The sequence below is a fragment of the Sphingobium sp. HDIP04 genome (assembly GCF_000445085.1).
In the GTDB taxonomy this organism is placed as follows: domain Bacteria; phylum Pseudomonadota; class Alphaproteobacteria; order Sphingomonadales; family Sphingomonadaceae; genus Sphingobium; species Sphingobium indicum.
This window is the reverse complement of record NZ_ATDO01000085.1, coordinates 1-53,130: the sequence shown is the minus strand read 5'-3', so window position 1 is coordinate 53,130 and position 53,130 is coordinate 1. Positions and strand designations below refer to the sequence as shown.

Here is a 53,130-nt window from a genome sequence, read left to right as displayed (position 1 = left end):
GCCATGCGGGATAGGCGCCGGCAATGTAACGGCGCGCATTTTTGAAGATGGGTCGTGATCCCCTGTCCTTGGCCCCATATTCGTCCAGCGCCTTGATAAAGGCCTCCTGATCGCCTGAAGCGTCGAGCTTCTTGTTTTCCCTCCATCGCCACACCAGCGCCAAGGTCAGCAATCTTTCCGGCAGAACGAAACTGTCGGTATCGATGTCGAACGCCGCCTTTGGAGTGCTGTCGGAGGACTTGGCCCAATTTTTTATGATGTACGGGTATGTCGCTATTTGCCCATCGGCGGGGGCAGGAGAAAAGCGCAACTTGTTGCCGTATATGATCCAGCCACCCGGCCACGGCCCAAAGCCGCGTGCCTGATGATAGAGGAACTGGTTGATGTCATCGAAGGCCCGATAGCCCCAACACCACGCTTCCAAGTCCTGCACATCCGAATAGACCAGCATCCGGTCATAATCGGCAGGCAGGTCGAACTCCTCCGTGGACCCGTCTCCGGTGATGGTGGCCACCGATTGAAGCGCCTGCCAGTCCTGATATTTGGCGATGTCCTGCGCCACCTCATTGGTCCAGTCGGCAATCTCTGCCTCGAACGTGCCGGACGCGCCGAAGAAGGTTGTCGGCTTGCGACCGACGAGGCGCAGCGCCGCCGATTGCATAGCCGACAGAATAGCCATTACGCGGCCATCGCCGTTTCAAGCATGGAGACGAGCGTGGCGCGGGACGGATTGCCCTTGGGACGCGCGCCCATCAACTTCTCAAGCTCGTCCTTGATCTGGGTGTCGCTCAGGTCCGCGAATGCGTCATCGGCAGCTTTCACGATAGTATCGACCTCTGCTGGGCTCGGCTCCTGTACAGGAACGATGGTCGAGCGCTCCGCCCTCAAGGCGGCGATCTCAGCCCGCAGAGCTTCGATTTCGGATAGGGCGCTGGAAGCATCGCCACGCTGCGCCAGAAAGTCCCTGGCGGCTTCCTTGAGGCGATTGGCGTTCATGCCCAGCGCTTTGACCGCCAGCCCTTCAAGGCGGTTCAGGGCTTCGATGCTGTATATCTTGAGCGCGCGGCAGAGCGAAAGCTGCTCAGGGGTAATGCCAAATTGCCGCAGCATTTCCAGCGGCGTGCCCATGGCCTCCTGCGGCGAGCCTTCCTTGAACTGGCGGTATTGCTCAGGCCAGCGCTCGGCATAGGTGAGAACCTGATTGCCTTCTCGCTTCCAGAAGGCATCGGTCGGGAAGATGGGGGCGTAATTCTTCTGTCCGGCGAACCGGACCTCAACGACCTCCTTCATCTCCATGACGGGGAAGCCGGAAACCTCCGACTTGGGGACATTCTCGACCTCGATCAGCTTGAAGAACGGGGTGATGGTGATTTCGCGCTCATCGATCTCAACAACGCGGGTCATGGGAACATCCTTGGCTGGAGGGTTGAAAGGCGGGAGCCGCTAGACCCCCGCCTTCATAAGTTAGATCGTGCCGCGACGGGCCCAGAAATAGGCGCCATTGGGCACACCACCGGGTACCTGCGTGGAGTTGGGAGCATAGAAGCCGCCAGCGCCGGCAGCGGCGGTCATCGCGGGTTCGGTGATCGTCACCTGAGTGCCCGGTGCGGCAGCGGCTGCAATGGCGGCCGAAGCGCGGACGAACACATATTGGTGGCCATCGTCGCCAACCGACCAGTCGCCAACCTTGGGGCTGACCATGTTCGGCTGATCGTACCATACCTGACCCGGCACCACGACCTGCGTAAGGTTGGGACCGAGAGACGGATTAGTGCGAAACGGAGAGGGCATTTCCTTGTCTCCTTACGAGGTGGTGCGGATGCGGTAGGAGAACAGCGGGTTCTCCAGAACCAACTGGCCGCTCCAGACGATGCCCTGAGCCACGGCGTCCTGATTGATGGGACGCATGCCATTGCCGGGGTGGAACGGGACGAACGACTGGCCGGGGAACTCGTAGATCGCGAGACCCTGCGTATCGATGCCGAAGACGGTGTTGGCTGGCATGACGTTGCCGATACCGCCAGCGGCGATGATGTCGACCGGACCAGCCGGGGTGACATAGGACAGGCCGGTGAAGCCAAGACGACCAAGCCGCTCCGAGACGATGCGCTGATGCGCGACGAACGAAGCGTCGATGGGTTCGTAGGCGAGCGCGTCGGCAATCAGCAGGTCCGCATAACGACCGTTGCGCGAACGGTTGAGCGAGATGCGGTTGATGATCGGACGAACGGTCGTCACGTCCCATGCGGTGTAGCCCGACACATCGCCGGAAACGATGTTGAAGGTGCTGGTGCGCCAGTTCGGAACCGCCGCGCGGTCGATACCGCCATAGGTGCCCGTGTTGGCGATGATCGGCACCGCGCCGCCAAGGCCGATCATCTGGCGCCCGCCGTCTGCGGTGCCGTCCCCGACCATGCCGACTTCGAAAGTCTCCTTGGCCGACTTTTCAGCCGCGTCCAAGTAGAATTCCATGAGGTCGATCATTTCCTCTTCGCCGCTGTTGTACAGCAATTCCGTGCCGTTCAGCGAGAAGGGGGCGACGACGCGCGACCAGTTGAAGACAGCCGAGTTCAGCAGTTCCTTCGGCGTGATCTCGATTTTGTCGTAGCCGGTGAACCACTGAGCGGTCAACTTGTCGAACTCGACCGGAATGCGAAGTTCCGGGCCGCCAGCGCGCTTGACCTTGATCCGGCCGCGATCACGCAAGATCGAAGTCAGAGGGGTGGAGTTGTAAACGATGTCCTGGACCTGCTTCGACCGACGCGCCACGGAGGCGGTCAGCGTCTGGCCCATGTCAATACGGGTATTGATAGGCATGTGACCTGTTCCCTAAGCTCACGCCATCTTTCGGCGACGGATTTCGTCAGCCAAGATGTCGCGGATTGAACCGCCGCGTTCAGGCTCCATGTCTGGAGAAATGGACCCCGGCGCGGTTTTTACGGATTTGGTGCCACCGAGGTCTGAAACAGCGTGGCTTCGGGCTTCTTCGACAAGGCCAGCATCGCGTGAGGGGGCTGGAGTGACATTGGAAGCCGGATTAATCCGCTCAGCCATGTCATAGGCCGCCTCAAGCCGTTCCATCTGGCTCAGGTTGGCTGGAATCCTACCGGATTGCAGGAAAAATGCAATATCCTGCTCAAGTTCCTGATAGCGGGGATGCGTCTGCATGAAGGGCTCGATCACGCTCGCCCGCACCCGCTCGGCACGCTCCTGCGCAAGCTGGCCCTGCAACTCGGCAACGCGCGGATCGTCCTGCGGCGGCTGCCGGACTTCCGGAGCGATATAAGACCGCTCATCCTGCGCGATATGCTGCGCCAAAGCCTGCGGGCTGACCCCAAAGGCCTTCAGGATATGGCTGATGGCCTGCTGCGGCTGCATCTCCATATTGGCCAGCAGCGCCTTGAATCCTTCGGTCGGATTGGACCTGAGCGCCTGCTCCATATTCACATAGCGGTCCAACGCTTCATGCAGCGTCGTCCCGGACTGCGTGGCGATGTGATGATAGCGGACTAGCGGCTGAATGAACTCCCTCGCCTGCCGGACCTCGTTTTCATGGTCCTGCGTCATTCGGGCGACTTCGGCCTTCACCTCATTGGGGACGTTGGGCCAAAGCTCCTTCGCGCGGGGCATGAACCGCTGGGGGGCTTCGGGATGGCGCGGCTTGTCCTTGGCCTGGCGTTCCTCCTGCGTCTCCTGCTTAGGCTGCTCCGCGTCAACCTTAGGCTCTTCCTTCGGCGCGAACTTGCCCTTCTCGTCTCGCGCCTTGTCAGCCTTCTCTTCCTTGGGCTCGGCTTTTTCCTCAGGCTTTTCGGCCTTTGGCTCGGTCTCTTCCTTGGGGGCGTCCTTTACCACCGCATCGGCCTTGTCGGCTTCAGCGATCTGCTCCTTCATGACGCCAGCGATGGTGTCGCGCAGACTGCCCCCTTCATCCTGAAGGGACTGAGGGGTGCCAGCGCCCGACGCGGAGGGCGAGGGGGCATCGTCCAGAACCGTGCTGGCCGGGGTGATGTCTGCGGAAAGATCGTCCATGGAATGCGTCCCTTTTATTGATCTGCGACGGGGCTGACGGTGACAGGCGGCAGGCGGCCTTCCTTCACGTCATGGATGGCCGCCTTAATGTCGTCCCGACGCTGTTTGCGGTCGAACTTGCGCTCAACCGGCTTCAGGCTTTCGTTGCCCAGTTCGATGTAATTCTCGCCCTGGGGATTGCCGTCCGCGCGAAGGGTGCGGCGGTAGCTCGCAAGGCTGTCGTGCATCTTGCCGTCCATGCCCATGATCGGGTCGATATGGTCGGTATGCACGCGCGGCGCGGATAGCTGGCGCTTGGCGCCAGCTCCGCACTCGCAATGCTGCGGGTCATCGAAATGGGCGAGCTTCACCACCCGCTCAAATCGATGCCCTTCGGCGCACAGGAAGTCATAGAGAGGCATTTAGGCCTTCTTGCTCCCCGATGTGGTGGCGACCTGTCCGGACGCCTTGGTGGGCTCCGGGTTCATGGTCTCGTTGCGCGCCCGCGCGCCGCCGTCCTCGACCTCATCGTCATAGCCCGCGAGCCATGCATCGAGTTGGTCGCCCTCGGCATAAGGCGCGTCGTCGCGATTGATGGAGCCAGCGCGGGCCGTCATTCCCTGCTCATATTCGGCGGGGAAATCGCGCTGGAATTTGTTGATCTTCGGCTTCGTCATCTCACTCTCCTCACGATGCGATCTGGGTTGCCAGTTCCTTGCCGAGAGCAGGGGGCATCCCCAATTCGGCAAGCTTTGCGACAGATGCGCTGTCGGCGGTGATGGCGGGTCCGACATAGGCGGCGAGCGGCGGGACCATCGAAAGCTCAACGAGGCGGCGGACATTCCCCGTCCCGCCCGTGATTTGTGCCGCGACCTCCTTTGCAAGGTCGGTGGGCATCCCAAGTTCGGCCAAGCGCCGGGCGTTACCAGTTGCCATGTCAGTAAGCCTCCACAGCCGAGAGAGTTTGGGCGGCGGTCGGCGATGTCGCGTAGATGGCCGCAGCCGTGTGAATGGTGATCGATGACCCAGCGGTGGCGCCCAGATACGCGCCAGTGGCGACCCCAACGCCGCTTGTGCCGAGATATACCGGCTGCGTCCCGGTGATGTTCGTGATCGTGACCGACTGCCTGCCGGTCCTGGCTGCAACGATCAGCGTCGCAGCGGCCGGCGAGATTGAGGACGCCGCTTGGCTGGTGGCGATATTGGGCGCTCCCACTGACCGGGAATATACAGGATCAGTTGAGCTGCCAGCGGCCTGAACCGCGCCGTCCTTGCCAATCGGTGTTACGGGTGTTCCGCCCACGGGCATTGCCTTACTCCCTTCCTGCTTCGCGTTCGGCCAGCGTCATCTGCCGGTCGCTCGATTGCTCACTGAAATCCTGCTGGCGGTCGGCGCGATCTTCGCCGCGATCAGCGCGTGCCATGTCGCGCTCGCGGAATGCTGCGTCCTGCTGCTGGCCCATGGCGTTCATCGCCTGATCTGTGCGGCGCGCCTCAATGTCGGCGGTGGCCTTCACGTCCTCGCGATCTTGGGCGCGCACCTGGTTGTTGGCATCGATGCCCATCTTCTGGATCTCCGCCCATATCTTCTCGATACGAGCGCCGGTCTCAGCCACACTGCCGCGCGTCTGCTCCACCTCCAGCATGAAGCGCTGCTGATCCTGCTGCGCCTTAACCGTGGCCTCTTGCTGGCTCTGCTGGAAATCCATCTGCGCGCGCTGCGCATCGACCTGCACCTTTGCCACAGCCGCCTGCGCCTTCTGCGCCTCTGCCTGAGCAATCTGGAGATTGGCCTGCGCGAGAGCCTGAGCGCTTTCGTCCTGCTGACCATTGCCCTGCATCTGAGCGGCATATTGCGGGGCCGCCTTGACCCACTGCTCAATAACGCCCTCAAGCTGGCGCCCGACGCGATACGGAGCGAGCGCGAACTTCATGAACTCGCCGGCAAGAGCCGCACCCTCCTCACCCATGGCCGCGATCTGCATCAGGGCCGTGGAAGTGGCCGTGAATTGCTGCATGAACTCGTTGCGGCTGGCCTTCTCTGCCATCTCATCGGTTAGGATAGTGCTATCCGTCTCGATTTCGAACGTGAAGGAGCGGGCGCGGTCGTCGCGCAGCAGGTTCATCACATCCTCAATCGGCACCTGCTGCTCAGCTTCGGCCAGCATCGGGGCATATTTCTGGATGATCTGCTGTTGCGCCTGATCGAAGGCCTGTTTTGCCTGTTGGGGGCCAGCCTGTTCGCCCTGAGCCTGTTGGGCCGCCTCTTTCGCCTTGGCGGAAAGCGCTTCCAATTCCTTCTTGGCAGCCTTCTCGACCTCACCGATGCGCTTCTCGATGTCGCTTTTGGTCGGGATTTCCATCTGCGCCAATTCAACGATGGTCTTCTGGCTGAAATTATCCGCGATGATCTCGGCAATGATCTTGACCGTATCGGCCGCGATGCGCTGAAGCTCATCGATCTTGCCCCGCACGCGCACAGAGCCATATTGCGACTTGAGCCGCTGCGCCCCCAGCGTTTCCTGCTCTTCGGTGGCGCCGCGCATGATGTCGGAAATGCCGGAAAGCTGGTAGAAGTCCTCGATTAGCTGGGCCCGCGCCTCAATCAGCCCCTGGATGGCCTGCGCGATCTCATTGAGGGGCAGCCACGCGACAAAGCCAGCAGAACCGCCAGCGATCATGGCGGCGCCGGGGACAGGGATAAGCAGCCTGTCATCGTCGGAGCGCATCAGCGTCTCGACTGCATCGCCAATATCCCCGCCAGCAGGGATAAGGCCCTTCATCCGCACTTCATCAAGCAGCAGGTAGATGCGGCGTGTCAGGTCGCTGATCTTACGGAAGTGGATCGCGTACCTGATCCAGTCCGGCGAGGGAACGAGGCTGCGGCGGTTGAGCGTGCCGTAGGCGGGGCGAGGGCAGGGGAAGAAGCCCGACAGCTTCAGATGGGGCTCTCCGCTGTCGAGCAGAACTTCAACCCCATCGGTGGCCCAATAAACCTTGTTGTCGGCCTTGTGCCAGACTTCCCAGACGCCTGCCTTCTTGGTCTGGCTCTGCTGGTCCTCGCCATATTCGTCGTCACGCTTGGTCGTGAATTTCGCATCCTTGTATGCGTCCCCACTGGTCCGCTTGAACCGCTTGCGCATGTCGGCCCGCGTCATCCAGGCGCGGCGCGCAACCCAGCCGACTTCGGCCCATTTGCGAGCGGGCTCATGGAGGAAATCGGTGCGGTCGAGATGTTCGACGCAGGCACGCTGGCCGCCTCCCTTGCCGTCGCTCTCATAGCTGCACCAGATGACCCCGCGACTGGTGAATATGAGGTCGTCGCGGACCTCAATCATTACATCGTCAATGTCGATTAGCGCGAAGGTGGAGGTGGCGGACCGCTCAAGCACATCGGCCACGGTGTTGTTGAGCGGTCGATTGTCCTTGAACAGCGGGGAAACGGCAGGAACCGGAGGGCGCGCATAAACAGCGGGCTTCATGATCTCGTAGGAGGACCAGAACAAATCCAGCGCCGAATCCTGCCAGCCATGATGCTCAAGGATATGCAGCAGGCCGCCCGTGTTACCCGAGCGGTTGTAGATGTCGTCAATCGTGGAACAGGTAGCGTTCCAGTCGAGAAATTCTTTCTCAGCCTTCTTCAACGCAGACAGCACCGCAGCCGATGATTTCGGCTCAGTGCCGGCGAAAGCTTCCTGCTGTTCGTCCTCGGTCAAACGCGCCTCCGCATCGGCAGGGGCGGGGCGACGATCGTTCCCGTTGCCGGTTTCTTCTCAGGTTGCTTGGGGGCCGTGCCGGCGCTGATGCGGTCCATAAGCTGGCCCACAAGGCCTATCGCATCGACCTGATCGTCATGGACGCCGACAGGGAAAGACATGAGTTCGGAAATGAAATCCGAGATCCACGTCGCGCCTTTGGGAACATGCAGGCCCTGCATCGCCATGCGCCCACGGATCGACTGAGCCCGAACCGCCTTGTCGCCGCGCGTCGGGAATTGCTCGCGAGCCACATAGCTTTCGGTTTCCAGCATGCGCTTGACCAAGAAAGGGCCCACACCCGATTTGATCTGTCCGGTTTCCTCTGCCCAGCCCACCGGCTTCCATTTGCGCACCAGCGAGCAGAAGGCATCAACCCAAACATCGGAGGATGCCTGAGCCCGCCACAGATCAAGCAAATACATGCGCCCGTCATGGGCAACGCCGATCACCGCATGGACGGTATAGTCGCCGCCATCGGCCGTGACGGCATAGTCCGAGCCGCCATAGATCATCATGTTGGCGCGGTCGGGGATCACATCGACCGGGACGACCCATTCGCGCTTGAAATAGTCGCCACTGTCAGGGGCGGGGCGCTGTTGGTAGAGCGCGGACCAGTCACGCGGTCCGACTGCCATGCTGATCTTGTGAAGCGCCTCTTCGTCATACTGCTCAGGCCACAGCGCGGCACCGGGCTCACGGCCCAAGGCATCGTCGCCTTCTGCCAGCGCAGGCAGGTTGATGATGTCCCAGCCTTCATGCTGATGCTCGGCAAGGAGCCATCCGGACAGGTCATCCTCATGCCAGCGCGTCTGAATGACAACGACCGCGCCACCGGGCATCAGGCGGGTGTAGGCGGTCGAAGTGTACCAAGACTTGATATTGGCCCTGACGGTCTCCGAATCCGCGTCCTGGCGGTTGCGCACCGGGTCATCGATGATCAGGAGATGCGCACCGCGACCGGTCAGGGGGCCGCCGACGCCTACCGCGTAATAGGCGCCCTGCCGATTGGTGGACTGCTCTATGCCGCCCTGCGATCCATCAACGGAGAAGCGGCGAGAGGCGCGGCTGTCGTCGGCCAGTCCAACACCGGGGAATATCTCCTGAAAGCACGGGTCAGCGATCTGGTTCTTGACCTGCCGCCCGAAGTCGTCGGCCAAGTCCTGCCCATAGGTGGCAGTGATGACATACTTGTCCGGATTGCGACCGAGGAACCACGCCGGGAAATAGGTTGACGCCAACAGGCTCTTGCCATGGCGCGGCGGCACGAAGATCATCAGGCGCTTGATCTCGCCGCGTTCCACCGCTTCTAGCTTGCGGCAGATCAGACGATGGTGCGGCGCGTCCTGATAGTGCGGCCACTGGTAGGCCACATAGGACAGCAGGCGGGAGAACGCGAAGTCCTCGGCTGTGAGCGCCTTACTTGCCATCGGCGCGCATCGCAGCAGCTACAGCCGCATCCCGTTGCTCCTTGGAGGAGACTTCCAAGCCACCGCTATGCTCTACCTCGCGCTTGTCCTTCCACTCTTCGGGGGCCGCGTTCTTCAACGCGAAAATGCGGGCAGTAACGCGAGGGCCAACCTCCTCGGAGAGCAGGCCGCGCTCAAGAAAAGCCGTGCGCTTTCCCTGTCCGATCTTTACCGCTTCCAAAAATTCGGGATGCTCATCCATCCAATTATTGATGGTTGCGCGAGAGACCCCGATGTCCCCAGCGAACGCGGTCAAAGAAAGCCCCTCGCCCATGACGGCGATGACTTCCTGACAGTAAGCAGGTTTGAACTTGGTCGGACGCCCTGCACTCATAGGGCAATCCAAATATCATCATGGAATCAGCTTGGGAGTGCGGCAAAATTCAAAGCACCGGATTTTTCCGCCGCCCGCATTATCCTTTGCACATGCCTGCGATCCGACCCTGTGGCCCGCACGATCTGCATGATGCTGCAAGGCCCATGCTTCTGCCAGTAGTTCAGGACGCGGGCGCGTGTGACAGGCGGCCTACCCCTCATCCCCCTACCTCCCCTCTGTGGATGGGCGGGCGGGGGCGTGAACCCACTCGCCGTTGCGATCCTTTTCGAGCTTCTGATCGTCAGCGAAAACGGCGTATCGATCGCCTGCGAAGTAGGAGCCATACCAAGCCATGATTGGCGCGATGCTGGCAGTGTCGCAGCGGATCGCGGTCACCTTGGGGCGGGCATCGCTGTTCACGAATTTAAGCTCTATCACTCCCCCGCCTCCTTGTGCTTGCGGTCGAACTGAATTTCATGCCGGGAATGCGGGCCAGTGATGGCAACCATCAGCACGGCTGCGGGATAGACCAACAGCGCCAGTCCTAACGCGACCAACGTATCCATCACTCATCTCCTTCAGCGGCGTCGAACATTGCGGTGCCAGTATTGGGCTGCACACTGGCCAATGCCTCGCGGATCAGCGCGCCATTGTCCCATTCGCCGCGCATGATCGCGTTGACATGGTAGGGCTGGTTGAATCGGGCAGCGACGATCTCACGCGCCCTCACGATCGGATCAGGCTTCATGGTTCCACTCCTCATCCAGGTTCATAATCTCGGCATCGGGGAAAGCGCCCTTGATCTTCGTAATGGCGCTCACGCCGCCCATGAGGCGCGCAACCTCATCAGGGGTGACGAATATCACCTGCTGCCCCTCAACCTGCTGTGCGCGGGCCTGACAGCCCTTGTGATCGGCAATGCAGACCTTCGTACCGGTGACGACATCGAAGCCGACGAAATAGGCATCGTCCGGCTGCAAGGGATTTTCCATCCGCTGACATGCAGCACGCCAGCCACGCACCATCGCTTCCGACTGGATACGAACGTCCGCGTCACTGCCCTTGAGCAACGCGCTGTCGTAAAGCGCCTGCTGCTCATTCACGGCCTGGGCAAGATCGGCATCGATCCGCTCCAGCGTCGAGAAGCGCCAACGGGATTTGAAAGCCTGCTCTGCCGGCGACACCAGCGAGAGGGCTTGTGCGACCGCCGACGCTCTCATGGCTGGACCTCGCGGATGCGAGCGATCTCAGCCACCCGGCGAGCGGGAGTGAAATCGCGCCACGGCCCGGAATTGAAGCTAGGCCATAGCGGATGATGCTCACTGAGCGCGTATGCGTACTCGCGCTTCCAGCGTCCGTCCTGCTCAGACCAGACAAAATCGGGCGGCACCCGGTCCCAAGGATGACCGGAGCATGGACCCAAATGCCTCGACCACAGGCCGCCACACCGACCACACCAGCGACCCAGATTTTGGGTGCTTTTGATCGACGTTCCTAACCCTTCATATATAGGAACCTTTTCTATCTCTTCTTTTTCCATATTTTCAATTTCCTTATAAAAAGATCACTTAAGATCACTTAGGGGGTAAAAAGGACGGTTTTCTGCGGGTTTCAGACGGGTGACTTTTCAGGTGACTTTTGAAAATCAGGTGCATTTTAAAATCACCTTCCCAAAAACAGCCCACGTCAAAAACTCACCCAAAAAGCACTCGCGAATTCGAAAACTCACCCTAATTTCACCTCGAAAAATCCCCCTAGAAAATGGTCTTCCCGGTATCCTGTTTGCCTGCGTAAAAGCGGTTCACATCGTCCCGTCCCTCAGAGAAGGTCAGCTTGCGTTCGAAGCCTGATGTGTCTTTGGTTCGCTGCCAGGCGAATAGGCCATCCTCATTGACGCGCAGGCCGCAGAAGCACGTCTCCCCGTTCAGTTTGACCGTTTGAAGCTGCGGCATTTGCGAGCGGATGCGCCGCGTTATCGTATTGCTGCCCCATGGCTTTGCATCGTCATGTTCCATCTGGCGCCAGCCATTAAAACTGGCCACCAGATCGAGGCGGGCGACCTTGTTCTGACTGTCGAGTTCGATGCATTGGCGCAGCCATGCCCCGACAGGATTATTTTCGTCGCGGAAGGCGGCGCCGGCCGCTCTCATGCATTCCGGCTCAGCAAAATGACCGCGTGAAGCCAGGCGCTGCCATCCTTCTATGGCCCACCACAGGAGACCAGTAAGCTCCTCCTTGCCGATCTTCTCCGATATGCTGGTATAACCTGCTGGCTCTGGTGCGCCTTCTGGCCTGATCTTGGTCATGGAGACGATCAGGGAGCGGTTATAGGTTGCCTCCGACTGATCCTTGACCCTGGGCATATTGTTCGCGGTCAGCATGACGGGAATGCCGAAGCGACCTTCCCAGTTCTTGCCGCCCTTGCGCATCGCGGACGTGCGTTCGCCTGTGATGACGACCTTGTAGGTTTCGGCGTCGAGGGTTTCAGCTTCACCGATAGCATCGTCCGCGATCCAGCCACGCTTGCCGATCAGGGGTTCGCGACCGAAGCGGTCAGACAGGTCCGACATGCGCGATCCGCAAATATGATCATGACCGAGTAGCCAGCGCACCAGTTCGGAGACCTGGGTCTTGCCGCACCGGGAAGCGCCGTGGACAAGGAGCCCTTTGAGCATGTCGCGGGTCTTCAACTCCAGAGGAACGATTGCCGACCCCACCCACTCCTGAATGGTCGATATGATGGCCGCCGCCTCTTCGCGATCGGAAAATGCTTCCGCCATAAAGGCGCGCAGTGCCGGACAATTGCGATCCCCGTTTAGGGATGCAGCGATTTTGCGCGTGGCATAATGTTCTGGCGAATGAACGATGACCTGCATGGTCTGAAGATTGATGCAAGCATCGTTGGCAATGAGTAGGCCGTGTTGATCGAACTCGACATTGTGCCTGATCCATTCAGGCCGATCCATGAAGAACGCCTTGGCGGCGTTCAGCAACGATGTCTTCGGCTCTATACCAAGGGACGCGCAGGCTTCTTGAATAATGGCGCGCAATCGCTGGGCGAGGCGTTCATCCCACTCAACCCAGATGCCTTCATCGTAAGCGAAGGTTGATCCGTTGGTGTGCATGACCGGCCCATGCCGATCTTTCCAGACCCCGATAGCGGCACGGCCGACAGCGACGGTGTTTGATTTGCTTTCACGTGGCGCTTTCGTTTTTTCCGGCTGCTCATCGGCTTCTTCGTCAACGTCAGGAACAAGCTTCAGAGCGGCATTACCGATGAACCTGGGCATGGAGCGCACGGGCATACGCTCTTCGCGTTCCTGAGCTTTCTGCTTGCCGCTGACGATCATCTTGCGGATCGCCTTCTCTTCGGCCTTCCAGTTCCATCTCTGGTCACGGGGCGCGGCGCGTTCTGTCGCGGTCAGGATGGTCGCGACGATCTCGTCATCTTCATAGCCGCGAGCGATCATCGACATGGAAACGCGGAGCTGCGTGCGGTGGATATTGCCTTCCGCCATCGACGCCAGTTCCGCCTCTACGTCGATCGCAGGCTCATATCCGGCTGCACGGGCATAGGCGACGAACGGATCATTTTCGCGAACAGGTCTCGCGGCTTCCACCTTCCCATGCAGAACCGCCCGCTGGTCCTCCAGCCACTCGCACAGCGTATCGAAGTCGTGAACCGATCCATTGTCGGAAACGATCTCACACAGCGCGGACTGGCCATCATAGATCGCCTTGGTGGCGTCCTTGCTGTTCATGGTGCCGGGAAGGCGCATGATGCGCGCCACTTCGGCACAGGCCATATCACCGGCCAGAATATGCGCCAGCGCCCGGAGCGCGGCAGTCACGCGCTCACGGTCAGCGGCAAGGTCAACAGCTTCCTCGAGCATCCAATAGGCATGAAGGCCGCCACCGCTGTTGATGATCAGGGTAGGGCGGTGCGGCAGGAACTCCAGCGCGTCTATGACCTGTTGACCGCCAAGGCCCTGCTTGACGCAATCGATGTCCACCCAGAGGGCGGGAGCCGTCATGGCATTGGCGGCACTGCCGTTATCGGCATCGCGACGGCGCGTGCAGGCGCCAAAATAGACGCCGATCCCGTCGACATCCTTGCGGCGGCAGAAATCACGCAGCGCATCGGAATCTCGGGTGATGAGAGATTCGGCGCCGGGATTACCCTTGACGTTCGGGCATGCGCGCAGTTCGACCGCGTGATCGTGCACACCGAAAAAGCGGGTGATGAAAGCGACTGTCTCGGTGTAGAACTTGTCTTGCACGGGCGAACTTTCGTCAGTGTGGGCACCTGGGAGAGCGTTGCCGCGCCCTCCCAGGCTGTAGTCTCGTCAGAAGCGGGTCTTGGAGCCGGTGGCAGTCTTTGCTGCCGGCTCTTCCTCTTCATCCTTGGCGGGTTGGGGGATGGTGCCGTTATCGACCCAGGCGACGATCGGGATCAGCGGCACATAGGTCTTGCCGTAGACCTTGTGCTTATAGCTGTCGCGCTGAAGCTCGATGATCGGCACCTGCCCTTCGCGGGCACGATATTCTCGGCCATAAGCCTTGCAGAGATTGCCGATCGCACCGATGCCACCCTTGGACGACGCCGAAAACGTCATCTGCTCACCCGTCTCCGGGTTCGCGAGCGGCAGTTCGTTGGTGAAGTTCCACGGGTCCTTGGGCTTCCCGTTTTCGTCTTCTTCCCACTGGCTCTGGTCGGTATAGCCAAGGCTGTCGCGGGCTTCGGGCTTGTGACCCTGCGCCAGCAAGCCCATGCGGCGCTCAGCCGGCTTGCCGTCCTCCCAGCGAATCCAGCCGATCGACAGTTCGGCCATGTTGGCGGCAAGGCGCGTGCCGATGGCTACTTCATCGTCGTTCTGGCCCTTGAGATATTCCCCCTTGGAGAATTTCAGAAAATCGCCCGAACCCGACGCGGCTTCCTGCCCATAGGCGGCATAGGGATCATAGCCGCCCTGGACGGCAAGGGCGCCGCCCTGATTTACTTCCGTAATCGCATTCATAGTCCTGTTCCTTCTTCCTGATGGGCCACAGCGGCCCGGCTTCCGGGGATCGGTCCCCGAAACTTTTCGAGAGCGGTGATCATTTCATCGGAGAGACCGGCGAAGTCGGCGCCGTCCCCGTGCCAGAAATAATCAAGCTCCTGTTCAAACTGGCGGATTTCCGGCTCGATGGAGGCGAGGTAAGCCTGCAAGCCGGTCAGCGTTTCGCAGCCATGCATGGCCTGCCTGATCTCATCGTAACGGACCTTGGCATGCGCCCGCGTGTAGATGGGGCCGGTCAGCTTTTCCTTGCGGTCCAGCCGATCGCCATAAGCCAGAAAGGCGTTATCATTGACCCGCGTCACGCTCTGCCTCCTGCATGCAGAAGGTCGCGAGCGCGGAAATAGACACTCGTTTCAGGCGGGATGGGATCATCCAGCGCTTCAAGGCCAAGCTGGCGATTGAGCCGGTCGCAGCGTGCCGAAATCATCCGCAGCGCGAAGATGCGCACTGGCTGCGCAGAGGCGGGCAGCCAACTTTCGGCAACGGCTTCGACAAGTTCGTCACCCTGGCCGGGCTGAACCGTGCGCAGGTAGCGCATGAAGCCGACAAGGCGCGGCTCCATGGCAATCGCTTGCCTGTTACAGTCGCGGACCCAGCGGCGATAGGCCTTGGTCAATCGCCGCTTCTCTTCCATTTTCAGGTCGAGCGCAGACGGTTGCTTATCCTTGCGGCGCGGACGCGGCGGCGTGTAGACCTTTTCGTCTGCGTAGGCGGAAAAGGCGTTCATATAGCCCGGCCTCGCTCACGCAGACCGTTCAAGACATCTTCCATCTTCAGGCCTGTGTGCTTGGCTACATCTTCCGGGGACACGGAAGTGCCAGCGTAGTAATCGAGCAACTGTGCCCGCTTGTCGTTTCGCAACTTCTTGGTCTGCGCCGCCTTCATGCGGCTCTTGGCAAGCCGTGCGGCCTTCACTGTTTCATCTTCAACGACAACAGTTTTCCCGGCCGGAAGATAAAGCTTGTTCGCTCGCTCCGCGCTGCGGATCGGATCGTCCAGACAGGCTTGCAGGAAAGAATCGATCATGCGGCCTTCTCCATTGCAAAAGGCGCACCGCACTGGCGCACGAACTCAATCGCCGTGGCGGCGGAGCGGAATACCCCGACCTTGAAACCACCGTTGGCCAGCCAGTTCAGCCAGTCGCATTGCTCATCGGACAGCTTGCCGTTGGCGTCCTTGAACTCGATGATGCACATGCCATCGGGCCACATGACATTGACGTCCGGATAGCCCTTGGCTAGACCTTCGCGGCGCACCTTCATGCTTTCCCATGCCGTGCGCCGGCCACCATTCGGAATGGCGACGACACGGCACTTGGGAGCCATCATCGCGATGCGGCTGCGGAAGCGGGACTGGATAGCCAGCTCATCCCCCTCATCGGCAACGCAGCGCGGATCGACGTGGAAAATGTAGGTCATGCGCCAATCTCCACGCCAAGGCGCGCTGCTTCCCTCTCCAGCATCACAACCTTGCGGCGAGCGGCCTCCAGTTGGAGCGGCAGATATTTGCGCCGGTTGCGCTCATGCCTGCGCTGCTTGGCAACGCCGGCAGGCAGAGGCGGCTGGGGGTTCTGGCGGTACATCTCCATGGACTTGACCGACCAACAATGGCGGCAGAGGCCCGTCTTGCCGGGGGCGCTCAACACCTTGTTGCATTGAGTGCAGTGGGGCGCCGGCGTCATGCCACGCTCCTAGGCCGCCGGATCTGTTCGATCTGGTGCAGCCAGTTGGAGGTCGCGCCGTTAAGCTGGCGGATCAGGCTTTCCATGCCGAGCAATTCGGAATGGACGATATTGCGGCCACCGGGGCTGTCGGGATGCTCTGCCTCTTGCAGCTTCACCAGCAGGCGGGCGATCAGCAGCGAGGCGTCGTCCGTATCGCAGACAGCGTTCTCGTCCACGATGCGCTTGCCCTTGGCGCGGATATATTCGTCCAGCACGGTAGGGCAGGCGTCCATGGCCTTGTCGATGATGTCGAAGCCCGGCATTGACCCGGTAAGCTGCTTGTCGAGCGCGACGGTGCTGATTTCCAGTGCGTCCGCGAACTTGCCCTTGCCGAGTTTCGTGATCGCGCGGGTCCAGCCTTCCATGAGATGGGCATGAACCTGCGGTTTGTTCAATCGCTGCGCTTTCGCAACGACGCTTGGGTCATTCTGCTGCATTGCGGCATCCATGATGAAGGGTGGAAACGTGGGTGCCGAGAGCCGGAATAGGGGGACAGCCCCCGGCACCTTCCGTGTGCGACCCGTTGGCCTCACGGAAATCGATGAACTGTGCGATGAAGAGGGCGCGATACCCCCGGCCCTCGATTGCGCAGGGGACCAGCGCGTGGTCAGCGACCCGCCGCGTGCTGGTCTCGTTGCTATTGGGGAGGTTGCGAGACATCTGCTGCTACGCCTCCACTCGCGGCTTGAGGGAGCGCATGGCTTCCACGAAGCAGGGTTCAGCGGGGAGGACGGGGCGAAAGCAGTCAGCCGAAAAGCCATCGCAACCGTTTGTCCCGATGACGCCGACATTCAGGGCAAAAGAGGGAAGCCCGTTTTCATCCCATCCATTGAAAACATTGATTACGCGGTAGATGCGGCCCCTGACGATGCCCAAGGGCGTGCCATCATCCTCGCAGTCGTTGATGCAACGCGCCAAATCCCCAGCTTTCCACTGATGCGCCATTCAGCCCCTCCCAATCTGATGTGTGGAGGTCATGCTGCGGCTCCATGTGGTATGCAGGAGGCGAAAGGGGATTCGCGATGGACCAGCAAACGCAGAAACTTCTGGAGGCGCTTTACACTGGTGCTGTGGCCACGGGCCTCGCAGGCATATCTGTGGGCATCCACCTTGCTAACCGACTGGCGGAAAGCGGCCTCATCACCCCGGCCGATATTGACGCTATCGCTCATGGCGTCACGGCTCCTTTCGAGGAGATGCCGGACAATCCGTTTGCCCAGCAGGCGCTTGCCGCGATCCAGTCGAAGCTGGACCCTGAGCTTGCCCGGATACGGGAAGCATCCCGGCGAGCAGGAAAGGGAAGTCAGCCCTGACCTTCGCCATGATCGCTCGCATGGCAGCGTTGATGCCCTGGGCGCTCATGCTGCCCGTTCCGCTTGCTGGGGTTCAAATCCGACCCATTCAGCCATCGGCACAGCGCCCCTTGTCATCGCATCAATTTGATGAGCCAGTTCCAGAGACGGTTTTGCGCGCCCTTCAATGATCCGATGGAAATTGCTCCGGTCGTATCCGGCGCGGCGTGCCGCCTCTGCGTTCGAGATTTTCTCCCGTGCAATCCAGGCTTTCAGTTTCTCATTCGGTGGCATAGGTGGAGTTGTATGTGATACAACAGGCAAGGTCAAGCGCATGTTGTACAGTCACGGCTTTCCCGTTGTCTGCTGCACAGCGACAATGGGATATGGCTCGTGGCGCACTTCCGAAGGGGCAACCCCGCTTTCGCCTGACGTTCATTCGTCAATGGCGTGAGAAGAAAGGCTTCTCGCTGGACGCGCTCGCTTCAAGGGTTCCGATGGACAAAGGCAACCTGAGCAAGGTTGAACGCGGGCTTCTTCCGTACAATCAGGAAATGCTTGAAAGGCTGGCTGATGCGCTGGGCACTGACCCGGCCAGCTTATTGATGCGCGATCCTACCGATCCAGATGGCATTTGGTCCATTTGGGACCAGGCCAAGCCGGGCGAGCGGCGGCAAATAGCCGAGGTCGCCAAAACGCTGGTTCGGACATCTCGCACTGGCACGGACGGTTAATCTCGCGACGGGGGGTATCATGATCGCATCTTTTTTGGCGTTGCTCGCCGCCGCGCAGGCTCCAGCCATTGTGCGGACGCCCCCGCCTGTATTTAATCCAAGGCCAAAATCTGAAGTGCGCACCTACCAAGAAGACGCTGGAGGCTGGGCAATCGCCATTGATGACACGTTATCCGGCGGGTGCTTTGCTGTGCGTGCCTTTGACGAGGGCACGGTGGTACGTGTAGGCATTAACCCCAAAGACAACAATTTTTATATCGTCGTCGGCAACCCAAAATGGCGTTCTTTGGAGGTTGGGAAAAGCTATTCGATTCGCTGGCAATTTGACAGTGAACTACCTTGGGACGGTACCGCCCATGGTTTTCAATTCTCATCTGGCGGGGATCACTACCTATTCCAAACATTCTCTGACACTGAATTTTTCAAGGAGTTCGTCGCCAAAACGAGGATGACTATTTATTGGGAAACTAAACGTATCGCCACCGTTTCACTCGATGGGACAGGGCAAGCTGTTCAAGCGACGGTTCAATGCCAAAAGCGCGAGTTTAATACGCAAGACCCATTCGCCGCCGCACCAGAAACAGACGATCCTTTCGCTAAAAAGTGACCATCCTCGCCAACATCTACATCGACGGTGACACGGCTCCGGGCCTGTATCAGTTCGCCGCGATCCCGCACCGGGGCGACCGGCTGCACATTTCGCAGGGCGATGATGTGTTGATCCTGACCGTCGAGCGGGTGGATCACTATCCCGTGCCCGCCAAGCTGGGAGCGGCGAACATCTTTGGCGGTGGCGCGCCGGCGGTGACGGTGTTTTGTGGGTTCGAAGGAAAATAAAATGACCGAACCATCTGACCAGTTCCGGATGATCACTGAGCGTGAGTGGCGAGAGGTGGTTGACATTCTAAGCCAACTCAACGCCGGCCTTATCATTCTAAATAAGGCCCTTTTTGGCGAGGCTCCTATCTCAGAAGATGACAAAATGGGGGAGTTCGGCCAGCAGTTCTTCGAGTTACATCGTAATCTGCAATTTAAGATCGGGAAGCTGGTAGGCGTCGAAGGGGGAGATGAAAATGGTTGATCCAGTACCGATCAACGCCAGCGCCTTATTGCAGCGGATGGAACACCGCCTTGAGGAAATCGCCTTGAAAGGCGGGGGTGGAGGTGGCATCTCTGATGGCATGGATGGACGTGTATCAGCCTTGGAAGCTCATATGGAGCATGTTCGCGAGGATACGCGGGAGATCAAGGCGCTTCTCGGCGGCATATCTGATAAGCTCAGCGCAATGCCGACCAAGAGCGATCTGTGGTCCTGGAAACTGCAATGGACCGCCATCGGCATCGGCATGGTGGCTATCATCATCGGCGGCATCATCGGCGGCTTGGCATGGATACAGCCTGAGCCGACGCCACCAGCCCCAGCACAACCTATCGTGGTGACGATCCCCAAGTGATCTGACCGCTCCCAGCGCACAACCTCACAGCCTCGCTTCGGCGGGGCTTTTTTGTGGGTGTGATTCGAGGGGAATTTGTCCTTACGACAATGGAGTTGTAAAAAATACAACAAACCCTCTTGCGCGCTACGTTGTATATGCTACAACCCCTCCTACCGGCCAAGCCGAAGGAGGAAGAGATGCAGACCGTTACCACAACCCAGATGCCCGCCGCCAAGCTGAACAAGGCGAACGCTCGAGATGTGGCGAAAGCCCGCCTCGCACTGCGCATGGGCGAGGCCGGTATTTATGCCCGCAGCCTGTCGGCCATCCACCGCTCTTCCAGCTTTGCCCAGCAGATGCAGGTTGAGCGCGCCATTCACGAAGACGGCATGGCCCACCTGTTCGGCCGCCACCCGAAGTCGGGTGCGATGATCTCGGCGGTGGTGTCGTGAGCGATTTTACGCCAGGGCCATGGTCGATCAATGCCGACAACGAAGTCTGCACTCAGATTGACGGTGAGTTCCACGCAATTTGCACGGATCAGTTTTGCTACGCGCCAGCCCATGAAAAGCGGGCCAATGCGTTTCTGATCTCGGCTGCGCCAGACATGTTCAAGGCATTGGTTGGCCTGGGCGACATTCTCGCCAGGACGGAAAGCAACGCCAGCGGCAACCCTGAGTGGGATGCTGTTAGCGCCAAAGTGAACGCCGCACGCGCCGCCATCGCCAAAGCAACCGCAGCATAACCCAGCCGAAGGAGGAAGAGAATGGAAGTCAATCAGAAGATCAGCGCATTGGTTCTAGCCAAGGTTGCTGAAGGCATGTCCGTTGTGGATGCGCTGAAGGCGGTCTGCGGCACGGCCAAGGTCGATGCGATGATTGGCGACCTTTACGACAGTCTTCGCGCCAAGGCGTCGGCATGATGGAGTTTCAGCCGCGCTACGCAGCTTGGCTTGCGTCTCTTGGCCTGCCGGTCAGCGGCTCCAGCTTAGCCGAAGTCCGCGCTCGCTTTGGGCTGCTCCGCAATATCGAGTTCATGATCTGGATACGACGCTGCCTGGCAACCGCGCCAAAAGGCACTCTCATCAATGGCAGCGTGGCCGATCACGACGCATTTACCGCCCATTGTTGGAAACAAGCGAGCGCCGACTGCCTCGCTGCCCACCCCGCCTGAAGGAGGACGAGAATGGCCTTGGCCGCTGAATTCTACGCTGGCACGAAGAATAAAGCTCCGGTGCTGGACATCGTGCGCATTGGCAATGGTCGGCGCGAACACGTCGAGACGGTTCCTGTCATCAATAAGCGAGAAGCCCGCGCTGTCGCGAACAGCATGGGCGCAACCCCTTGGAATTTCTGAATCTCCCCCTGTCCTGCCTCTTATCGGAGGCAGGGCGCGGATGAGATTCAGCATCACAGGAGCAGGTATGATGACTTCTAAGCACCTCACCGAAGCCGAGCGCAAGACGCTCAACGAAGCGATGGCAATCATCAACAAGCGCACGGCGCACCGTTCGTCCGCCCATATCTACTTCTCGCACTATTCGTGCGAGCGTGCACCTTCGCACGATCTGACGTTCTGGACGCCTGCTGGCAAGCAGCACAGTCTGACCCGTGGCGATACGTTCGCCGACAAGATTGAAGCTTACATCAGCGCTTGCAACCGTGAGGCCTACAACGAGACCATCGCCAAGGAAGAGCGCGCCAAGCAGTTGCGCAAGGAACTCGCTGAGTTGGAAGGCGGTGCCGCATGACCCGCTTCACCGACGCCCTTCGCAATGGCCGCGATAGCGTAACGCTGACCCGCCTTGAAGCCGTGACGATTGCTCTCGTTCTGGTGGCTCTGCCGCTTTGGATTGTGGCGGGAGGGTTGTGATGGATTTGCCAACCCCAGGCGAATGGGTCGCTGAGAAGTGGTCCGCAAAGGAAAGCCAAGTCGTCGCCCTGTGTGGTGAGAAACGAACCCTGATATGCGCGGGAGTTCTGCCCGCCGATGCCAAGGTTATTGTTCAGGCCAAGGGCGCCGCCGACGCCATCACCAAGCTTGAAGCCGAAAAGGCGGAACTGGTGAGCGTGCTGCGAGACGCTTGCGCTTGGATGGATAGCGCTTTGCCAGTCAGCGAGGAAAGCACTGACTTCTTGAATGAAGGTGGTTGGGATGACCTGCCCGCCATCGCCCAGAAGTGCGCTGACACCCTCGCCAAGCTGGAGGCAGGGCAATGAGCTACTCCGAGCTTTCCTATTTCGATGGCGCTGCTTTCCAGCACATCGCTGAGTTCCAAGAGCGCAAACGCCTCACCCGCATCAGGCAGCAGGCCTTTGAAGCCGTGCGCCGCAGAAAGGCATGACCATGCAACATCAGCCGCTTCTCAAGACGCTGGTCCCTTATCACGTGCCCGTCCAGGAATGGGTCAAGACCGCCAGCACCAAGGAACTGTTCTGGCTCCTCAATGAGCTTATCGAGCCGTCGACTGCCAGCCCCGTGCTGTACGGCGATGATGAGCGCGAAGGCTTCCTGGATGAGTTGGGTGCGCTGGGGTGCGACTGGCATCGCAATTTCTACCGCATTCAGCGGTCCACTGAACCCACCGCAGCCTGAGGGGAGAAACCCATGTTCATCAGCAAGAAGAAGCACGAAGCCGCCCTGGCCCTGATGGCTAAGGCGAATGTGGATTTGGAGCAGGGCGTTCGGGCGCTCGATGCGCTGGCCGCCAAGTACAAAAGCGAGCGGGACGCGGCGCGGATCGAGGCCGCAGCCAACGCTGACGACGCCGCGAAGTATCGGCGCAGCAAGGCGAATTTGAAGCAGTTCCGTGACCAGAAGGCGGAGATACGGGCGTGAGCGAGGCAATCGGGATGATGGAACTGCTCAGCTTGCTGGAGCGGGCGAGACCGGAAGCATCAGTTTATCTGGATTTTGGCGGCTATGCTCGACCAACAGATATTGATTCCTACCGTGGTTATTACGATCGCCCAGCGCTCGGTTTCGCGCTCGGAGGATATTCCGGCAACGACCATGGCACCGAGACAACGGTTTCCGACCTGATTGCAGAACTAAAGCGCGGCATGAGCCAGTCCTACGAAGGCTGGAAGGGCGGCACTTACAGATATGACGGGACCGAAGCGCTCTTTGTGGACAATCCAGGCGATAGCAGCGGCATAGCGGTCACAGGGGTGATCGACGGCGATTGGCGCGTGACGATCACAACGGCCTACCTTCCGGACGCTTACTAACCCATTCCCACGGCCCGGCGAAGTGCGCTGGGAGGACAGATTTCTCAAGGAGACAGCCGGACTCGCCCAATAAGCGCGGCTGATAATTCGATGAAGCACAACGTGGAGGCAAATGGCCTTGGTTGCCTGGCGCTTCTGATCATGTTCGCCCTGAGCATCTACGCGGTGCTTCATATTGCTGGAGTTACAGCATGACCGAATCCCAGAAAGGCCCGTTCTACACGCGGCGCCGTGACCGTGACTGGCCACCGTTTCAGCCCACCGAGAAGAAGCCCGGCGAATGGGAGCAGACCCGCGACGGCTTCGTGAGGAAATCAGCATGACCCCCGACATAATAGCGGCGCTCCAGTATGCGCGAAACCTTATAGGGCCAGACGAGATAATCGACGCAGCCCTCTCAACTTCGCCCGCAGGTCAGGAGGTGCGGGAGAGGATTATCGCGGCGATGGAAACAAAGATCGGCGGCATGTTCTCTGGAGCCATGCCAAGGGCAGTCGCGACGGAACTGGCCGATGCTGCACTCGCCGCCCTTTTCCCATCGGTAGAGCCTGCGGGCTACACGGTCCCAGGGTCCGTCTATGAGGCGGCGGTCAAGGGCAGGCAGGATTTCCGCGATGCCTATCGTGAGCAGCGCGACTTGCTCACGCCCGAAGAATGGGCCGTGGTGGAGCAACTAGGCATTCAGCAGGAACTGTCTGTCAGTGCGACACTGCGTCAGGCTGTGCGGCTGTATCAGGTCCATGTGGAGCGCATAAAAGCGGGCGAGACCGTCTCTTGGTCCGGTGACGCTCAGCGCGCCCGTGATTTCTCCGGGCCGTTGGCGGTAGAGCCTGCGGGCAATGGGCGGGAGGCGGTGGCTTGGCGCTGCTTTCACTGTGGTGAAACCTTCACTGATGCGCATCTGGCGAGGCTGCACTTCGGCAGGGATGAGACGAGCGAGGCTGCGTGCATCATTAAGGCGGGCGCGGAAGGCAGCTTGCTCAAAGCCCTTCGTGATGCGGAGGAACAGGCGGATGATGCAATCCAGCGGATGCACGACGAAAGCACCGACGCGGCGAAGGCGTTTCATCAACAGCGCTGTCGCCACAACCAAGCACTGATTGCTGCCGAAGAAGCGGGCTACGAAAAGGGCTTGGCTGATGGGGGCGCACTGGCCACCCCTCCCGCGCCTGCTTTGGATGGGGTGAGAGCGGCAGCAGATACGCTAAGAAAAGAGGCGTTTCTACTGCTCCAGAACAGCGAGGGTTGTGCGCTTAACCATTACGGCCACGACGCCGAGCTTTTCGGAATGCCCGGCTGGCTGGTTGATAGCCGGGCGCGCATCGAGGCTGCTGCCAAAGCCCTTTCCTCCCCATCGGAGGGGGAGAGCGCGCCTGCCAGCAGTGGGGTGGAGCGTGACTTCGCAACGTGGCTGAGGCGGTATGTTGGCAAGCAGGATGCAGGGACGATGCGGTTCAGCGTCGATGAGTTGCGTTTGGCGTTCACAGCCGGTCAAGCCGCCCCTCTACCGCATGATGCGGAGGGGGAGAGCGCGACGGTATCGCGGGAGGGGGAGTTGAGGGAGGTGTTGGAAACAATCGCCAATGCAGAATTTGTCGATGTCATGTGCGATCCCGGTTGGGCTATACGACTAGCCAAATCTGCCCTCTCCACCCCTGCAACCTCAACCGAGCCGGACACGCGGGCCGTGTGCGAGCAGTGCGGCAAGCTCGGCGCGTTCTTTTGCGATCATGTGGGCGCTTCTGCTACCTCAACCGAGCGGGGGCGGTGATGGGCTTCGCGCATATCAACCGGGTCACGGAACGCCCAACAACCGGGAAAACCCTTTACCTGGTCACGGCGTCTTGGCGAGGTGGTCATGACGCGCGCCTCATCACGCTTGAGAACTTCTTTCTCTCTGCAAAGGACGCGGAGGCAGACATGAAAAGACTGTCTGGCAATCCAAGAAACTATGCAGATTGGAAGGGCCCCTTCCTGCGTGTCTTTCAGGAGCTTTCGGCATGACCCACCCCACCGATACCGCGAAGAGCGATGAACTGAAGGCGTGCCCGACATGGCAAGATCGGGAAGAGGCAAACCGTATCAGGCTGGCCATGGAAGACGGCGATTGGGGCCTGCAGGCCGACGCACATGATTGGTCGGCTGACCACCCATTACTGCAAGCCATCGCCGCCTGGAACCGCCGTTCCTCCCCTCCCCAGAATGACGCGGGCGGGGTGATTGCCAGCCTGCGCAAGCGCTACCTTGCTGGCGCGCGAGACAGTTCTGGCGCGCGCAAGGATCGGACGCGGTGCAGCCATTATGTCCAGGTTCTCGACGAACTATCCGCCGCCATCCGCACCCCCCTCTCCGAACTACAGGCGTTGAGGCAGGAGTTTGAGGCGTGGTGGCGCAGCATGGACAGCGCGCCCCGCGACGGCAGGTACATTCTCGCGATAGTCGCACCGAACCGTGGCCGCCACCTTGAGCATCAGGCGGGCCGCATGTTCGCCATCCGCCACGAGGGCAAAACGGTGTCTGACTACGATCTGGGCTGGGCAGTCTATCCGGGGTTTGGCGGGGCCAGTGACCACGACTTTACCCACTGGATGCCGATCCCCTCTGCTCCCTCCGGGGAGGGCTGAGATCATGGCGGACCTATACCCAGCGCCCAAGAAATGCCCGAAGTGCGGGACAGGACACGCTGATACACCATGCAGCTATCCGTGCGTATGCCGGTGCCGAAACCGGGAATGCGACGCCCGACTTGATTGCCGTGGCGTCCGTGAACCGGCGATGGATCATCCAGCATATGGAAAAGAGCGTTCGACCGATCCGAGGAAGGAGTCGCGCCCATGACCGATAAAGCACCCGTGACGGTCGAGCAGGGGGACCGCTTCCTGTTGGTTAAGCGCGGCCTGTACTATCGGCCTGGCAATCGGGGGTACACCGGCATCAAGGATCGTGCTGGCCGGTACCCAGAGGGCGACGCCAGTCCGGAGGACGGCATCACCGCGATCCATGAGGACGATGCGCCGGAATATTCCCAAGCCTGCTTTGCCGACCTTAAGGAAAAGCACATGCTCGGCAAGATCGCCGCGCTTGAAGAGGAGATAAAGCGGCTGAGGGAGGCGCTGGACGATCTCCAGCAGGCGGAGGCCGAATATCGCCTGATGCATGATCGCTATGGTGACGGCAGCCGGGCAGCAGGCCGGGCTTGGGATTTGATGCGCCGCTCCGGTGACAAAGCCCGCACAGCACTTGAAGGGAGCGGATCATGAGGATGGTGGAGAAGGTAGACCTTCTGCCGTTCGCGAACCCGGAAGACGAGGAGTGGCGCGGCACGAAAGCGCAGCGAGAAGCCTTGCGGCAGAAGTTTGGCGGGAAGTGCGCATATTGTGGCGGCGATCTGGGGAAGGCCATGCATGCCGATCATATGGAGCCGGTCATTCGGGTGCGACCGTCGCAATGGAACGATCTCGACACGGTGAAACTGTTGAAGCCGGAGCGCAACACAGTCGGCAATATGATGCCCGCCTGCGCGCCCTGCAATCTGCACAAGGGTGGCTACAAGCTGGAGCAGTGGCGGACCTATCTCCAGCGGTCGGCAGAGATCGTTCGCAGGCAAACATCCACGTTTAGGGCTGGAGAGCGGTTTGGCATCATCAACGTGAGAGAAGAGCCGATCGTGTTTCATTTCGAACGTGTCGCAGCACTGGATGGGGAGGGGTAGGGTGAACGTTCCTGCGCGCTTCAAGCAATCGGACGTTACCCGCGTCATGAAGAGTGCGCAGGCGGCCGGCATTCGTCATTTTCAGGTGGTCATAGACCCGCTGGGGAATATCGTCTTCTCGACCCTGAAAGACGCCCCAGCAAAGATGAACAGCATGGATAAGCTACTCGGACGATGAGGAAGAAACGGCGGCGCAGATATAATGCGCACCTCCCGGAATTTGTGTCACCGCTCACTGATCGGCACGGCAAGGTGCGGTTGCGCTATCGCCGCAAGGGCTACAAATCGCACTATTTCAAGGCGGAGATAGGCACCCCCGAATTCCTAGAGGAATTGCGCCTATGCAATGAAGGCGCGGTTCAGCCCGGAGAGGATAGAACGATCCCCGGAACCATCGCAGCGCTGATCGCGAGCTATGTTTCCGTGCCGTCCCGCCTTGGCCCCACTGAGATGACGCAGCGGAAGATCAGAAATATCCTCGACAAGTTCCGTGAGGAATATGGCGCGGCTTACGTTCGCGATATTCGCTTCGATCATATTGAGGAGATTCTGGAGAAGAAGCTGGAGCGTCGCCAGGTTGGCAAGCGTCTGGAGGGCGGTCCAGAGGCGGCAAAGAAGCTGCGCAAGGAACTGGTCCGGCTGTTCGATTTCGCGATCAAGATGAAGATCGTTTCGGAAAATCCGGCTTCGCAGGCAGAGCGGGTCAAGGCCAAGGCTGGAACCTTCCATACCTGGACCGAAGAGGAGATCGCCCAATATCGTGCCCATCACGATCTTGGCACAAAGGCTCGCCTGGCCTTGGAATTGATCCTGTGGACCGCGCAGCGCAAGGGCGACGCCTTTCTCCTTGGCCCCGCCGACCTGGAGAACGACCGATTCGGCATCACACAGGGCAAGACGGGCAAGGCAATGCGCCTGAGCATGGCTCCGCAGCTAAGGGCGGCTATCGACGCAATGCCGCCAGAGAAAGGCGATGGTCCCTATCTGCGCACCAGCTACGGCAAGGCTTTCCAATCCGCCGCGTCATTCGGCAACTGGTTTCGAAAGCAGTGCAACGATGCTGGCCTTCCGAAACGATGTTCCGCGCACGGACTTCGAAAGGCGATGATGCGGCGCGGGGCAGAGCGCGGGCTGAGCCAGCAGCAGCTAAAATCCATGTCCGGGCACAGCCGCGACGAAGAGGTCAGGGTCTACACGCAGGCGGCAAACCAAGAGGTCATGAATGCCGAAGCGGTCGCAATTATCGCAGAGTGGGAAAGCCTAACCCTTGCGTCTAACCGGGTTTCTGATAAGCTGAAACCCACAGAAAACGGGGAAAAACCATGAATGGTTGGAGGCCCGAGCCGGAATCGAACCGGCGTATACGGATTTGCAGTCCGCTGCGTCACCACTCCGCCATCGGGCCTCGTCGTGGGTGGCCGCAAATGTGCGGCTTTTGGTGCAAAGTCAAGCAGGGCTGTGATATTGTGGCGCAAGATTCTGGTGCCAAGGCGCGCAAAGCCGCTTGGCGTGGCTTGTCCGCTGATTTAGAGGTCCGATAATATCTTTGCTGTATTGCTTTCCTAATACAGCTCCCCTAAAAGCTATTCCAGTCGAGGAATTGTCGTGACCGAGCAGAATTTTTCATCGATGCGGGCCGCCATGGTCGAGAGCCAGCTTCGCACCAGCGATGTGGACGATCAGCGCGTGATTGCGGCGATGGCGCATGTGGCGCGCGAGGAATTCGTGCCGGCCGAGCGGCGGGCGATGGCCTATGTCGACCGGCCGGTCCCGCTCGCTGGCGGGCGCGCGCTCAATCCGCCGCTGGTGACGGGCCGCCTGCTCAAGGAGGCGCAGATCGCCAAGGGCGACAAGGTGCTGCTGATCGGCGCCGCCACCGGCTACAGCGCGGCGCTGCTCGCAAGGCTGGGCGCTCAGGTCACCGCGGTCGAGGAAGAGGGCGGGCCGGAGATCGCGGTCGACGGCGTGGCGGTGGTTCGCGGTCCGCTGAACGCCGGTTCCGCCGCCGATGCGCCCTATGATGTGCTGTTTATCGACGGCGCAGTGGAGGAAGTGCCCGCCGCGCTCGTTCAGCAGCTTGCCGATGGCGCGCGGGTGGTGACGGGTATCGTGGAGCGCGGCGTCACCCGCCTGTGCAGCGGTCGGGTGGTGTCGGGCGTGCTGGGTCTTTCCCGCCTCGCCGACATGGAAATGGTTGTGCTTCCGGGCTTTGCCGCGCCGGAAGGATTTGTGTTCTGAAAGGGCCTATTGGGGGGGACATGACGGCAAAAGTTCGGCTTTCGGGGCGCACCGCCTTCATCCTGTTGCTGTCGATGTCCTCCGCCTTGGGCGGCGCGGCCCATGCGGAAACGTTGCAGGGCGCGCTCGCCAAGGCCTATCGGTCGAACCCGACCCTGACCGGCGCCCGCGCCGGGCAGCGGGCGACGGATGAGAATGTGCCGATCCAGAAGGCGGCGGGTCGGCCCGCGCTGGATGGGACCGGCAGCTATTCCGAAAGCATCCTCAAGCCCACGATCAGCTTCACTTCGCCGCAGCGCACGCTGAACGCGAACGCGCAGTTGAGCGTTCCCCTCTATGCCGGGGGCAGCGTGCGCAACGCAGTCCGGGCCGCCAAAACGCGGGTCGCCGCCGGTCAGGCCGACCTGCGCGGCACGGAGGCCAGCGTCTTCTCGCAGGTCGTCGCCGCCTATATGGACGTCATCCGCAACAGCGCGGTCGTCGCGCTCAACCAGGCCAATGTGCGGGCGCTGGAGGTCAATCTGCAGGCGACCGGCGATCGGTTCGAGGTGGGCGACGTGACCCGCACCGACGTGGCGCAATCCGAATCGCGCCTGGCGCTGGCGCGGTCCGACCTGCAAAATGCGGAGGCCAATCTGATCACGGCCCGCGAAAATTACATCGCGCTGGTGGGCGAGGCGCCCGACAATCTGGAGCCGCCGCCGCCCCTGCCGGGCCTGCCCGCGACCCCGGAAAGCGCCGTGCAGGTGGCGCTCAAGGACAATCCCGACATTCTGGCCGCGCAGAAGCTGAGGGAAGCGCAGCAGTTCGACGTGCGCGCCGCCAAGGGCACGGTGCTGCCGACGGTATCCGCCTTCACCCAGGCGGGCTACACCAACTATCTGGACACGTTGACCAGCAGCGCCACCGGATCGCAGATCAACAAGCAGGCGTCGGCTGGCGTCCAGCTCAACATTCCCTTCTATCAGGGCGGCCGTCCGGCCGCGCAGGTGCGGCGCAACCAGGCGCTGGAATCCCAGGCTCTGGAGCGAGAGATCGAGGTCGAGCGCGGCGTGATCGCGCAGACGCGGTCCGCCTATGCAAGCTGGCAGGCGTCGCTGGAAAGCATCCAGTCGAACCAGAAGGCGGTGGAGGCGGCCAACCTGTCGCTCGAGGGCGTGCGGGCGGAAAATTCCGTCGGCAGCCGCACCATCCTGGACATATTGAATGCCGAGCAGGAGGCGGTGAACGCCAAGGTTCAGCTCGTGACGGCGCGCCGCAACGCCTATGTCGCGGGTTTCAGCCTGCTGGCCGCCATGGGCCATGCGGAGGCGGACGACCTGAACCTGGAAGCGGGCACGCTCTACGACCCGATGGTCAATTACGACCGGGTGAAGGGCAAGTGGTTCGACTGGGATTTCGACCCCGCGCCCAAGGTGCAATCGACGCGGACCGTTGACTCGCCCGCACAAAACGCCAATGTGGACCCCGGTTTGGCGCAGCCTTAACGCAATTTTAACCCCAAGGGCGTTCCTTTGGTGCTATAGCGTTAACGGGGACTGGAATAGGGGTTGACCATGGGCGACATGAGCAAGGAACCCTCGATGGAGGACATCCTGTCGTCCATCAAGCGGATCATCGCTGAAGAGGGCGAGGAGGCGGTGCAGACCCTGCCGCGCCGCGTGCGGGGCGAGGCGGCGCCCAAGGTCCGCGCCGTTCCCGTTGCGGAGGCGATGTCCGAGCCTGCCAGCGACGAAGTGCTGGAACTGACCGACGAGGTCGCTGTGGAGGAACCCATGCCCGCCCATCGAACGTCCCGTGCCTCCAAGACCGCTGCCGAGCAGGGGGATGCGTCCATCCTGTCCGTCGAGAGCGAAGTCGCGGCCCGGCATTCGCTGTCCGCTTTGTCCTCGATGCTGGTGACGCCCAAGGATGGGGAGGACAATACGCTGGACGGGCTGGTCCGCTCGATGCTGAAGCCGATGCTGAAGGAATGGCTGGACGCGCGGCTGCCGCAGATGGTCGAAGATATGGTCGCCAGGGAAATCGCCCGCATCACCGGCCGTTGAGCAGGGGGAGAGGGCCGATTCGGCGGGCCGGGGAGGGCGGTTGCTCATCCTATGCGCGATTCATGCTTTACGCACCCTGATCTGAGCATTCTTGTTCTTTTATTACGCGTGGATGGTTGATCCTTGCGCGTTGGCGCTATTGCCGCCTACACCCTTGTCCATAGCCGTCGACGCCGCCCGCGAGAGAGCAGCGCGACCCGATCCAAGGGTGCTCATCCATGAAATATCTTCTGCAAGCGGGACTTGGCGCTCTGGCCCTGGCCCAATCGGCGCTGGCCGTCGCGCCCGCCGCTGCCCGGCCATTCACGCCCAGCGACATGGCCAGCCTGAACCGCGTGTCCGCCCCGGCGGTTTCGCCGGACGGGAAATGGCTGGCCTATCAGTTGCGCGTAACCGACCTCGCCGGGAACAGGGGCCGGACGGACCTGTATCTGCTGGACCTGGGCAAGCCGGGCGCGGTCCCGCGCATGATTGCTTCGGCCCCGGACAAGAATGAAAGCGCGCCGGCCTTTTCGGCGGACGGGAAATCGCTCTATTATCTGTCCAACCGGAGCGGCGAGGACCAGCTTTGGCGGGTCTCCGTAGCAGGTGGGAGCGCCGAGCAGGTGACGCAGGCGCCCGGCGGAATTTCCGGCTTCCTGCTCAGCCCCACGGGCGACCGGGTGGCGCTGTGGGCGGATCGGCCGGTCGGGGCGAAGACGCTGGACGACGCAAAGCCCGCCCCGCTCCCCGGCGCCGGGACCGGGCGCGTCTACGACCAGCTATTCGCGCGCCATTGGGACACATGGTCCGACGGCCAGCGCTCGCAAATCTTCGTGATGCCGCTGTCGGGCGGCAAGGCGGTGTCGGTCATGGGCGCGCTGGTCGGCGACAGCCCGTCCAAGCCCTTCGGCGGGGCCGAGGAAATCGCCTGGAGCGCCGACGGCAGGACATTGTTCTTCGCACTGCGCGAAGCGGGGCGGATCGAGCCACTGTCGACCAATCTCGACATCTTCGCGGTCCCGGCGGACGGCAGCGCGGCTCCGGTCAACCTGACCGACGCCAATGACGCGACCGACACCATGCCCGCCGTTTCCCCGGACGGGAAATGGCTGGCCTATGCGGCGATGAAGCGCCCCGGCTATGAAAGCGACCGGCTGGTGCTGATGCTGCGCGACATCGCGACCGGGGAGACGAAGGCGCTGACCGGGAATTGGGACCGCTCGGTGGCCTCCATCGCCTGGGAGGCGGACGGGAAGGGGATAATCGTCACCGCCGATGATGTGCTGGATCATCCGGTGTTCCGCGTGGATGCGGCGTCGGGCAAGGTGGCGCGGCTGACGCAGGCGGGCCATGCGGGCAGCGTCGTGCCGCTGCCCGGGGGCGGCTTCGTCTACGCGCTCGACAGCATCCAGTCGCCCGCCGATTTCTGGAAAATGCCCCCCAATTCCTCCAAAAAGGCGCTGGGCAAGCCGGCGCGCCTTACCGCCGTCAATGCGGAAAAGCTGGCCGGGATCGATGACGTCTCGGTCCAGCGCTACAGCTTCAAGGGCGCGAACGGCGACATCGTCTGGGGCCAGATCGTGAAGCCGAAGGGTGTAACAGGCAAGTTGCCGGTAGCCATGCTGGTCCATGGCGGGCCGCAGGGCAGCTTCAACGATAGCTGGTCCTATCGCTGGAATCCCAAGGCGTTCGCGGCCCATGGCTATGCTGCGGTGATCGTCGATTTCCACGGTTCGACGGGCTACGGCCAGGCCTTCACCGACAGCATCAACAAGGATTGGGGCGGCAAGCCCCTGGAGGATCTGAAACTGGGGCTGGCCGCCGCCGCCGCCAAGGATGCGCAGGTCGATGCCGGCAATGGCTGCGCGCTGGGCGCCAGCTATGGCGGCTATATGATGAACTGGATCGCGGGCAACTGGCCCGACGGGTTCAAATGCCTGGTCCAGCATGACGGCGTGTTCGACGCCCGCGCCATGGCCTATGAAACGGAGGAGCTGTGGTTCGACGAATGGGAACATGGCGGGCCCTATCATGAGAATCCGCAGGAGTTCGAGAAGTGGAACCCGGTCAACCATGTGACCCGATGGAAGACGCCGATGCTGGTGGTGACGGGGGAGAAGGATTTTCGCATCCCCTATACGCAAGGGCTGGCGGCGTTCACCGCGTTGCAGCGACGCGGCGTGCCGTCGAGGCTGCTGGTGTTTCCGGACGAGAATCACTGGGTGCTGAAGCCGCGCAACTCGCTGCAATGGTATGACGAGGCGCTGGGCTGGCTGGACAAGTGGACGAAGAAATAAGGTCGCGCTGAAATGCGGCGTGCCTGCGCAGGAGCAGGTTGCCGCATCTGAGCGGGTTTTTCGCCTCTCGGGCGGCGGAAAGTTGACGCCGCCGCCGCCTTGCGTAAAGGCCAGCCTATGACCGAACTGCCCAAGACCTTCGACCCCGCCGAAATCGAATCCCGCTGGTACGCCCATTGGGAGGAGAAGGGGCTGTTCCGCCCGGAACGGCCCTCTGCGGAACCCTTCACCATCGTCAACCCGCCGCCGAACGTGACGGGCAGCCTGCATATCGGCCATGCGCTGGACAATACGCTGCAGGACATCGTCATCCGTTACGAACGGCTGCGCGGCAAGGATGCGCTGTGGGTGGTGGGCACCGACCATGCGGGCATCGCGACGCAGATGGTGGTCGAGCGGCAGATGGAGGCGCGGCAGGACAAGCGCACCAACTACACCCGCGAGCAGTTCGTCGAAAAGGTGTGGGAGTGGAAGGCGGAGAGCGGCGGCGCGATCACGCGCCAGCTTCGCCGCCTGGGATGCTCCATGGACTGGGCCAATGAGCGCTTCACCATGGACGAGGGCTTTTCGAAGGCCGTCATCAAGGTGTTCGTGGAATTGCACCGGCGCGGCCTGCTCTATCGCGACAAGAGGCTGGTGAACTGGGATCCGCGCTTCCGCTCGGCCATTTCCGATCTGGAGGTGGAGACGCAGGAGGTGAAGGGCGGCTTCTGGCATTTCCGCTATCCGCTGGCCGACGGCGTTCGCCTGGCCGATGGCGCGGACCATATCGTCGTCGCGACCACGCGGCCGGAAACGATGCTGGCCGACATGGCCGTCGCGGTTCACCCTGAAGACCCGCGCTACAGGGATGTGATCGGCAAGGACATCCTCCAGCCGATCACGGGCCGCCGGATCAGGGTGGTGGCTGACGAGCATGCCGATCCGGAACTGGGGTCGGGCGCGGTCAAGATCACGCCGGGGCACGACTTCAACGATTTCGAAGTGGGCAGGCGGGCGGGCTTCAAGGCAGCCGACATGCTCAACATGTTAGACGCCGACGCCAATGTGGTCCAGACCGCCGACGGGCTGATCCCGGAGCGGTTCCTGGGCCTGCACCGCTTCCGCAAGGATGGCGTGGACGGCGCGCGCGAGCTGGTGGCGGCGGAGATGAAGGCGCTTGGCCTGCTGGTTCCGCACGTCACCAAGAACAAGGAGGGCGAGGAGGTCGTCGCCGATGCCGAGCCGCGCACCATCCAGACGCCCTTTGGCGACCGTTCGGGCGTGGTGATCGAGCCGTGGCTGACGGACCAATGGTATGTCGATGCGGAGAAGCTGGCGATCGCGCCGATGCAGGCGGTGCGCGACGGGCGGATCGAGATCGTGCCCAAGACATGGGAAAAGACCTTCTTCAACTGGATGGAGAATATCCAGCCCTGGTGCGTGTCGCGCCAGCTTTGGTGGGGGCATCGGATTCCGGCGTGGTATGGGCCGCAAATAGGGCAAGATGATCGGTCGCTTGCCGATGGAACCTTTGCATGGTTGGAGGAGGTTCCCGACCTTGACGATCCGCGTCGTCGGCTTCGTGCAGCGCCTGAAGTGTTTGTAGCAGACTCAGTTCAAGATGCTCTCGCGCTTGCTGAGAAGCGCTATTCCGAAGTAGGCATTGATTTTACACTCGAGAATGGTTTTGAGCTGGTTGAGGTGTCCAGCGCGGAGGAGGCAAGGATAGCCTTTACCGATGGAAAATTGGGTCTCTGGCGCGACCCCGATGTGCTGGATACCTGGTTCTCTTCCGCCCTCTGGCCATTCGGCACGCTGGGCTGGCCGGACGAGACGGAGACGCTCAAGCGCCATTATCCCAATGACCTGCTGATCTCCGGCTTCGACATCCTGTTCTTCTGGGATGCGCGCATGGCGATGCAGGGCATGGAGTTCATGGGTGACGTGCCCTGGCGCAAGCTCTATCTGCACGGCCTGGTGCGCGCCGCCGACGGGCAGAAAATGTCCAAGTCCAAGGGCAATGTCGTCGATCCGCTGGGCCTGATCGACAGGTTCGGCGCGGATGCGCTGCGTTTCTTCATGGCGGCGATGGAAAGCCAGGGCCGCGACGTGAAGATGGATGAGAAGCGCGTCGAGGGCTATCGCAACTTCGCGACGAAGCTGTGGAACGCGGCGCGTTTCCTGCAATCCAACGGCGTCACCGCCGCTACCAGCCACGAAGCGCCCCATGCTGAAGCGCCGGTCAATCGCTGGATCGTCGCGGAGACGGTGGCGACCGTGCAGGCGATCGACATCGCCATGGCCGAACTGCGCTTCGACGCGGCGGCCAACGCCATCTACCACTTCGTCTGGGACCAGTTTTGCGACTGGTATATCGAGTTGACCAAAGGCTCGATGGATGAAGAAACGAGAGCGGTCGCGGGCTGGGCGTTCGACCAGATATTGGTGATGCTGCACCCCTTCATGCCGTTCATTACCGAAGAGTTATGGAATCTGACCGGGACGCGGGAAAGCGAACTGATCATCGCGCGTTGGCCGCAGGCGCTCCATGCCGTGGACAGCGAGGCGCAGGCGGAGATCGATTGGCTGATCCGCCTGATCGGCGCGATGCGCACGGCCCGCACCGAACTCAACGTGCCGCCGGGCGCGAAGCTGGGCGTGGTCGTGCACGGCGCGTCGGATGAAACCCGCCGCCGCATCGACCGCCAGGGGGCCGCACTGGCGCGCCTGGGCAGGGTGGAAAGCCTGTCCTTCGGGGACAGCGTCTCCGGCGGCGCGGCGCAGATCGTGGTCGACGAGGCGACCTTCATCCTGCCGCTGGAAGGCGTGATCGACATCGAAGCGGAGAAGGCGCGGCTCGCCAAGGCGCTTGCCGGCGCGGAGAAGGAACGGGATTCGCTGTCCGGTCGTCTTTCCAATCCGAGCTTCGTCGAAAAGGCCAAGCCGGAGGCCGTCGCCAAGGCGCGGGAGGATCATGCCGAAAAGGCGGCCGAGGCGGAAAGATTGAAGGCTGCGCTGGAACGACTCGCCTGATCGCAGGTACGTCGGCCGGGGCGCGCCGAGAAAGAACCGGGGACGATGGGTGGTCGCCCCGGTTTCCATCCGAAAAGGGGGACGCATGGTTGCACGGGAATGGCGCGGCAGGGATCTGACGCAGGGGCCGATCGCATCGGCCCTGTTGCTGTTCGCCATCCCGACATTGGCGTCCAACATCCTCCAGTCGCTGAACGGATCGATCAACGCCATATGGGTCGGCCGTTTCCTGGGCGCGCAGGCGCTGGCGGCGACGGCCAATGCGAACATCACCATGTTCCTGATGTTCTCCGTCGTCTTCGGCTTCGGCATGGCGTCGACGGTGATGATCGCGCAGGCGGTGGGACGGGGCGACCTGGACGCGGCGCGCCGGGCGTTCGGATCGGCCGTCGGCTTCTGCACCCTGCTGGGGTTGGTCGTGGCGACCGGCGGCTGGATCGGCGCGCCCGCCTTGCTGCGGCTGCTGGCGACCCCGGCGGAGGCGTTCGACCTGGCGCTCGTCTATTTGCGGGTGATCTTCGTCGCCATGCCCGCCTCTCTGCTCAGCGTCATGATGATGATGGGCCTGCGCGGGACGGGCGATGCGCGGACGCCGCTGATCTTCATGTTCGTGAGCGTGGGCGTCGACCTCGTCCTGAACCCGGTGCTGATCCTGGGCCTGGGGCCGATCCCGGCGATGGGCATAGGGGGGTCGGCCGCGGCAACGGCGGCGGCGGGCGTCGTCAGCCTGATCGGCCTTGTCCTCTACACCTATGCGAAGGATCTGCCGTTGCGCCTGCGCGGGCGGGAACTGGCTTATCTCCGCCCCGCGCCGGACCAGATGCGCGTCCTGTTCGGCAAGGGGTTGCCCATGGGATTGCAGATGATCGTCATGTCCGCGTCAGGGCTGGTGATGATCGGCCTCGTCAACCGGGAGGGGTTTCTGGTCACCGCGGCCTATGGCGCGGCCCAGCAGATCTGGACCTATCTCCAGATGCCGGCCATGGCGATGGGCGCGGCGGTCAGCGCCATGGCGGCGCAGAATATCGGCGCGGGGCGATGGGACCGGATCGGCCGGATCACCGGATATGGCATGGGTTATCTGCTGCTGATCACCGGCACGATGGTGGCGGTGATCCTGCTGTTCCACGCGCCGCTGCTGGCGCTGTTCCTGGGACGGAACGAAGCCGCCATCGCCGCCGCCTGGCACATGCAGCTCCTGGCGAGCTGGAGCTTCGTGCTGTTCGGCGCGACGATGATCCTGTTCGGCGTGATGCGGGCCAATGGCGTGGTGGTGCGGCCGCTGTTGATCCTGGTCTTCACCCTCTTCGCGGTGCGGCTGGGCTTCTACCATCTGGGCTATCCGCATCTGGGGGCGGACGCATTGTGGCTGAGCTTCCCCGCAGGGTCGGCGTCGTCCTTCCTGCTGGCCGGCCTGGTTTACCTGCAGGGCGGGTGGCGCAAGGCGAAGCTGCTCGTCCCCGTGGACGAAGAGGAGTGCCGCGAAAGCATCAATGCGGAGAGCGAGCCAGCCGGAAGGATCGTCCCGGCGGGATAATCGCTTACCGGCCCTGGCTGCGCCAGCGCGTGATCGTGCGGTCGAGGATGTCCGCTTCGCCGCCGGACTGGCGCCAGAGTTCCGTGAAGCTCGGATCGCCCGAGGCTGGACGCCGCTCCTCCTCCAGATTGTCGAGCGCGACGCGGATCGGCACGGCGACGCCTTCGCCGCAGATGATCGCCTCCCGGTTGCGCAGGGCGGGGATGGAATCGAGGAAGCCGCGCGCGCCTTCGGGCATGGCAGCCTTCACGAAGGCCTGGTCGCGGTCGTTGTTGAGGCGCATCGAGATGATCGTGCCGCATTGCGACAGCACGCCTTCGGCCAGATCGGACGGGCGTTGGGTGATGAGGCCCAACGACACGCCATATTTGCGGCCTTCCTTGGCGATCCGTTCCAGGATGCGGCGAACGGCCTGACCGCCGCCGGTCGTGCTGCTGGGGATGTAGCGATGCGCTTCCTCGCAGACGAGCAGGATCGGGCGCTGCGGCTCGTCCCGCGCCCAGAGGGCATAGTCGAACACCAGCCGCGACAGCACCGACACCACGACGGACGTGATGTCGGACGGCATGGACGACACGTCGATGATAGAGATCGGCTTGCCGCCGGAGGGCAGGCGGAAGATCTTTGCGAGGAATTCCTGCATCGAATCCGCGACCAGCATGCCGGAGAACATGAAGCTGTAGCGCGGATCGCTCTTGATCTCGTCGATCTTGGTCTTGAGCCGCATATAGGGCAGCGATCCGGTGCCCTTGTCCAGCTTCCCCATCTCGTTCTGAAGGATGTTGGTGAGGTCGGACAGCAGATAGGGGACGGGCGAATCGACGGTCAGCCGGCCGATGCTCTCCGCCAGCCGGTTCTTGGACCGCGCGGCCAGCAGGCATTTGGCGAGGATGTCGCAGTCCACCGTCCGCTCTGAGCCTTCGGAGGTGACGAACACCTCGCAATGCTCCTCGAAATTCATCAGCCAATAGGGGAGGGCGAGGTTGTTGACGTCATAGACGGCGCCATTCTGCTGGAAGGCGGCGCCATATTCGCCATGGGGATCGATCATCACGATATGCCCCTGCGGCGACAGGTCGCAGATGCGGTGCAGGATGAGCGCGGCGCTGGTCGACTTGCCGGTACCGGTCGAACCCAGCAGCGCGAAATGCTTGCCCAGCATCGAATCGACATAGAGCGCGGCGCGGGTGTCGGACGTGGGATAGACGGTGCCGATCTGCACATGGGGGCGGTCGTCGGCCGAATAGATCTGCTGCATGTCCGCGCTCGATACCGGATAGACCTCCGTCCCCGGTGTCGGGTAACGGGTCACGCCCCGGCGGAAGCGGTAGATGCGGCCCGTCAGCTTTTCCTCATCGCCTTCGCCCAGAAAGTCGATGTCGACGATGATGCTGTTGCTGTCCTGCCGGTCCATGGCCATCGCGCGGACGCTGGCGATCAGCCAGACATGGCCGACGCGCATCTTCACCTGGCTGCCGACCTGCCCCGCCATGGCGAGCGAAGGATCGGGATCGCGCGACAGCGCGGCGATGCGCATGGCGTCGATGATCAATTGCGAACTGGACCCGGCGATCTGGAAGACCATCCCCATGGCGTCGGCCGGAGACTGGAAGGCATGAGGCTGCGCGCCTGCGAAATGGTCTGCACCGTGCATCTGGGTCATGAACCTGTTTTTCCCCTCGACCGGACGGGATTCCGGCACGTCGGATCGATTTAACCGGCGACTGGTAAAGAATCTGCTTATCCCTCGCCCATGTTGAAGGTGCGGCCAGGCCCGCGCCGCGATGGTCAGAGGAAATGCGTGTCAGGCTTGGCTTTTGAAACATCGGCCGGAAATCGGGAAAATCCTGTGTCCCGGGTGCTGACGACCGATGCGGCCCGGCGGTCCGACGCGATTTCCATCGCGCGGGTGATCTGCATATTGGGCGTGGTGTACGTCCATGCCTGGACGGGCCTGAACGGCCATGACCTGGAAAGCCTGAGGGGCACGGCGCAGGACAGCCTGCGCTGGGGCCTGATGGAGGTTTTCGGGCGCAGCGCCGTGCCCCTGCTGGGCCTGATTTCCGGCTGGCTGGTGGAGGGGTCGTCGCGGACCCATGACTGGCTGCGCCATGTCGGGCGGAAGGTGCGGACGATCCTGCTGCCGATGATCCTGTGGAATGCGCTGGCGATCCTGTTCGTGTCCGGCGCGGCCTGGGCGCTGGGCCTGTCGGCGCCGGTGCCATCGTCCACCGGCTGGATGTTCCAGGAATTGTTCATCGTCAGCCGCAATCCCGACATCAACGTGCAGATGCCGTTCCTGCGCGACCTGTTCCTGTGCATGCTGGCCGCGCCCCTGTTCGTCCGCCTGCCGGGCTGGGCGTTGGGCCCGGTGGCGGCGATGGCGGCGCTGTGCCAGATCATGGGATGGGGGCCGCCGGTGCTGATGCGCGCCTCCATCCTGTTCTTCTTCATCATGGGCATCGTGGCGCGGCGCGAGGGGCTGGCCGACCGGGTGGCGGCGCTGCCCTGGACGATGGCGGCGGCGCCCTTTGCGCTGCTGATGAGCGCGCAGCTCTATATGTCCCTGCATCCGGGCGTGTTGCCGCCGGGCATCGGCGCGGCGACGCTGGACATGGCGGTGCGGGTCGCGGCGGCGCTGTTCTTCTGGCGCTTCGCCTGGTCGCTGGCGGCCAGCGCGGCGCGGGGCATGCTGCTGCGGATCGAACCCTTCGCCTTTTTCCTCTTCTGCTCCCACCTCATCCTGATCTGGCTGGGCGGGCCGGTGCTGGGGGTGGTGTTCGGCAAGCTGGGATCGCCCTTTTATCCTGCCTATCTGCTGGTGCAGCCGCTGCTGGTGCTGGTCGCGGTGATCCTGTTGGGATCGCTGCTCAGCCGCGCCGCGCCGGGGCTGGCGAAGCTATTGAGCGGCGGCCGCCTGATGGCTGCCTGACGCCACTCGACCGGCCGCCGCCATGGCGATCTCCAGGCTGCGCTTGCGCGCCTCGAAATCATGGATCTGGCCGCCGATGATGACCTCATCCACCTGGGTGCGGCGGATGAAGGCGGCCAGGTCGCGCTCGACATCGGCCTGGGTGCCGATGGTGGAAGCGCTCAGCACATCGGCCAGCATCGCCTGCGCCTGCGGCGGCAGGCTTTCATAATAGCCGGCGACGGGTGGTTGCAGCTTGCCCGGCCGGCCGGTGCGCAGGCGCACGAAGGCCTGCTGCATGGAGGTGGCGATCAGCCGCGCCTCCTCCGCCGTGTCGGCTGCGAAGACATTGTAGCCCGCCATCACATAGGGATGAGCAAGCTGCGCAGAGGGCTGGAAATCGCGGCGGTAGATGGCGACGGCCTCGTCCAGCGCGCCGGGCGCGAAGTGCGAGGCGAAGGCGTAGGGCAGGCCCAGCGCGGCGGCGAGTTGCGCGCCATAGAGGCTGGAACCCAGAATCCAGAGCGGCACGTCCTCGCCCGCGCCGGGGGTCGCCTGGAAGCCTAGGCGCTCGTCGCCGGCGAAATAGGCCTGCAATTCCATCACGTCGCGGGGAAATTCGTCCGGGCCGCCGGTCAGCGTCCGCCGCATGGCCTGGGCCACGCGCTGGTCGGAACCGGGAGCGCGGCCAAGGCCGAGGTCGACGCGGCCGGGAAAGAGCGCCGCCAGCGTGCCGAACTGCTCCGCGATCAGCAGCGGCGCATGATTGGGCAGCATGATGCCGCCCGCGCCGATGCGGATGCGGTCGGTCGCCCGTCCGATATGCGCCAGCACCACGGCGGTCGCGGCCGACGCGATGCCCGGCATGCCATGATGCTCCGCCACCCAATAGCGGTGGAAGCCAAGGCTTTCGGCATGGGCGGCAAAGTCGGCGGCGCGGCCAAGCGCTTCGCCGACGGTGCCGCCTTCGTTGACGGGAACGAGGTCCAGGACGGAGAAACGGGTCATGGCCGAATATGGGGGGCGGACTCGTTCCATTTCAATGCCGGTTCGGGGCGGATGGAATGCGGAGGTCTTCGGGGAAACTTTGCGCGCTCCTGCCTGAGCAGGTGCACGGCGCGCCTAACGCCCGCAAATAACGGCCCGAGCATTCAGCCGGCGGCGCGACCGAATCCCTGGGCCGGACTGTCGATGCGGCGGCCGAAACCCTGCGGCCGGCGCGCCACCAGCGGGTTGGCGTCGCGGTCGAGCAGCGCCATCGTCTCCGTGAAGCAGGGCCGCAGCGCGACCACATCCTCGATCAATTCATCCGGGCCTTCCCGGCTTTCGACGCAGCGGCGGGCGACCATTTCGATCTTCTCGGCCATGGCGCTGAGCCGATAGGCGCCGAACTGGGCCGACTCGCCCTTCAGCTTATGGGCCGGGGCGACCAGCGCGGCGGCGTTGCGGGCGCGAAAGGCCTCCTCGATGGCGCCGATCGCCTTTTCGCCGTCCTCGCGGAAATAGCCCAGGATCCGGAGGAAGGCGGTGCCCAGCTCCGAACGGGATTTGGCAAAATCCGTCCAATTGACCAGTTCGGCCTCTTGATATGACACCCTGACACTCCCTGCTCTGCCGTGGGGAATATAGAAGAGGAGCGTAAATAGGGGGTTAAGTCGGGTGGGATCGTCAAAGCGACCGAGCGAGAGCGAAGAGATGCGGCGCCTTTGCCGTGAAGGCCCAACCCTGTTGCTTCGCCAGCGCCTCCAGTTCCTTGGCCGCGACGGGATCGTCAGCCTCGATCGTCACGGCGTCGGCGGATCGCATCGCCCGCGCCACGCGCAGCGCGGGCCAGGGGCATTTCATGCCCCTGGCGTCGATATGCGCCGCTTCACTTGGTGGCATAGGGGTTCTTGGCGCTGCGCAGCGTCAGCCGCACCGGCACGGCGCCGAATCCCAGTTCCTTGCGGATGCCGTTCACCAGATAGCGGCGATAGCTTTCCGGCAGTTCGTCCAGCCGCGTGCCGAACAGCACGAAGGTCGGCGGGCGCGTCTTGTTCTGGGTGATGTAGCGCAGCTTGATCCGCTTGCCGCCGGGGGCGGGGGGCGGATTGGCCTCCAGCGCGCGTTCGAACCAGCGGTTGAGGATGCCGGTCGACACGCGCTGCGACCAGGCGGTGCGGGTCTCGAAGGCGACGCGGATCAGGTCGTCCAGCCCCTTGCCGGTGGCGGCGGAGACGGTCATGATCGGCACGCCGCGTATCTGCGCGAGGCCGTCGGACAGCGCCTGCTTGATGCCCTGATAGAGGGCCGAGCCGTTTTCCACCGTATCCCATTTGTTGAGGGCGACGACGAGGGCGCGGCCTTCCTCGATCACCTTGTCGGCGATGCGCAGATCCTGCGCCTCCAGCCCGCGAGTGGAATCGAGCAGCAGCACCACCACTTCGGCGAAGTTCACAGCGTTCAGGCCGTCCGAAACCGCCAGCTTTTCCAGCTTGTCCTGCACCTTGGCGCGCTTGCGCATGCCCGCCGTGTCGATCAGGCGGACGGGGCGTTCGGCGCCGTCCGGGTCGGTCCATTGCCAGTCGACGGCGATGCTGTCGCGGGTGATGCCCGCTTCGGGGCCGGTCAGCAGGCGGTTCTCGCCCAGCAGGCGGTTGATCAGGGTCGACTTGCCCGCATTGGGGCGGCCGACGATGGCGAGTTTCAGCGGCGCGGATTCGAAATCGGCCTCGTCCGGTTCGCCTTCCTCCTCTTCCTCCTCCTCGCGGTCGATATAGGGGAGCAGCGCCTGGAAGAGGTCGGCCAGGCCCTGGCCATGTTCGGCGGAAAAGGGGACGGGATCGCCCAAGCCCAGGCTGAACGCCTCCATGACGCCGTCGTCGCCCGCCTTGCCCTCCGCCTTGTTGGCCATCAGCACGACCGGGGCGTCGCCCTCGCGCAGCCAGCGGGCGATTTCCTCGTCCAGCGGGGTGATTCCGGCGCGGGCGTCGACGACGAACAGCGCGACATCGGCATTTTCCACCGCCGCCTGCGTCTGCATGCGCATCCGGCCGGGCAGGGTCTGCGGGTCTTCATCCTCATAACCGGCGGTGTCGATGATGGTGAAATCGACGCCCAGCAGGTTCGCCTGCCCCTCCCGCCGGTCGCGGGTCACGCCGGGCTGGTCGTCGACCAGCGCCAGCTTCTTGCCGACGAGCCGGTTGAAAAGGGTGGACTTGCCCACATTGGGGCGTCCGACGATGGCAACGGTGGGCAGCATGAGAGGCCCGTATCCTTTCTTGGGTCGCCTGTCAGCACATCAGGCGTAAAAACATGCGTGCTCCTGCGAAGGCAGGAGCCCAGTCCTGCCGTTGGAACTGGGCTCCTGCCTTCGCAGGAGCACGCTTCTTCTTCTGTCGGTCGCGTCAGCGAAACGCCGTCAGCTTGCCGTCGTCCGCCAATATATAGAGCGTGTTGTTCGCCACCACCGGCGACAGCGACATCGGCCGGTCGAGATCGATTTCCGCCTGGATCTTCCCCGTCGTCGGATCGACATAGTTGAGGTCGCCATGGGTCGACACCAGCACCAGCCGCCCGCCCGCCAGCACCGGGCCGGTCCAGCGGATCGCCTTGTCCTTCTTCTTTTCCTTTTCCCAGCGGCGAAGCTGGCTGATCCAGCGGATCCTGCCCGTGGCGCGGGCGACGCAGAGCAGCTTCGCGTCGCTCGTCACCGCGAACACCCATTCGCCCACGACCGAGGGGGTGGAGATGCCCGCGATGTTGATTTCCCAAAGCCGCTGGCCGCTCACCAGTTCATAGCTTGCCATGCGGCCGCCCTGGCCGATGGCGAAGACCCGGCCCCGGTCGATAACCGGATCGGCGTCGATGTCGGTCAGCGTCGCCACGGCGGTCGAGATGCTGGTGCGCGACAGGGCGTCGCCCCACAGCGTCCGGCCATTTTCATAGCGATAGGCGGTGAGTTCGCCCGAACTGTAACCCGCGATCACCGTGCCCTGCGCGGCGGCGGGGGCGGCCACGCCGAAGATGCCGGTGACTTGCAGCGTGCCGCTGTCGGTCCACTGCACTTCGCCGTCGCTCTGGTTGAGGGCGAAGATCTGGTTGTCCTGCCCCATCACATAGACATGGCCGTTGGCCAGCGTCGGCGCGCCGCGCAGTGGGCCGCCGGGGCGCTTCTTCCACAGGATGGCGCCTGTGTTCGCGTCGATCGCCGCGACATCGCCGATGCCGGTGCTGGCATAGAGCTTTCCGTCGACGACGCTGACGCCGCCGCCGAACAGGGCGCGGCCGCTGCCCGCGGCGGGGAGCGGGGTCTGCCACAGCTTCGCGCCGCTGTTCGCGTCGAACGCGATCACCCGCGCATCGGCGTCGATCACATAGAGCTTGCCGCCCACCACCACCGGAGCGGAGGCGAGGCGGGCCTGCGGCGTGCTGCCCGCGATGGACACGGTCCATGCCCGCGCGGGCGAAGCGCCCAGCGCCAGATTGCCCATGGTCTTGGCGGGGCTGCCGCCCGGCTGCGACCATTGGTCGTTCACATAGGGTTCGGGCAGGGTCACGGGCACGTCGGCCAGCGTCGGGTCGACCTCCACCCCCTGCTCATTGCTGAGGATCGAGGTGCGCTTGCCGACCACCGGGGTCTTGGGGCCGCCCTTCTTGCCGCCGACAATGCCGCATCCCGCAAGCAGGGCGATCATCATGGCAACGGTCACGGCGCGACCGGCGCCCGAAAATTTCGTCATGCTGTGCATTCCCATGCGCCCAATCATTCCTGTCCCGCCGCGACCGGCGTTTCGACTGCATCCACACCCAATAAGCCCGCCATCTGTCGCGCGCGTGAACGGATCGACTGGGGCACGTCCTTGTCCTTCGCCATGGCGGCGAACAACGGCCCGGCGAGGTCGGGCTTGCGCATCTTCATATAGGCGATGGCGACCAGTTCCCCGGCGCTGCCGAACCAGGGCGCGCCCTCCACGGCAAGGGGCTTCAGCCGGTCGACCACCTGCTGCGGCTGGAGGGTTTCGAACTCCAGCGTGGTCTGGCGGATCAGCGCCAGGTCGCGATAGGGCCGGTCGAGCGAAGCGTCGTCGGCCATCGCCTTATAGGCGGCGATGGCGGCCTTGCTGTCGCCCTTGCGCGCCGCCGTGCCCGCCTTCACCAGCAGGGCGGAGGCGCGGAAGCCGGGCTGGCTGGCCTGGGTCAGCTTGTCCAATTCCTTCGCGTCCGGAGTGCCGCCGCCGATTGCCGTGGAAATCGCCTTGTCCATTTCCTCCGACACGGCCTGCGACTGCGTCTTCGTGTAATGCTGCCAATAAAGCCAGCCGGCGAAGGCCGCGAGGCCGATGATCACCGCCGCGACGATCCAGCGGCCGAAGCGCTGCCAGAAGGTCAGCAACTGGTCCTGCCGAACGGCCTCGTCCACCTCGCGCATGAAGGCTTCGCTATTTTGCGGCGTCAGGGCCACTTGGGTCTCCAGAAATTCGTCAGAAAAGGCACGCGGAAGGCGCGATCTTTAGCGGCGCGGGCTTCCCGCGCAACTCACTTTTTGGGCCGATAGACCTGATCTTCGGTCGGAAAGTGCCGGTTCCGGACATCCGCCGCATATTGGGCGGCGGCGTTGCCAATGGTTTCCGCGATATTTTCGTAGCGTTTCACGAAACGGGGCACGCGTTCGAACATGCCCAGCATGTCCTCCGCCACCAAGACCTGCCCGTCGCAATGGGCCGATGCGCCGATGCCGATCACCGGCACGTCGACGCTGTCAGTGACGGTGACGGCGATCTCCTCCATCACCCCCTCCAGCACCATGCCGAAGGCGCCCGCCTGCGCCACGGCGCGGGCGTCGGAGACGATCTTGTCATGCTCCTCCCGGCTCTTGCCGCGCGCGCCATAGCCGCCCAGCGCGTTCACCGCCTGGGGGGTGAGGCCGATATGCGCCATCACGGGAATGCCGCGCTGGCTGAGGAAAGCGATGGTTTCGGCCATCGCCGCGCCGCCCTCCAGCTTCACGCCCGCGCAGCCGGTTTCGGCCATGACCCGGCTGGCGCTGGCGAAGGCCTGTTGCGGAGAGGCTTCGTAGCTGCCGAAGGGCATGTCGACCAGCACGACGCTGTGATAGCTGCCCCGCACCACGGCCGCGCCATGGGCGATCATCATGTCCAGCGTGACGGCCAGGGTGGAGGGGAGGCCGTAGATCACCTGCCCCAGCGAATCGCCCACCAGCAGCATGTCGCAATGCGGATCGAGCAGTTGCGCCTGCCGCGCCGTATAGGCGGTCAGCATCACCAGCGGCTGTTCCGTCCTGCCCCCGGCCTTGCGCCGCTGGATGGCGGGCACGGTCAGGCGCTTCATCGGCGCGGGCGTGGGATTGGCGCGGCTGGTCGACGTGTCGAGCGTGAAGGTCGTGGACATGGCTGCGCTCTACCGTAGAGCGGCGGCGGGCGCAAATCGGGCGATATGTTGGAAGGGACGACGTGCTCCTGCGCAGGCAGGAGCCCAGTCCCGTCCTTAGTGGATCATCGCACCGTCCGAACTGGGATCCTGCCTGCGCAGGAGCACGTCATCCTGACATCGAACCCGAAAAATGCGGGGAGCGACAGGGCCGTGCCGCTCCCCGCAGGGGGTGAACCTCTTTCAAAAGGTCAGAAGGAGAATTTGATCGTTCCGCCCCAGGTCTGCGGGTCGCCGGGCTGGCCGGCGATCAGGCCGGTATTGCCCGGCGCGACCTGGAGATTTTCGATATAGTTCACGTCGAAGGCGTTGCGGACCCAGCCGAAGATGTCGAACCCTTCGCCACGGAAACCGGCGCGGAAGTTGGTCAGCGCATAGCCCTTCACCTCCGTATAGGTGGACGGCGAGGCGTTGGAGTTCCAATGCGACCGATAATTGCCGTCGACGCCCAGATAGACCTGGCCATCCTTGTCCAGCAGCGTGACCGGAATGTTATATTCCGCACCGTAGGAGAAGGCCCATTTCGACACGCCGGGCAGGCGGTCGCCGGAGATGTCGCATGCCCGCGGGCTGAGGGTGTTGGGAACACCCGCATTGGAATAATCGGCGGGCTGATTGGCCGGCTGCAACGTGCCCCCGGACAGTTCGGGCGGGCAGGGGGCATTGGTGAACTTCTTGTACTTGGCGTCGGTGTAAGCGCCGTTCGCATAGGCGGTGAAGCGATCGCTGACGACGACCTTGAAGTCCGCCTCTATGCCCTGCGACCGCACCTTTTCCGCATTGGCGAGGTAGCCGCGCACCGTGCCGAACTGTCCGCCATTCACCGTCGCCTGGAAATTCTTGATCTCCGTGCGGAAGGCGGTGAGGTTGAAGGTGGCGCGGCGGTCCCAGAATTGGGTCTTGAGGCCGATTTCATAGTGGTTGACTGACTCAGGCTTCACCGTGCCCGCATCGAAATTCACCGTATTGTCGGCGTTGAGCGGCAAGCCGTTCTGGTTGATGCCCAGCGTCTTGAAGCTCTTGGCGTAGGTCGCATAGGCCAGGACGTCCTGCGCGATCTTGTAATTGACGTTGAAGTCGTAGGTGAAATTCCAGGCGCTGTCCGAAGGGGCGCTGATCTGCGGCTGGTAGACGCCGCACTGGGCCGCCAGCACCGACGGTGGGGGGTTGCCCGGCGTCGTGACGCACGAAATGGCCTGGCCTTGGCCGTTGGTGACAATCCGCTGATAGAAGCCCGACTTCTTGTCGTAGTTCAGGCGGGCGCCGGGCTGGATGGTGAGGGCGTCGGTCACCTTCCAGCTCAGCTGGCCGAACAGCGCCGCGCTGGTGCTCTTGAGCCATTGCGTGTTGCTGGCGGTCAGGCCCTGCAGGATGCTCGGATTCCCGGCATTCGCGCCGGTCAGGCTCCAGCGGCTGGCGTCCGCGCCCTGCTGTTCGGTGCCCTGGGTGTCGATGCGCTGCTTGAAGCCGAACAGGCCGACCACGAAGTCGATCTTCTGGCTTTCGTAATTATAGCGGAATTCCTGGCTATACTGGTCCTGCTGCGAAGGGTTCTGCGATTTGGACACGATCGACAGGCCGGTGAAGTCGCGGTCATTTTCCGGCTTCCAGTCCCAGAAGCGCCAGGCGGTGACGGAGGTCAGCGTGCCGGGGCCGACATCCCATTTGATCCGCGCCGACACGCCGCCGATCTTGTTGCCCGCGTTCAGGCTGCTGTCCAGGTCCGTCAGCCGGTCATAGGGATTGCGGCTGGGCACCGCATAGTTGCGGCCCGGGAAGGCAGGGTTGGGATTGGCGTTGATCGCCTTGACCAACTCATCATATTGGCGCGTGATCGGCCGCTGGGTCGTGCCGACGCGCACGAACACGGTGCCGCAGCATTCCGGGTCCTGCTTGCTGTAGTCGCCCGACAGGGTGATGCTGAAATCGTCGTTGGGCTTGAACAGCAATTGGCCGCGAATGCCCAGATTGTCCTGCTCGTTGATCCAGCGCTGGCTCGTCACATTGTACAGCGTGCCCCGGCGGCTGGTCGCGGCGACCGCGATGCGGGCGGCGACGGTGTCCGACAGCGGGCCGGAAATGGCGGCCTTCGCCTGCTTGTAGTTGAGGTTGCCGACGGTCAGTTCGGCGCGCCCTTCGAAATCGAAGGTCGGCTGGTTGGTCGTGATGTTGATCGCGCCCGCCGTGGTGTTCTTGCCGTAGAGCGTGCCTTGCGGGCCGCGCAGCACTTCGACCTGGGCGACGTCCAGGAAGTCGAAGGTCGCGGCGGCGACGCGGCTGTTATAGACGTCGTCGACATAGATGCCGACGCCCTGTTCGAAGCCGTCGCTGGTCAGGCCGAACGGAACGCCCAGGCCGCGGATATTGACCGACGTGTTGCGCGGATTGGTGGTGTAGACCTGAAGCGTCGGCGCCAGTTGCTGGAGCTTCACCACGTTGAAATTGCCGGTCGCCTCTATGCTGTCGCCCCGGATGACGGAGATCGCCAGCGGCACTTCCTGCGCGGTTTCGGCGCGGCGGCGGGCGGTGACGATGATCACTTCGCCCCGGCCGGTGGCCTGCTCGGCGCTTTCGCTATTGTCCGCGGCGGGCTGAGGCGCGTCCTGCGCGGACGCATTGGACGCAATGATGGATGCGCTCGCCACGCCGGCGAGCCACAGAAAACGCGCAATCATGGTAATTCCCCTTCCGGATGTCCGGTGAATGTTGATCGCGGCCTCTGCGGTGGTCCGCTCAAAGCCGTTGGTCTGGGAATGGAAAATGTGGCCCACCCCTTGCCACCTGTTATTCGGCCCTTGTTGCAGGCCTTGTTCAGCAACCCTGAATCTTCCTTGCGCCCCCGCTATTGCTTCAGGCGGTGAGGCGCGTCTTTTCCGTCACGTCGATCTGCACGACGCGCGCGTCATGCACGGTCAGCGTGACGGACCCGAAACGAAGTGCCTCCAGCACGCTGCGCACCTTTTCGATGCTGGCGGCGATGTCGTGGCGCTGCCCGTCGCTGCGGCCGTTGCGGGCGAATTCAATGGATCGGTTTTCACTCATAAACACCTCTTAGCCGCTCTTTATCTCAACTATATTGATAGACAAAAAAGCAAATATAAGGGGCGCTCAAGTTTCTCTTGTCGCGCCCCGGAAGCATCGTGCGGAGAGCCTGTCGAAGGGCCGGTTTTCCGCGGAAGCGATGCGATAACTTCAGCCGTTGACCTGCAGCGCCGCCCATCGCCGCTCCTGATGCGCCAGCGGGATGGCGGGGCGTAACTGGCGCATTGCAGAGGCCTGCTCATGCGCATTATCGATCAGTTTTTCCAGCAGCGCCTGGCCGAAGCGCCATTCGCCCAGGCCCGATTCCGCGTTGATGTGGCCGCAATAACCGGCGTCGACGAAGCTGCTGCCCCAATTCTTGCCGATGCTGTGGGCGCGTTCGAAGAAGATATAGGGATCGTTGCGGCTCGCCACGACGATCGAGGGAAAGGGCAGTTGGGCGCGGGGCGTGGGGCCGAAGCCGCCGATCGTCTCCGGCGTTTCCATGCGGTCGCAATCGGGCGGCGCCACCAGCAGCGCGCCCGTCACCGGCCAGCCATAGGCCTGGCTCTGCAACGCGCCCCACCATGCGACGGCCAGGCAGCCCAGGCTGTGCGCGGCCAGCACGATCGGCCCCTCCGCCGCCCGGATCGCCGCGTCCAGCCGCGTGACCCAGCTGTTGCGGTTGGGGCTGGCCCAGCTTCCCAGATCGACCCGCTCGCAATCGCCGCGCGTTTCTTCCCACAGCGTCTGCCAATGGCCCGGCCCGCTATTGTTGAGACCGGGGATGGTCAGCACGACCGGCTGGCGCGCATCTCCCGAATGTCCGAATCGCTCCATGGTCAAATCCTCGTCCTATTGTCGAGGGAGAGTTAATTCTATTCATCTGGTAGACAATAGGCAAGCGACAAAATGTGTCGAAATCTGGGCAACCCGATTCATCTGGGGTTCATATAGCCGAAAGGGTCGCGGAGGTGCCGCCTTTGCGCAGCCCGGGACCGCCGGAAGGCTCCTCACCAGGGGTAGATCAGCCCATAATAGTGGAAGACGCTGCGGCCATAGGCGTCGTCATAATCGGGGCGCTCGTCCGGCAGGTGGCGGGGCGCCTGATCCAATATGTCCTTGGCCAGGTCCACCACATAGCCGCCCTTTTCCGTGTCGTAGTTCAGCATCGACCAGGGCAGCGGATAATGATCGCTGCCCATGCCCAGGAAGCCGCCGAAGGACAGCACGGCATAGCGGACCTGCCCGCTGCGCTTGTCGACCATGAAGTTCGAGATGTGGCCCAGCCGCTCCCCCTGTCGGTTGTAGACGGTGGTGCCCTCGACCCGGTCGGATGCGATCAGGTCGCCATGATTTTCCCTCGCCATGTCAGACATCGTCACTCTCCTGCGAAGAAATCGCGTTATGATGATGAACCATGGGGAACCGGCCGGGTTCCCCACGGCAGGCGAACAGGAGGACGATCATGAAGATCAATCGCAGCGGATCGGCGGTATGGAGCGGCGGCCTGAAGGACGGCAAGGGCGCGATCTCCACCCAGAGCGGCGCGCTGGACGCGCATCCCTATGGCTTTGCGACGCGCTTCGAAGGGGTGCCGGGCAGCAATCCCGAAGAACTGATCGCGGCCGCCCATGCATCCTGCTTCACCATGGCGCTGTCCCTGATTCTTGGCGAAGCGGGGCTGACGGCGGAGAAGATGGAGACGAACGCCGTCGTGACGCTGGAGCAGCAGGAGGGCGGCTTTGCCATCACGGCGAGCAGGCTGACCTTGAAGGCGACTATCCCCGGCGCGGACGACGCCCGGTTCCAGGAACTGGCGGCCAAGGCGAAGGCCAATTGCCCGGTGTCGAAGCTGCTGAACGCGGAGATCAGCCTGGACGCGGAACTGCTAGGCTGAAGGCGCGGGCGGGGCGCGGACATGTTCGCGCCAGGCGATGTACAGGCCGCTCCCGACGATCAGCGCCGCGCCGATCCAGGTCGTCGCCATCGGCCAATTGCCCCAGATCGCCCAGCCGAGCAGCGTCGTCCAGACGATGGAACTGTAGTCCATCGGCAGCACCACGGAAACGGGCGCCCGGCGCAGGGCGGCGGTCATGCAGATCTGCGCGATGCCGCCCGACAGGCCGATCAGCAGCAGCAGGCCCCATGTCGCGGCGTCATGGGCCTGCCCGTGGAACAGCATCGCCGCGCCCAGCGGCGGCAGGGAGAGGAGGGTGAACCAGAAGACGATCACCCCGGCGCTTTCCGTGCGGCCCAGTTCGCGCAGGACCAGGCTGACGCAGGCGGTGACGAAGGCGGCGGACAGGGCGACCGCGACGCCGATGGCGGGGAAATGCCCCGCATCCGGCCGGACCATCACGATCACGCCCAGAAAGCCGATGAGCACCGCGCTCCACCTGTGGATGCCGGTCGCCTCCCGCAGGATGAGCGCGGACAACAGGGTGCCGAAGATGGGCATGGTGAAACCGATGGTCACCGCCTCGGCCGGCAGCAGCAGGATGTAGGACAGGAAATTGAGCAGCATGCCGGTCATGCCGATGACCATGCGGGTGGCGTGGACGCCGATGCGCCGGGTGCGGATCGATCCCGCGCCGGTCGTGGTCGCGATCCAGGCGAACACCACCGGCAGCGCCAGCGCCTGGCGGTAGAACAGCGATTCGACCACATGGACCCCGCGCGCATCGGCCAGCCGGACCGTCACGAACATGACCGACAGGCAGATCACCGCGACCAGCCGCAGGCCGATGGCGGCGAGCGGACGATGCGGGCTGTTGGATGGGGATGGGGGCGGCATGCAACCGCCTTAGCCCCGCTGCGCGATGACGCAACCGTCCAAGGGGGATGGGCGGGTCCGGGATGTGGGGATTGGCCAATCCAAGACATTCCCCTCCCGCAGGCGGGAGGGGCCAGGGGT

70 protein-coding genes and 1 tRNA gene (1 of these 71 only partly in view) are annotated in these 53,130 nt (G+C 62.7%); 34 read left to right on the top strand and 37 right to left on the bottom strand.

Going from position 1 to position 53,130, the window contains the following annotated elements:
• The 8 genes from L286_RS35500 to L286_RS35470 form a co-directional block, all read right to left on the bottom strand.
• On the bottom strand, positions 1–679 hold the 5' portion of the coding sequence (locus L286_RS35500; protein WP_152522343.1) for a phage adaptor protein. The gene continues 23 nt to the left of window position 1, outside the view; 679 of the gene's 702 nt are visible here — the first part of the coding sequence; its start codon is at positions 677–679; its stop codon lies off the left edge, out of view.
• Entirely contained in the window at positions 679–1,404 is a 726-nt protein-coding gene (locus tag L286_RS35495; RefSeq protein WP_021223431.1) for a hypothetical protein, read from the bottom strand. Before L286_RS35495 ends, L286_RS35500 begins: the two co-directional genes overlap by 1 nt.
• A 60-nt stretch (positions 1,405–1,464) precedes the next feature.
• On the bottom strand, positions 1,465–1,791 hold the full coding sequence (locus tag L286_RS0124575; RefSeq protein WP_031293281.1) for a hypothetical protein: 327 nt from the start codon (positions 1,789–1,791) through the stop codon (positions 1,465–1,467).
• Between the two features lie 12 nt (positions 1,792–1,803).
• Positions 1,804–2,817 carry a phage major capsid protein gene (locus L286_RS35490; RefSeq protein WP_031293280.1) on the bottom strand — a complete coding sequence of 338 codons (1,014 nt, stop codon included), beginning with the start codon at positions 2,815–2,817 and terminating at the stop codon, positions 1,804–1,806.
• 18 nt (positions 2,818–2,835) lie between these two features.
• Positions 2,836–3,891 (bottom strand): hypothetical protein, encoded by a 1,056-nt coding sequence (locus tag L286_RS35485; RefSeq protein WP_152522342.1) that lies wholly within the window; start codon positions 3,889–3,891, stop codon positions 2,836–2,838.
• A gap of 152 nt (positions 3,892–4,043) precedes the next feature.
• Entirely contained in the window at positions 4,044–4,430 is a 387-nt protein-coding gene (locus tag L286_RS49140) for an FmdB family zinc ribbon protein (RefSeq protein WP_021223427.1), read from the bottom strand.
• Entirely contained in the window at positions 4,431–4,685 is a 255-nt protein-coding gene (locus L286_RS35475) for a hypothetical protein (RefSeq protein WP_021223426.1), read from the bottom strand.
• 10 nt (positions 4,686–4,695) lie between these two features.
• A complete protein-coding gene (locus tag L286_RS35470; protein ID WP_152522341.1) occupies positions 4,696–4,944 on the bottom strand; it encodes a hypothetical protein in 249 nt (82 codons plus the stop codon).
• Between the two features lie 74 nt (positions 4,945–5,018).
• On the opposite strand from L286_RS35470, the gene L286_RS48500 reads away from it, so the two are divergent.
• A complete protein-coding gene (locus L286_RS48500) occupies positions 5,019–5,267 on the top strand; it encodes a hypothetical protein (protein ID WP_021223424.1) in 249 nt (82 codons plus the stop codon).
• A 54-nt stretch (positions 5,268–5,321) separates the two neighbouring features.
• Here the strand turns inward: L286_RS48500 and L286_RS35465 are convergent, their stop codons facing one another.
• From L286_RS35465 to L286_RS35400, 15 genes are all read right to left on the bottom strand, one after another.
• The gene (locus tag L286_RS35465) at positions 5,322–7,724 is read right to left on the bottom strand and encodes a hypothetical protein (RefSeq protein ID WP_021223423.1); all 2,403 of its coding nucleotides are present in this window, start codon (positions 7,722–7,724) and stop codon (positions 5,322–5,324) included.
• Positions 7,721–9,193, bottom strand: coding sequence for a phage terminase large subunit (gene terL / locus L286_RS35460; protein WP_021223422.1), 1,473 nt, complete (start codon positions 9,191–9,193; stop codon positions 7,721–7,723). Before terL ends, L286_RS35465 begins: the two co-directional genes overlap by 4 nt.
• The gene (locus L286_RS35455) at positions 9,183–9,566 is read right to left on the bottom strand and encodes a hypothetical protein (protein ID WP_021223421.1); all 384 of its coding nucleotides are present in this window, start codon (positions 9,564–9,566) and stop codon (positions 9,183–9,185) included. Before L286_RS35455 ends, terL begins: the two co-directional genes overlap by 11 nt.
• Positions 9,567–9,982: 416 nt before the next feature.
• The gene (locus L286_RS49585; protein WP_021223419.1) at positions 9,983–10,114 is read right to left on the bottom strand and encodes a hypothetical protein; all 132 of its coding nucleotides are present in this window, start codon (positions 10,112–10,114) and stop codon (positions 9,983–9,985) included.
• Positions 10,114–10,296: a hypothetical protein gene (locus L286_RS35445; protein ID WP_021223418.1), complete on the bottom strand. Its 183-nt coding sequence runs from the start codon at positions 10,294–10,296 to the stop codon at positions 10,114–10,116. The genes L286_RS49585 and L286_RS35445 overlap by 1 nt, the downstream gene beginning before the upstream one ends.
• Positions 10,286–10,768: a hypothetical protein gene (locus L286_RS35440; RefSeq protein WP_021223417.1), complete on the bottom strand. Its 483-nt coding sequence runs from the start codon at positions 10,766–10,768 to the stop codon at positions 10,286–10,288. The genes L286_RS35445 and L286_RS35440 overlap by 11 nt, the downstream gene beginning before the upstream one ends.
• Positions 10,769–11,302: 534 nt before the next feature.
• The gene (locus L286_RS35435; protein WP_021223416.1) at positions 11,303–13,828 is read right to left on the bottom strand and encodes a phage/plasmid primase, P4 family; all 2,526 of its coding nucleotides are present in this window, start codon (positions 13,826–13,828) and stop codon (positions 11,303–11,305) included.
• Between the two features lie 66 nt (positions 13,829–13,894).
• Positions 13,895–14,566 (bottom strand): hypothetical protein, encoded by a 672-nt coding sequence (locus tag L286_RS35430; protein WP_021223415.1) that lies wholly within the window; start codon positions 14,564–14,566, stop codon positions 13,895–13,897.
• Positions 14,563–14,910, bottom strand: coding sequence for a hypothetical protein (locus tag L286_RS35425; RefSeq protein WP_021223414.1), 348 nt, complete (start codon positions 14,908–14,910; stop codon positions 14,563–14,565). Before L286_RS35425 ends, L286_RS35430 begins: the two co-directional genes overlap by 4 nt.
• Positions 14,907–15,335, bottom strand: coding sequence for a hypothetical protein (locus L286_RS35420; RefSeq protein ID WP_021223413.1), 429 nt, complete (start codon positions 15,333–15,335; stop codon positions 14,907–14,909). Before L286_RS35420 ends, L286_RS35425 begins: the two co-directional genes overlap by 4 nt.
• Entirely contained in the window at positions 15,332–15,634 is a 303-nt protein-coding gene (locus L286_RS35415; RefSeq protein WP_021223412.1) for a hypothetical protein, read from the bottom strand. The genes L286_RS35420 and L286_RS35415 overlap by 4 nt, the downstream gene beginning before the upstream one ends.
• The gene (locus tag L286_RS35410; RefSeq protein ID WP_021223411.1) at positions 15,631–16,026 is read right to left on the bottom strand and encodes a VRR-NUC domain-containing protein; all 396 of its coding nucleotides are present in this window, start codon (positions 16,024–16,026) and stop codon (positions 15,631–15,633) included. The genes L286_RS35415 and L286_RS35410 overlap by 4 nt, the downstream gene beginning before the upstream one ends.
• Positions 16,023–16,289: a hypothetical protein gene (locus L286_RS48495; RefSeq protein ID WP_152522340.1), complete on the bottom strand. Its 267-nt coding sequence runs from the start codon at positions 16,287–16,289 to the stop codon at positions 16,023–16,025. Before L286_RS48495 ends, L286_RS35410 begins: the two co-directional genes overlap by 4 nt.
• Positions 16,286–16,726, bottom strand: coding sequence for a hypothetical protein (locus tag L286_RS35405; protein ID WP_152522339.1), 441 nt, complete (start codon positions 16,724–16,726; stop codon positions 16,286–16,288). Before L286_RS35405 ends, L286_RS48495 begins: the two co-directional genes overlap by 4 nt.
• A gap of 271 nt (positions 16,727–16,997) precedes the next feature.
• Positions 16,998–17,276, bottom strand: a complete 279-nt coding sequence (locus L286_RS35400) for a hypothetical protein (protein WP_021223408.1) — start codon at positions 17,274–17,276, stop codon at positions 16,998–17,000.
• 77 nt (positions 17,277–17,353) lie between these two features.
• On the opposite strand from L286_RS35400, the gene L286_RS35395 reads away from it, so the two are divergent.
• The 25 genes from L286_RS35395 (at position 17,354) to L286_RS35315 (ending at position 28,061) form a co-directional block, all read left to right on the top strand.
• Entirely contained in the window at positions 17,354–17,644 is a 291-nt protein-coding gene (locus L286_RS35395) for a hypothetical protein (RefSeq protein WP_021223407.1), read from the top strand.
• Between the two features lie 338 nt (positions 17,645–17,982).
• Positions 17,983–18,357, top strand: coding sequence for a helix-turn-helix domain-containing protein (locus tag L286_RS35390; protein WP_152522338.1), 375 nt, complete (start codon positions 17,983–17,985; stop codon positions 18,355–18,357).
• Positions 18,358–18,376: 19 nt separating this feature from the next.
• Complete coding sequence (locus L286_RS48490) at positions 18,377–18,964, top strand: hypothetical protein (protein WP_152522337.1); 588 nt, start codon at positions 18,377–18,379, stop codon at positions 18,962–18,964.
• Positions 18,961–19,194 carry a hypothetical protein gene (locus L286_RS35385; protein ID WP_021223405.1) on the top strand — a complete coding sequence of 78 codons (234 nt, stop codon included), beginning with the start codon at positions 18,961–18,963 and terminating at the stop codon, positions 19,192–19,194. The genes L286_RS48490 and L286_RS35385 overlap by 4 nt, the downstream gene beginning before the upstream one ends.
• A 1-nt stretch (position 19,195) precedes the next feature.
• Complete coding sequence (locus L286_RS35380) at positions 19,196–19,438, top strand: hypothetical protein (RefSeq protein WP_021223404.1); 243 nt, start codon at positions 19,196–19,198, stop codon at positions 19,436–19,438.
• Entirely contained in the window at positions 19,425–19,811 is a 387-nt protein-coding gene (locus L286_RS48485) for a hypothetical protein (RefSeq protein ID WP_152522336.1), read from the top strand. Before L286_RS35380 ends, L286_RS48485 begins: the two co-directional genes overlap by 14 nt.
• A 179-nt stretch (positions 19,812–19,990) precedes the next feature.
• Positions 19,991–20,245 carry a hypothetical protein gene (locus L286_RS35370; RefSeq protein WP_152522335.1) on the top strand — a complete coding sequence of 85 codons (255 nt, stop codon included), beginning with the start codon at positions 19,991–19,993 and terminating at the stop codon, positions 20,243–20,245.
• On the top strand, positions 20,242–20,538 hold the full coding sequence (locus tag L286_RS35365; RefSeq protein WP_021223401.1) for a hypothetical protein: 297 nt from the start codon (positions 20,242–20,244) through the stop codon (positions 20,536–20,538). The genes L286_RS35370 and L286_RS35365 overlap by 4 nt, the downstream gene beginning before the upstream one ends.
• 21 nt (positions 20,539–20,559) lie before the next feature.
• The gene (locus L286_RS48985) at positions 20,560–20,715 is read left to right on the top strand and encodes a hypothetical protein (protein WP_021223400.1); all 156 of its coding nucleotides are present in this window, start codon (positions 20,560–20,562) and stop codon (positions 20,713–20,715) included.
• Positions 20,712–20,966, top strand: a complete 255-nt coding sequence (locus L286_RS35360; RefSeq protein WP_021223399.1) for a hypothetical protein — start codon at positions 20,712–20,714, stop codon at positions 20,964–20,966. The genes L286_RS48985 and L286_RS35360 overlap by 4 nt, the downstream gene beginning before the upstream one ends.
• A 12-nt stretch (positions 20,967–20,978) precedes the next feature.
• Entirely contained in the window at positions 20,979–21,149 is a 171-nt protein-coding gene (locus tag L286_RS48980; RefSeq protein ID WP_021223398.1) for a hypothetical protein, read from the top strand.
• Between the two features lie 67 nt (positions 21,150–21,216).
• Positions 21,217–21,543, top strand: a complete 327-nt coding sequence (locus L286_RS35355; RefSeq protein WP_021223397.1) for a hypothetical protein — start codon at positions 21,217–21,219, stop codon at positions 21,541–21,543.
• Positions 21,540–21,665: a hypothetical protein gene (locus L286_RS49580; RefSeq protein WP_021223396.1), complete on the top strand. Its 126-nt coding sequence runs from the start codon at positions 21,540–21,542 to the stop codon at positions 21,663–21,665. The genes L286_RS35355 and L286_RS49580 overlap by 4 nt, the downstream gene beginning before the upstream one ends.
• Positions 21,665–22,012 carry a hypothetical protein gene (locus L286_RS35350; protein WP_021223395.1) on the top strand — a complete coding sequence of 116 codons (348 nt, stop codon included), beginning with the start codon at positions 21,665–21,667 and terminating at the stop codon, positions 22,010–22,012. The genes L286_RS49580 and L286_RS35350 overlap by 1 nt, the downstream gene beginning before the upstream one ends.
• On the top strand, positions 22,009–22,137 hold the full coding sequence (locus tag L286_RS49575) for a hypothetical protein (protein ID WP_021223394.1): 129 nt from the start codon (positions 22,009–22,011) through the stop codon (positions 22,135–22,137). Before L286_RS35350 ends, L286_RS49575 begins: the two co-directional genes overlap by 4 nt.
• Positions 22,134–22,388: a hypothetical protein gene (locus L286_RS35345; protein WP_021223393.1), complete on the top strand. Its 255-nt coding sequence runs from the start codon at positions 22,134–22,136 to the stop codon at positions 22,386–22,388. The genes L286_RS49575 and L286_RS35345 overlap by 4 nt, the downstream gene beginning before the upstream one ends.
• Before the next feature lie 12 nt (positions 22,389–22,400).
• Positions 22,401–22,631 carry a hypothetical protein gene (locus tag L286_RS35340; RefSeq protein WP_021223392.1) on the top strand — a complete coding sequence of 77 codons (231 nt, stop codon included), beginning with the start codon at positions 22,401–22,403 and terminating at the stop codon, positions 22,629–22,631.
• Positions 22,628–23,023, top strand: a complete 396-nt coding sequence (locus L286_RS35335) for a hypothetical protein (protein ID WP_021223391.1) — start codon at positions 22,628–22,630, stop codon at positions 23,021–23,023. The genes L286_RS35340 and L286_RS35335 overlap by 4 nt, the downstream gene beginning before the upstream one ends.
• Before the next feature lie 191 nt (positions 23,024–23,214).
• Positions 23,215–23,346 (top strand): hypothetical protein, encoded by a 132-nt coding sequence (locus L286_RS49570; RefSeq protein WP_274518522.1) that lies wholly within the window; start codon positions 23,215–23,217, stop codon positions 23,344–23,346.
• Positions 23,343–24,794 (top strand): hypothetical protein, encoded by a 1,452-nt coding sequence (locus L286_RS47490; RefSeq protein WP_021223390.1) that lies wholly within the window; start codon positions 23,343–23,345, stop codon positions 24,792–24,794. Before L286_RS49570 ends, L286_RS47490 begins: the two co-directional genes overlap by 4 nt.
• A 229-nt stretch (positions 24,795–25,023) precedes the next feature.
• Complete coding sequence (locus L286_RS35330) at positions 25,024–25,647, top strand: hypothetical protein (protein WP_021223388.1); 624 nt, start codon at positions 25,024–25,026, stop codon at positions 25,645–25,647.
• A 210-nt stretch (positions 25,648–25,857) separates the two neighbouring features.
• Positions 25,858–26,283, top strand: a complete 426-nt coding sequence (locus L286_RS0124550; RefSeq protein ID WP_021223387.1) for a hypothetical protein — start codon at positions 25,858–25,860, stop codon at positions 26,281–26,283.
• The gene (locus L286_RS35325; protein ID WP_021223386.1) at positions 26,280–26,735 is read left to right on the top strand and encodes an HNH endonuclease; all 456 of its coding nucleotides are present in this window, start codon (positions 26,280–26,282) and stop codon (positions 26,733–26,735) included. Before L286_RS0124550 ends, L286_RS35325 begins: the two co-directional genes overlap by 4 nt.
• 1 nt (position 26,736) lies before the next feature.
• Complete coding sequence (locus L286_RS48975; protein ID WP_193746236.1) at positions 26,737–26,913, top strand: hypothetical protein; 177 nt, start codon at positions 26,737–26,739, stop codon at positions 26,911–26,913.
• Complete coding sequence (locus L286_RS35315) at positions 26,910–28,061, top strand: tyrosine-type recombinase/integrase (protein WP_031293265.1); 1,152 nt, start codon at positions 26,910–26,912, stop codon at positions 28,059–28,061. The genes L286_RS48975 and L286_RS35315 overlap by 4 nt, the downstream gene beginning before the upstream one ends.
• Before the next feature lie 5 nt (positions 28,062–28,066).
• Here the strand turns inward: L286_RS35315 and L286_RS35310 are convergent.
• A tRNA-Cys gene (locus L286_RS35310) sits at positions 28,067–28,140 on the bottom strand.
• Positions 28,141–28,340: 200 nt separating this feature from the next.
• Here L286_RS35310 and L286_RS35305 point away from each other — a divergent pair.
• The 6 genes from L286_RS35305 (at position 28,341) to L286_RS35280 (ending at position 37,852) form a co-directional block, all read left to right on the top strand.
• Positions 28,341–28,973, top strand: coding sequence for a protein-L-isoaspartate O-methyltransferase family protein (locus L286_RS35305; protein ID WP_007684154.1), 633 nt, complete (start codon positions 28,341–28,343; stop codon positions 28,971–28,973).
• A gap of 20 nt (positions 28,974–28,993) precedes the next feature.
• Positions 28,994–30,460 (top strand): TolC family outer membrane protein, encoded by a 1,467-nt coding sequence (locus tag L286_RS35300; protein ID WP_020818306.1) that lies wholly within the window; start codon positions 28,994–28,996, stop codon positions 30,458–30,460.
• A gap of 69 nt (positions 30,461–30,529) precedes the next feature.
• Positions 30,530–31,021: a DUF2497 domain-containing protein gene (locus tag L286_RS35295; RefSeq protein WP_007684158.1), complete on the top strand. Its 492-nt coding sequence runs from the start codon at positions 30,530–30,532 to the stop codon at positions 31,019–31,021.
• Between the two features lie 218 nt (positions 31,022–31,239).
• Complete coding sequence (locus L286_RS35290; protein ID WP_020818308.1) at positions 31,240–33,300, top strand: S9 family peptidase; 2,061 nt, start codon at positions 31,240–31,242, stop codon at positions 33,298–33,300.
• Positions 33,301–33,417: 117 nt separating this feature from the next.
• Positions 33,418–36,315 (top strand): valine--tRNA ligase, encoded by a 2,898-nt coding sequence (locus tag L286_RS35285; RefSeq protein WP_020818309.1) that lies wholly within the window; start codon positions 33,418–33,420, stop codon positions 36,313–36,315.
• A gap of 85 nt (positions 36,316–36,400) precedes the next feature.
• Positions 36,401–37,852 (top strand): MATE family efflux transporter, encoded by a 1,452-nt coding sequence (locus tag L286_RS35280; protein ID WP_020818310.1) that lies wholly within the window; start codon positions 36,401–36,403, stop codon positions 37,850–37,852.
• Between the two features lie 4 nt (positions 37,853–37,856).
• Here L286_RS35280 and L286_RS35275 read toward each other — a convergent pair whose 3' ends face one another.
• Positions 37,857–39,515 (bottom strand): ATP-binding protein, encoded by a 1,659-nt coding sequence (locus L286_RS35275; RefSeq protein WP_020818311.1) that lies wholly within the window; start codon positions 39,513–39,515, stop codon positions 37,857–37,859.
• Between the two features lie 147 nt (positions 39,516–39,662).
• Between L286_RS35275 and L286_RS35270 the strand changes: the two genes are divergently transcribed.
• Positions 39,663–40,784 (top strand): acyltransferase family protein, encoded by a 1,122-nt coding sequence (locus L286_RS35270; RefSeq protein WP_020818312.1) that lies wholly within the window; start codon positions 39,663–39,665, stop codon positions 40,782–40,784.
• On the opposite strand, the gene L286_RS35265 is transcribed toward L286_RS35270, so the two are convergent.
• From L286_RS35265 to L286_RS35215, 11 genes are all read right to left on the bottom strand, one after another.
• The gene (locus L286_RS35265; protein ID WP_020818313.1) at positions 40,752–41,771 is read right to left on the bottom strand and encodes an LLM class flavin-dependent oxidoreductase; all 1,020 of its coding nucleotides are present in this window, start codon (positions 41,769–41,771) and stop codon (positions 40,752–40,754) included. The two genes, L286_RS35270 and L286_RS35265, sit on opposite strands and share 33 nt — an antisense overlap.
• A 143-nt stretch (positions 41,772–41,914) precedes the next feature.
• On the bottom strand, positions 41,915–42,358 hold the full coding sequence (locus tag L286_RS35260) for an Hpt domain-containing protein (protein ID WP_020818314.1): 444 nt from the start codon (positions 42,356–42,358) through the stop codon (positions 41,915–41,917).
• Positions 42,359–42,431: 73 nt separating this feature from the next.
• Positions 42,432–42,647: a sulfurtransferase TusA family protein gene (locus L286_RS35255; protein WP_013040696.1), complete on the bottom strand. Its 216-nt coding sequence runs from the start codon at positions 42,645–42,647 to the stop codon at positions 42,432–42,434.
• Entirely contained in the window at positions 42,634–44,004 is a 1,371-nt protein-coding gene (der, locus tag L286_RS35250) for a ribosome biogenesis GTPase Der (RefSeq protein ID WP_020818315.1), read from the bottom strand. Before der ends, L286_RS35255 begins: the two co-directional genes overlap by 14 nt.
• Positions 44,005–44,149: 145 nt before the next feature.
• Positions 44,150–45,493, bottom strand: coding sequence for an outer membrane protein assembly factor BamB family protein (locus tag L286_RS35245; RefSeq protein ID WP_021223379.1), 1,344 nt, complete (start codon positions 45,491–45,493; stop codon positions 44,150–44,152).
• Positions 45,494–45,507: 14 nt separating this feature from the next.
• Positions 45,508–46,206: a tetratricopeptide repeat protein gene (locus L286_RS35240; RefSeq protein WP_020818317.1), complete on the bottom strand. Its 699-nt coding sequence runs from the start codon at positions 46,204–46,206 to the stop codon at positions 45,508–45,510.
• A gap of 74 nt (positions 46,207–46,280) precedes the next feature.
• Positions 46,281–47,153 (bottom strand): 3-methyl-2-oxobutanoate hydroxymethyltransferase, encoded by an 873-nt coding sequence (gene panB / locus L286_RS35235; protein WP_020818318.1) that lies wholly within the window; start codon positions 47,151–47,153, stop codon positions 46,281–46,283.
• Positions 47,154–47,383: 230 nt separating this feature from the next.
• Entirely contained in the window at positions 47,384–49,867 is a 2,484-nt protein-coding gene (locus L286_RS35230) for a TonB-dependent receptor (protein ID WP_020818319.1), read from the bottom strand.
• A gap of 175 nt (positions 49,868–50,042) precedes the next feature.
• A complete protein-coding gene (locus tag L286_RS35225) occupies positions 50,043–50,234 on the bottom strand; it encodes a YezD family protein (protein ID WP_007684190.1) in 192 nt (63 codons plus the stop codon).
• A gap of 150 nt (positions 50,235–50,384) precedes the next feature.
• Positions 50,385–51,053, bottom strand: coding sequence for an RBBP9/YdeN family alpha/beta hydrolase (locus L286_RS35220; protein ID WP_020818320.1), 669 nt, complete (start codon positions 51,051–51,053; stop codon positions 50,385–50,387).
• A 173-nt stretch (positions 51,054–51,226) separates the two neighbouring features.
• A complete protein-coding gene (locus tag L286_RS35215) occupies positions 51,227–51,592 on the bottom strand; it encodes a PRC-barrel domain-containing protein (RefSeq protein ID WP_007684193.1) in 366 nt (121 codons plus the stop codon).
• An 89-nt stretch (positions 51,593–51,681) separates the two neighbouring features.
• Here L286_RS35215 and L286_RS35210 point away from each other — a divergent pair, with 89 nt between their 5' ends.
• Positions 51,682–52,113, top strand: a complete 432-nt coding sequence (locus L286_RS35210; protein WP_020818321.1) for an OsmC family protein — start codon at positions 51,682–51,684, stop codon at positions 52,111–52,113.
• On the opposite strand, the gene L286_RS35205 is transcribed toward L286_RS35210, so the two are convergent.
• Positions 52,105–53,010 carry a DMT family transporter gene (locus L286_RS35205; protein WP_013040689.1) on the bottom strand — a complete coding sequence of 302 codons (906 nt, stop codon included), beginning with the start codon at positions 53,008–53,010 and terminating at the stop codon, positions 52,105–52,107. The two genes, L286_RS35210 and L286_RS35205, sit on opposite strands and share 9 nt — an antisense overlap.
• Between the last annotated feature and the right edge of the window lie 120 nt (positions 53,011–53,130).

What these genes read in the sequence shown, in the direction of transcription:
- L286_RS35495 (WP_021223431.1), bottom strand. Translation starts at nt 1,404, where the DNA reads ATGACCCGCGTTGTTGAGATCGATGAGCGCGAAATCACCATCACCCCG.
- L286_RS0124575 (WP_031293281.1), bottom strand. Translation starts at nt 1,791, where the DNA reads ATGCCCTCTCCGTTTCGCACTAATCCGTCTCTCGGTCCCAACCTTACG.
- L286_RS35490 (WP_031293280.1), bottom strand. Translation starts at nt 2,817, where the DNA reads ATGCCTATCAATACCCGTATTGACATGGGCCAGACGCTGACCGCCTCC.
- L286_RS35485 (WP_152522342.1), bottom strand. Translation starts at nt 3,891, where the DNA reads ATGAAGGAGCAGATCGCTGAAGCCGACAAGGCCGATGCGGTGGTAAAG.
- L286_RS49140 (WP_021223427.1), bottom strand. Translation starts at nt 4,430, where the DNA reads ATGCCTCTCTATGACTTCCTGTGCGCCGAAGGGCATCGATTTGAGCGG.
- L286_RS35475 (WP_021223426.1), bottom strand. Translation starts at nt 4,685, where the DNA reads ATGACGAAGCCGAAGATCAACAAATTCCAGCGCGATTTCCCCGCCGAA.
- L286_RS35470 (WP_152522341.1), bottom strand. Translation starts at nt 4,944, where the DNA reads ATGGCAACTGGTAACGCCCGGCGCTTGGCCGAACTTGGGATGCCCACC.
- L286_RS48500 (WP_021223424.1), top strand. Translation starts at nt 5,019, where the DNA reads ATGGTGATCGATGACCCAGCGGTGGCGCCCAGATACGCGCCAGTGGCG.
- terL (WP_021223422.1), bottom strand. Translation starts at nt 9,193, where the DNA reads ATGGCAAGTAAGGCGCTCACAGCCGAGGACTTCGCGTTCTCCCGCCTG.
- L286_RS35455 (WP_021223421.1), bottom strand. Translation starts at nt 9,566, where the DNA reads ATGAGTGCAGGGCGTCCGACCAAGTTCAAACCTGCTTACTGTCAGGAA.
- L286_RS49585 (WP_021223419.1), bottom strand. Translation starts at nt 10,114, where the DNA reads ATGGATACGTTGGTCGCGTTAGGACTGGCGCTGTTGGTCTATCCCGCA.
- L286_RS35445 (WP_021223418.1), bottom strand. Translation starts at nt 10,296, where the DNA reads ATGAAGCCTGATCCGATCGTGAGGGCGCGTGAGATCGTCGCTGCCCGA.
- L286_RS35440 (WP_021223417.1), bottom strand. Translation starts at nt 10,768, where the DNA reads ATGAGAGCGTCGGCGGTCGCACAAGCCCTCTCGCTGGTGTCGCCGGCA.
- L286_RS35430 (WP_021223415.1), bottom strand. Translation starts at nt 14,566, where the DNA reads ATGAATGCGATTACGGAAGTAAATCAGGGCGGCGCCCTTGCCGTCCAG.
- L286_RS35420 (WP_021223413.1), bottom strand. Translation starts at nt 15,335, where the DNA reads ATGAACGCCTTTTCCGCCTACGCAGACGAAAAGGTCTACACGCCGCCG.
- L286_RS35415 (WP_021223412.1), bottom strand. Translation starts at nt 15,634, where the DNA reads ATGATCGATTCTTTCCTGCAAGCCTGTCTGGACGATCCGATCCGCAGC.
- L286_RS35410 (WP_021223411.1), bottom strand. Translation starts at nt 16,026, where the DNA reads ATGACCTACATTTTCCACGTCGATCCGCGCTGCGTTGCCGATGAGGGG.
- L286_RS48495 (WP_152522340.1), bottom strand. Translation starts at nt 16,289, where the DNA reads ATGACGCCGGCGCCCCACTGCACTCAATGCAACAAGGTGTTGAGCGCC.
- L286_RS35400 (WP_021223408.1), bottom strand. Translation starts at nt 17,276, where the DNA reads ATGGCGCATCAGTGGAAAGCTGGGGATTTGGCGCGTTGCATCAACGAC.
- L286_RS35395 (WP_021223407.1), top strand. Translation starts at nt 17,354, where the DNA reads ATGGACCAGCAAACGCAGAAACTTCTGGAGGCGCTTTACACTGGTGCT.
- L286_RS48490 (WP_152522337.1), top strand. Translation starts at nt 18,377, where the DNA reads ATGATCGCATCTTTTTTGGCGTTGCTCGCCGCCGCGCAGGCTCCAGCC.
- L286_RS35380 (WP_021223404.1), top strand. Translation starts at nt 19,196, where the DNA reads ATGACCGAACCATCTGACCAGTTCCGGATGATCACTGAGCGTGAGTGG.
- L286_RS48485 (WP_152522336.1), top strand. Translation starts at nt 19,425, where the DNA reads ATGAAAATGGTTGATCCAGTACCGATCAACGCCAGCGCCTTATTGCAG.
- L286_RS35370 (WP_152522335.1), top strand. Translation starts at nt 19,991, where the DNA reads ATGCAGACCGTTACCACAACCCAGATGCCCGCCGCCAAGCTGAACAAG.
- L286_RS48985 (WP_021223400.1), top strand. Translation starts at nt 20,560, where the DNA reads ATGGAAGTCAATCAGAAGATCAGCGCATTGGTTCTAGCCAAGGTTGCT.
- L286_RS35360 (WP_021223399.1), top strand. Translation starts at nt 20,712, where the DNA reads ATGATGGAGTTTCAGCCGCGCTACGCAGCTTGGCTTGCGTCTCTTGGC.
- L286_RS48980 (WP_021223398.1), top strand. Translation starts at nt 20,979, where the DNA reads ATGGCCTTGGCCGCTGAATTCTACGCTGGCACGAAGAATAAAGCTCCG.
- L286_RS35355 (WP_021223397.1), top strand. Translation starts at nt 21,217, where the DNA reads ATGATGACTTCTAAGCACCTCACCGAAGCCGAGCGCAAGACGCTCAAC.
- L286_RS49580 (WP_021223396.1), top strand. Translation starts at nt 21,540, where the DNA reads ATGACCCGCTTCACCGACGCCCTTCGCAATGGCCGCGATAGCGTAACG.
- L286_RS35350 (WP_021223395.1), top strand. Translation starts at nt 21,665, where the DNA reads ATGGATTTGCCAACCCCAGGCGAATGGGTCGCTGAGAAGTGGTCCGCA.
- L286_RS49575 (WP_021223394.1), top strand. Translation starts at nt 22,009, where the DNA reads ATGAGCTACTCCGAGCTTTCCTATTTCGATGGCGCTGCTTTCCAGCAC.
- L286_RS35345 (WP_021223393.1), top strand. Translation starts at nt 22,134, where the DNA reads ATGACCATGCAACATCAGCCGCTTCTCAAGACGCTGGTCCCTTATCAC.
- L286_RS35340 (WP_021223392.1), top strand. Translation starts at nt 22,401, where the DNA reads ATGTTCATCAGCAAGAAGAAGCACGAAGCCGCCCTGGCCCTGATGGCT.
- L286_RS49570 (WP_274518522.1), top strand. Translation starts at nt 23,215, where the DNA reads ATGACCGAATCCCAGAAAGGCCCGTTCTACACGCGGCGCCGTGACCGT.
- L286_RS47490 (WP_021223390.1), top strand. Translation starts at nt 23,343, where the DNA reads ATGACCCCCGACATAATAGCGGCGCTCCAGTATGCGCGAAACCTTATA.
- L286_RS35330 (WP_021223388.1), top strand. Translation starts at nt 25,024, where the DNA reads ATGACCCACCCCACCGATACCGCGAAGAGCGATGAACTGAAGGCGTGC.
- L286_RS0124550 (WP_021223387.1), top strand. Translation starts at nt 25,858, where the DNA reads ATGACCGATAAAGCACCCGTGACGGTCGAGCAGGGGGACCGCTTCCTG.
- L286_RS35325 (WP_021223386.1), top strand. Translation starts at nt 26,280, where the DNA reads ATGAGGATGGTGGAGAAGGTAGACCTTCTGCCGTTCGCGAACCCGGAA.
- L286_RS35315 (WP_031293265.1), top strand. Translation starts at nt 26,910, where the DNA reads ATGAGGAAGAAACGGCGGCGCAGATATAATGCGCACCTCCCGGAATTT.
- L286_RS35300 (WP_020818306.1), top strand. Translation starts at nt 28,994, where the DNA reads ATGACGGCAAAAGTTCGGCTTTCGGGGCGCACCGCCTTCATCCTGTTG.
- L286_RS35295 (WP_007684158.1), top strand. Translation starts at nt 30,530, where the DNA reads ATGGGCGACATGAGCAAGGAACCCTCGATGGAGGACATCCTGTCGTCC.
- L286_RS35290 (WP_020818308.1), top strand. Translation starts at nt 31,240, where the DNA reads ATGAAATATCTTCTGCAAGCGGGACTTGGCGCTCTGGCCCTGGCCCAA.
- L286_RS35285 (WP_020818309.1), top strand. Translation starts at nt 33,418, where the DNA reads ATGACCGAACTGCCCAAGACCTTCGACCCCGCCGAAATCGAATCCCGC.
- L286_RS35280 (WP_020818310.1), top strand. Translation starts at nt 36,401, where the DNA reads ATGGTTGCACGGGAATGGCGCGGCAGGGATCTGACGCAGGGGCCGATC.
- L286_RS35275 (WP_020818311.1), bottom strand. Translation starts at nt 39,515, where the DNA reads ATGACCCAGATGCACGGTGCAGACCATTTCGCAGGCGCGCAGCCTCAT.
- L286_RS35265 (WP_020818313.1), bottom strand. Translation starts at nt 41,771, where the DNA reads ATGACCCGTTTCTCCGTCCTGGACCTCGTTCCCGTCAACGAAGGCGGC.
- L286_RS35255 (WP_013040696.1), bottom strand. Translation starts at nt 42,647, where the DNA reads ATGCCACCAAGTGAAGCGGCGCATATCGACGCCAGGGGCATGAAATGC.
- der (WP_020818315.1), bottom strand. Translation starts at nt 44,004, where the DNA reads ATGCTGCCCACCGTTGCCATCGTCGGACGCCCCAATGTGGGCAAGTCC.
- L286_RS35245 (WP_021223379.1), bottom strand. Translation starts at nt 45,493, where the DNA reads ATGCACAGCATGACGAAATTTTCGGGCGCCGGTCGCGCCGTGACCGTT.
- panB (WP_020818318.1), bottom strand. Translation starts at nt 47,153, where the DNA reads ATGTCCACGACCTTCACGCTCGACACGTCGACCAGCCGCGCCAATCCC.
- L286_RS35230 (WP_020818319.1), bottom strand. Translation starts at nt 49,867, where the DNA reads ATGATTGCGCGTTTTCTGTGGCTCGCCGGCGTGGCGAGCGCATCCATC.
- L286_RS35225 (WP_007684190.1), bottom strand. Translation starts at nt 50,234, where the DNA reads ATGAGTGAAAACCGATCCATTGAATTCGCCCGCAACGGCCGCAGCGAC.
- L286_RS35220 (WP_020818320.1), bottom strand. Translation starts at nt 51,053, where the DNA reads ATGGAGCGATTCGGACATTCGGGAGATGCGCGCCAGCCGGTCGTGCTG.
- L286_RS35215 (WP_007684193.1), bottom strand. Translation starts at nt 51,592, where the DNA reads ATGTCTGACATGGCGAGGGAAAATCATGGCGACCTGATCGCATCCGAC.
- L286_RS35210 (WP_020818321.1), top strand. Translation starts at nt 51,682, where the DNA reads ATGAAGATCAATCGCAGCGGATCGGCGGTATGGAGCGGCGGCCTGAAG.
- L286_RS35205 (WP_013040689.1), bottom strand. Translation starts at nt 53,010, where the DNA reads ATGCCGCCCCCATCCCCATCCAACAGCCCGCATCGTCCGCTCGCCGCC.